Source organism: Sporosarcina sp. NCCP-2331 (genome assembly GCF_023707945.1).
GTDB lineage: Bacteria > Bacillota > Bacilli > Bacillales_A > Planococcaceae > Sporosarcina > Sporosarcina cascadiensis.
This window is the reverse complement of sequence record NZ_BRCD01000013.1, coordinates 1-57293: the sequence shown is the minus strand read 5'-3', so window position 1 is coordinate 57293 and position 57293 is coordinate 1. Positions and strand designations below refer to the sequence as shown.

The 57293-nt window shown below is 44.8% G+C and carries 63 protein-coding genes, 1 other RNA gene and 2 other annotated features (1 of these 66 running past the window's edge); of the genes, 9 read left to right on the top strand and 55 right to left on the bottom strand.

Going from position 1 to position 57293, the window contains the following annotated elements; genetic code table 11:
• A protein-coding gene (locus NCCP2331_RS09480) for a proline dehydrogenase family protein (RefSeq protein WP_251670231.1) crosses the window boundary here: on the bottom strand, positions 1-287 show its start. Its footprint begins 688 nt before the window's first position; the window shows 287 of its 975 coding nt (coding positions 1-287); the start codon lies at positions 285-287; its stop codon lies beyond the left edge, outside the window.
• 88 nt (positions 288-375) lie between these two features.
• A complete protein-coding gene (locus NCCP2331_RS09475; RefSeq protein WP_153721283.1) occupies positions 376-993 on the bottom strand; it encodes a DUF3298 and DUF4163 domain-containing protein in 618 nt (205 codons plus the stop codon).
• Between the two features lie 120 nt (positions 994-1113).
• Between NCCP2331_RS09475 and NCCP2331_RS09470 the strand changes: the two genes are divergently transcribed.
• Positions 1114-1491 carry a nucleotide excision repair endonuclease gene (locus NCCP2331_RS09470; RefSeq protein ID WP_251670229.1) on the top strand — a complete coding sequence of 126 codons (378 nt, stop codon included), beginning with the start codon at positions 1114-1116 and terminating at the stop codon, positions 1489-1491.
• A gap of 44 nt (positions 1492-1535) precedes the next feature.
• Here NCCP2331_RS09470 and NCCP2331_RS09465 read toward each other — a convergent pair whose 3' ends face one another.
• Both NCCP2331_RS09465 and NCCP2331_RS09460 read right to left on the bottom strand, forming a co-directional pair.
• The gene (locus NCCP2331_RS09465; RefSeq protein WP_194841069.1) at positions 1536-1886 is read right to left on the bottom strand and encodes a YolD-like family protein; all 351 of its coding nucleotides are present in this window, start codon (positions 1884-1886) and stop codon (positions 1536-1538) included.
• A 106-nt stretch (positions 1887-1992) separates the two neighbouring features.
• Positions 1993-3705, bottom strand: coding sequence for a methyl-accepting chemotaxis protein (locus tag NCCP2331_RS09460; protein ID WP_153721498.1), 1713 nt, complete (start codon positions 3703-3705; stop codon positions 1993-1995).
• 230 nt (positions 3706-3935) lie between these two features.
• On the opposite strand from NCCP2331_RS09460, the gene NCCP2331_RS09455 reads away from it, so the two are divergent.
• Entirely contained in the window at positions 3936-4361 is a 426-nt protein-coding gene (locus NCCP2331_RS09455) for a MarR family winged helix-turn-helix transcriptional regulator (protein ID WP_153721286.1), read from the top strand.
• A 78-nt stretch (positions 4362-4439) separates the two neighbouring features.
• Here the strand turns inward: NCCP2331_RS09455 and NCCP2331_RS09450 are convergent, their stop codons facing one another.
• Entirely contained in the window at positions 4440-5438 is a 999-nt protein-coding gene (locus tag NCCP2331_RS09450; RefSeq protein ID WP_251670221.1) for an EAL domain-containing protein, read from the bottom strand.
• Between the two features lie 315 nt (positions 5439-5753).
• Between NCCP2331_RS09450 and NCCP2331_RS09445 the strand changes: the two genes are divergently transcribed.
• Both NCCP2331_RS09445 and NCCP2331_RS09440 read left to right on the top strand, forming a co-directional pair.
• Complete coding sequence (locus NCCP2331_RS09445; RefSeq protein WP_228551028.1) at positions 5754-6167, top strand: DUF948 domain-containing protein; 414 nt, start codon at positions 5754-5756, stop codon at positions 6165-6167.
• A gap of 5 nt (positions 6168-6172) precedes the next feature.
• Positions 6173-6607, top strand: a complete 435-nt coding sequence (locus NCCP2331_RS09440; RefSeq protein WP_251670218.1) for a DUF948 domain-containing protein — start codon at positions 6173-6175, stop codon at positions 6605-6607.
• Between the two features lie 88 nt (positions 6608-6695).
• Here NCCP2331_RS09440 and NCCP2331_RS09435 read toward each other — a convergent pair whose 3' ends face one another.
• The 3 genes from NCCP2331_RS09435 to yhfH all read right to left on the bottom strand — a co-directional run bounded on the left by NCCP2331_RS09435 (position 6696) and on the right by yhfH (position 7872).
• The gene (locus NCCP2331_RS09435; protein ID WP_251670215.1) at positions 6696-7181 is read right to left on the bottom strand and encodes a DUF948 domain-containing protein; all 486 of its coding nucleotides are present in this window, start codon (positions 7179-7181) and stop codon (positions 6696-6698) included.
• A gap of 2 nt (positions 7182-7183) precedes the next feature.
• Positions 7184-7621: a DUF948 domain-containing protein gene (locus NCCP2331_RS09430; protein ID WP_251670213.1), complete on the bottom strand. Its 438-nt coding sequence runs from the start codon at positions 7619-7621 to the stop codon at positions 7184-7186.
• Between the two features lie 122 nt (positions 7622-7743).
• On the bottom strand, positions 7744-7872 hold the full coding sequence (gene yhfH, locus NCCP2331_RS09425) for a protein YhfH (protein ID WP_153721291.1): 129 nt from the start codon (positions 7870-7872) through the stop codon (positions 7744-7746).
• A gap of 1354 nt (positions 7873-9226) precedes the next feature.
• On the opposite strand from yhfH, the gene ilvA reads away from it, so the two are divergent.
• A complete protein-coding gene (gene ilvA / locus NCCP2331_RS09420) occupies positions 9227-10495 on the top strand; it encodes a threonine ammonia-lyase IlvA (RefSeq protein ID WP_153721292.1) in 1269 nt (422 codons plus the stop codon).
• Positions 10496-10691: 196 nt separating this feature from the next.
• Positions 10692-11234 carry a GDYXXLXY domain-containing protein gene (locus tag NCCP2331_RS09415; RefSeq protein WP_194841071.1) on the top strand — a complete coding sequence of 181 codons (543 nt, stop codon included), beginning with the start codon at positions 10692-10694 and terminating at the stop codon, positions 11232-11234.
• A 50-nt stretch (positions 11235-11284) separates the two neighbouring features.
• Here the strand turns inward: NCCP2331_RS09415 and NCCP2331_RS09410 are convergent, their stop codons facing one another.
• The 5 genes from NCCP2331_RS09410 to hisS all read right to left on the bottom strand — a co-directional run bounded on the left by NCCP2331_RS09410 (position 11285) and on the right by hisS (position 16948).
• Entirely contained in the window at positions 11285-12706 is a 1422-nt protein-coding gene (locus NCCP2331_RS09410) for an NAD-dependent succinate-semialdehyde dehydrogenase (RefSeq protein ID WP_251670211.1), read from the bottom strand.
• Between the two features lie 12 nt (positions 12707-12718).
• Positions 12719-13486, bottom strand: coding sequence for a tRNA threonylcarbamoyladenosine dehydratase (locus NCCP2331_RS09405; RefSeq protein WP_251670209.1), 768 nt, complete (start codon positions 13484-13486; stop codon positions 12719-12721).
• A gap of 136 nt (positions 13487-13622) precedes the next feature.
• Positions 13623-13803, bottom strand: a non-coding RNA gene (gene ssrS, locus NCCP2331_RS09400) — 6S RNA.
• A gap of 76 nt (positions 13804-13879) precedes the next feature.
• Complete coding sequence (aspS, locus tag NCCP2331_RS09395) at positions 13880-15649, bottom strand: aspartate--tRNA ligase (RefSeq protein ID WP_251670207.1); 1770 nt, start codon at positions 15647-15649, stop codon at positions 13880-13882.
• 36 nt (positions 15650-15685) lie between these two features.
• Positions 15686-16948: a histidine--tRNA ligase gene (gene hisS, locus NCCP2331_RS09390; RefSeq protein ID WP_251670205.1), complete on the bottom strand. Its 1263-nt coding sequence runs from the start codon at positions 16946-16948 to the stop codon at positions 15686-15688.
• A gap of 79 nt (positions 16949-17027) precedes the next feature.
• Positions 17028-17248: a binding site (T-box leader), on the bottom strand.
• A gap of 116 nt (positions 17249-17364) precedes the next feature.
• On the opposite strand from hisS, the gene NCCP2331_RS09385 reads away from it, so the two are divergent.
• Positions 17365-18900: an N-acetylmuramoyl-L-alanine amidase family protein gene (locus NCCP2331_RS09385; protein WP_153721298.1), complete on the top strand. Its 1536-nt coding sequence runs from the start codon at positions 17365-17367 to the stop codon at positions 18898-18900.
• An 86-nt stretch (positions 18901-18986) separates the two neighbouring features.
• Here the strand turns inward: NCCP2331_RS09385 and NCCP2331_RS09380 are convergent, their stop codons facing one another.
• The 9 genes from NCCP2331_RS09380 to NCCP2331_RS09340 form a co-directional block, all read right to left on the bottom strand.
• Entirely contained in the window at positions 18987-19595 is a 609-nt protein-coding gene (locus NCCP2331_RS09380; protein ID WP_153721299.1) for an AarF/UbiB family protein, read from the bottom strand.
• Positions 19596-19931: 336 nt separating this feature from the next.
• A complete protein-coding gene (locus NCCP2331_RS09375; protein ID WP_153721300.1) occupies positions 19932-20228 on the bottom strand; it encodes an antibiotic biosynthesis monooxygenase family protein in 297 nt (98 codons plus the stop codon).
• Between the two features lie 57 nt (positions 20229-20285).
• Positions 20286-20732: a D-aminoacyl-tRNA deacylase gene (dtd, locus tag NCCP2331_RS09370; protein ID WP_153721301.1), complete on the bottom strand. Its 447-nt coding sequence runs from the start codon at positions 20730-20732 to the stop codon at positions 20286-20288.
• 20 nt (positions 20733-20752) lie between these two features.
• Entirely contained in the window at positions 20753-22951 is a 2199-nt protein-coding gene (locus NCCP2331_RS09365) for a RelA/SpoT family protein (RefSeq protein ID WP_153721302.1), read from the bottom strand.
• Between the two features lie 139 nt (positions 22952-23090).
• Positions 23091-23603 (bottom strand): adenine phosphoribosyltransferase, encoded by a 513-nt coding sequence (locus NCCP2331_RS09360; RefSeq protein WP_153721303.1) that lies wholly within the window; start codon positions 23601-23603, stop codon positions 23091-23093.
• The gene (gene recJ / locus NCCP2331_RS09355) at positions 23594-25936 is read right to left on the bottom strand and encodes a single-stranded-DNA-specific exonuclease RecJ (protein ID WP_153721304.1); all 2343 of its coding nucleotides are present in this window, start codon (positions 25934-25936) and stop codon (positions 23594-23596) included. The genes NCCP2331_RS09360 and recJ overlap by 10 nt, the downstream gene beginning before the upstream one ends.
• Positions 25937-26265: 329 nt before the next feature.
• Positions 26266-26625, bottom strand: coding sequence for a LapA family protein (locus tag NCCP2331_RS09350; protein ID WP_153721305.1), 360 nt, complete (start codon positions 26623-26625; stop codon positions 26266-26268).
• Between the two features lie 72 nt (positions 26626-26697).
• Positions 26698-28962: a protein translocase subunit SecDF gene (secDF, locus tag NCCP2331_RS09345; protein WP_153721306.1), complete on the bottom strand. Its 2265-nt coding sequence runs from the start codon at positions 28960-28962 to the stop codon at positions 26698-26700.
• Positions 28963-29092: 130 nt separating this feature from the next.
• The gene (locus tag NCCP2331_RS09340) at positions 29093-29404 is read right to left on the bottom strand and encodes a post-transcriptional regulator (RefSeq protein WP_153721307.1); all 312 of its coding nucleotides are present in this window, start codon (positions 29402-29404) and stop codon (positions 29093-29095) included.
• 133 nt (positions 29405-29537) lie between these two features.
• Here NCCP2331_RS09340 and NCCP2331_RS09335 point away from each other — a divergent pair, with 133 nt between their 5' ends.
• Complete coding sequence (locus tag NCCP2331_RS09335) at positions 29538-31052, top strand: putative polysaccharide biosynthesis protein (RefSeq protein ID WP_251670203.1); 1515 nt, start codon at positions 29538-29540, stop codon at positions 31050-31052.
• Here the strand turns inward: NCCP2331_RS09335 and NCCP2331_RS09330 are convergent.
• From NCCP2331_RS09330 to NCCP2331_RS09300, 7 genes are all read right to left on the bottom strand, one after another.
• Positions 31046-31684, bottom strand: coding sequence for a DUF421 domain-containing protein (locus NCCP2331_RS09330; RefSeq protein ID WP_153721309.1), 639 nt, complete (start codon positions 31682-31684; stop codon positions 31046-31048). The genes NCCP2331_RS09335 and NCCP2331_RS09330 overlap by 7 nt on opposite strands.
• Before the next feature lie 109 nt (positions 31685-31793).
• Positions 31794-32054, bottom strand: coding sequence for a preprotein translocase subunit YajC (yajC, locus tag NCCP2331_RS09325; RefSeq protein ID WP_153721499.1), 261 nt, complete (start codon positions 32052-32054; stop codon positions 31794-31796).
• A gap of 50 nt (positions 32055-32104) precedes the next feature.
• Positions 32105-33244, bottom strand: coding sequence for a tRNA guanosine(34) transglycosylase Tgt (tgt, locus tag NCCP2331_RS09320; RefSeq protein WP_251670201.1), 1140 nt, complete (start codon positions 33242-33244; stop codon positions 32105-32107).
• A complete protein-coding gene (queA, locus tag NCCP2331_RS09315) occupies positions 33245-34297 on the bottom strand; it encodes a tRNA preQ1(34) S-adenosylmethionine ribosyltransferase-isomerase QueA (protein ID WP_251670199.1) in 1053 nt (350 codons plus the stop codon). It lies immediately after the preceding gene.
• A gap of 18 nt (positions 34298-34315) precedes the next feature.
• Positions 34316-35314: a Holliday junction branch migration DNA helicase RuvB gene (gene ruvB, locus NCCP2331_RS09310; protein WP_251670197.1), complete on the bottom strand. Its 999-nt coding sequence runs from the start codon at positions 35312-35314 to the stop codon at positions 34316-34318.
• 20 nt (positions 35315-35334) lie between these two features.
• The gene (gene ruvA, locus NCCP2331_RS09305; RefSeq protein WP_251670195.1) at positions 35335-35940 is read right to left on the bottom strand and encodes a Holliday junction branch migration protein RuvA; all 606 of its coding nucleotides are present in this window, start codon (positions 35938-35940) and stop codon (positions 35335-35337) included.
• Between the two features lie 132 nt (positions 35941-36072).
• Positions 36073-36639 carry an NADPH-dependent FMN reductase gene (locus NCCP2331_RS09300; protein ID WP_251670193.1) on the bottom strand — a complete coding sequence of 189 codons (567 nt, stop codon included), beginning with the start codon at positions 36637-36639 and terminating at the stop codon, positions 36073-36075.
• A 137-nt stretch (positions 36640-36776) separates the two neighbouring features.
• On the opposite strand from NCCP2331_RS09300, the gene NCCP2331_RS09295 reads away from it, so the two are divergent.
• Positions 36777-37400, top strand: coding sequence for a hypothetical protein (locus tag NCCP2331_RS09295; protein ID WP_251670191.1), 624 nt, complete (start codon positions 36777-36779; stop codon positions 37398-37400).
• A 46-nt stretch (positions 37401-37446) separates the two neighbouring features.
• Here NCCP2331_RS09295 and NCCP2331_RS09290 read toward each other — a convergent pair whose 3' ends face one another.
• The 26 genes from NCCP2331_RS09290 to NCCP2331_RS09165 form a co-directional block, all read right to left on the bottom strand.
• Complete coding sequence (locus NCCP2331_RS09290; RefSeq protein WP_153721316.1) at positions 37447-38169, bottom strand: YebC/PmpR family DNA-binding transcriptional regulator; 723 nt, start codon at positions 38167-38169, stop codon at positions 37447-37449.
• Between the two features lie 12 nt (positions 38170-38181).
• Positions 38182-39051, bottom strand: coding sequence for a phosphotransferase (locus NCCP2331_RS09285; protein WP_153721317.1), 870 nt, complete (start codon positions 39049-39051; stop codon positions 38182-38184).
• A 6-nt stretch (positions 39052-39057) separates the two neighbouring features.
• Positions 39058-40107: a LysM peptidoglycan-binding domain-containing protein gene (locus NCCP2331_RS09280; protein ID WP_251670189.1), complete on the bottom strand. Its 1050-nt coding sequence runs from the start codon at positions 40105-40107 to the stop codon at positions 39058-39060.
• Positions 40108-40241: 134 nt separating this feature from the next.
• Positions 40242-41126, bottom strand: coding sequence for a prephenate dehydratase (gene pheA, locus NCCP2331_RS09275; RefSeq protein WP_153721319.1), 885 nt, complete (start codon positions 41124-41126; stop codon positions 40242-40244).
• A 30-nt stretch (positions 41127-41156) separates the two neighbouring features.
• Positions 41157-41612 carry an ACT domain-containing protein gene (locus tag NCCP2331_RS09270; protein ID WP_153721320.1) on the bottom strand — a complete coding sequence of 152 codons (456 nt, stop codon included), beginning with the start codon at positions 41610-41612 and terminating at the stop codon, positions 41157-41159.
• 38 nt (positions 41613-41650) lie between these two features.
• Complete coding sequence (obgE, locus tag NCCP2331_RS09265; RefSeq protein ID WP_153721321.1) at positions 41651-42940, bottom strand: GTPase ObgE; 1290 nt, start codon at positions 42938-42940, stop codon at positions 41651-41653.
• Positions 42941-42943: 3 nt separating this feature from the next.
• Positions 42944-43477: a Spo0B domain-containing protein gene (locus tag NCCP2331_RS09260; protein WP_153721322.1), complete on the bottom strand. Its 534-nt coding sequence runs from the start codon at positions 43475-43477 to the stop codon at positions 42944-42946.
• 142 nt (positions 43478-43619) lie between these two features.
• Positions 43620-43910, bottom strand: coding sequence for a 50S ribosomal protein L27 (gene rpmA, locus NCCP2331_RS09255; protein ID WP_153721323.1), 291 nt, complete (start codon positions 43908-43910; stop codon positions 43620-43622).
• 12 nt (positions 43911-43922) lie between these two features.
• Positions 43923-44249 (bottom strand): ribosomal-processing cysteine protease Prp, encoded by a 327-nt coding sequence (locus NCCP2331_RS09250; RefSeq protein ID WP_153721324.1) that lies wholly within the window; start codon positions 44247-44249, stop codon positions 43923-43925.
• Positions 44250-44255: 6 nt separating this feature from the next.
• Positions 44256-44564, bottom strand: coding sequence for a 50S ribosomal protein L21 (gene rplU, locus NCCP2331_RS09245; RefSeq protein ID WP_153721325.1), 309 nt, complete (start codon positions 44562-44564; stop codon positions 44256-44258).
• A 13-nt stretch (positions 44565-44577) separates the two neighbouring features.
• Positions 44578-44652: a sequence feature (ribosomal protein L21 leader region), on the bottom strand.
• Positions 44653-45339: 687 nt separating this feature from the next.
• The gene (locus NCCP2331_RS09240; protein WP_251670187.1) at positions 45340-45960 is read right to left on the bottom strand and encodes a metalloprotease; all 621 of its coding nucleotides are present in this window, start codon (positions 45958-45960) and stop codon (positions 45340-45342) included.
• Positions 45957-46499 carry a peptidoglycan DD-metalloendopeptidase family protein gene (locus NCCP2331_RS09235; protein WP_251670185.1) on the bottom strand — a complete coding sequence of 181 codons (543 nt, stop codon included), beginning with the start codon at positions 46497-46499 and terminating at the stop codon, positions 45957-45959. Before NCCP2331_RS09235 ends, NCCP2331_RS09240 begins: the two co-directional genes overlap by 4 nt.
• A 157-nt stretch (positions 46500-46656) precedes the next feature.
• Positions 46657-47460: a septum site-determining protein MinD gene (gene minD, locus NCCP2331_RS09230; protein WP_153721328.1), complete on the bottom strand. Its 804-nt coding sequence runs from the start codon at positions 47458-47460 to the stop codon at positions 46657-46659.
• 1 nt (position 47461) lies between these two features.
• Positions 47462-48139, bottom strand: coding sequence for a septum site-determining protein MinC (gene minC, locus NCCP2331_RS09225; RefSeq protein WP_194841073.1), 678 nt, complete (start codon positions 48137-48139; stop codon positions 47462-47464).
• 13 nt (positions 48140-48152) lie between these two features.
• The gene (mreD, locus tag NCCP2331_RS09220; RefSeq protein WP_153721330.1) at positions 48153-48674 is read right to left on the bottom strand and encodes a rod shape-determining protein MreD; all 522 of its coding nucleotides are present in this window, start codon (positions 48672-48674) and stop codon (positions 48153-48155) included.
• Positions 48671-49564: a rod shape-determining protein MreC gene (gene mreC / locus NCCP2331_RS09215; protein WP_153721331.1), complete on the bottom strand. Its 894-nt coding sequence runs from the start codon at positions 49562-49564 to the stop codon at positions 48671-48673. The genes mreD and mreC overlap by 4 nt, the downstream gene beginning before the upstream one ends.
• Positions 49565-49582: 18 nt before the next feature.
• Positions 49583-50599: a rod shape-determining protein gene (locus NCCP2331_RS09210; protein WP_153721500.1), complete on the bottom strand. Its 1017-nt coding sequence runs from the start codon at positions 50597-50599 to the stop codon at positions 49583-49585.
• A 170-nt stretch (positions 50600-50769) separates the two neighbouring features.
• A complete protein-coding gene (gene radC / locus NCCP2331_RS09205; protein WP_153721332.1) occupies positions 50770-51468 on the bottom strand; it encodes a RadC family protein in 699 nt (232 codons plus the stop codon).
• On the bottom strand, positions 51458-52072 hold the full coding sequence (locus tag NCCP2331_RS09200; RefSeq protein ID WP_153721333.1) for a Maf family protein: 615 nt from the start codon (positions 52070-52072) through the stop codon (positions 51458-51460). The genes radC and NCCP2331_RS09200 overlap by 11 nt, the downstream gene beginning before the upstream one ends.
• A gap of 85 nt (positions 52073-52157) precedes the next feature.
• Positions 52158-52790: a hypothetical protein gene (locus NCCP2331_RS09195; RefSeq protein WP_251670183.1), complete on the bottom strand. Its 633-nt coding sequence runs from the start codon at positions 52788-52790 to the stop codon at positions 52158-52160.
• A 91-nt stretch (positions 52791-52881) separates the two neighbouring features.
• Complete coding sequence (locus NCCP2331_RS09190) at positions 52882-53637, bottom strand: prepilin peptidase (protein WP_251670182.1); 756 nt, start codon at positions 53635-53637, stop codon at positions 52882-52884.
• A gap of 10 nt (positions 53638-53647) precedes the next feature.
• Positions 53648-54334: a pilus assembly protein PilO gene (locus tag NCCP2331_RS09185; protein ID WP_251670180.1), complete on the bottom strand. Its 687-nt coding sequence runs from the start codon at positions 54332-54334 to the stop codon at positions 53648-53650.
• Positions 54327-55040 carry a PilN domain-containing protein gene (locus NCCP2331_RS09180; RefSeq protein ID WP_251670178.1) on the bottom strand — a complete coding sequence of 238 codons (714 nt, stop codon included), beginning with the start codon at positions 55038-55040 and terminating at the stop codon, positions 54327-54329. Before NCCP2331_RS09180 ends, NCCP2331_RS09185 begins: the two co-directional genes overlap by 8 nt.
• A 6-nt stretch (positions 55041-55046) precedes the next feature.
• Positions 55047-56030 (bottom strand): type IV pilus biogenesis protein PilM, encoded by a 984-nt coding sequence (gene pilM, locus NCCP2331_RS09175; RefSeq protein ID WP_251670176.1) that lies wholly within the window; start codon positions 56028-56030, stop codon positions 55047-55049.
• A 134-nt stretch (positions 56031-56164) separates the two neighbouring features.
• Positions 56165-56608, bottom strand: coding sequence for a prepilin-type N-terminal cleavage/methylation domain-containing protein (locus tag NCCP2331_RS09170; protein WP_251670174.1), 444 nt, complete (start codon positions 56606-56608; stop codon positions 56165-56167).
• 194 nt (positions 56609-56802) lie between these two features.
• Complete coding sequence (locus NCCP2331_RS09165) at positions 56803-57270, bottom strand: type II secretion system protein (RefSeq protein ID WP_251670172.1); 468 nt, start codon at positions 57268-57270, stop codon at positions 56803-56805.
• Between the last annotated feature and the right edge of the window lie 23 nt (positions 57271-57293).

Sequence of the window (57293 nt, the reverse complement as noted above, 5' to 3'; positions counted from 1 at the left end):
GGTTTTATGGAAAGGTGTGCATCCGCCTGTTGCTCACGGATGGCATCCACTACGGCCAAAATCTGTTCTTTCGCCGCAATGGCTTTGCCTTTGTCATAGACAAATTCACCTAAGTTATCAATCGTACAGGAGATACCGGCCTGATTCAGTTCTTTAACACTGTCCATCATTTCCGCAATATTGGTTCCTGCCACCACTTGCTGTGCACCGAGCTGTAAACCATAAGTTTGAGCGGCTCTGTTCAACAGCTGATTTTCCGATAACCCGATAAAGAAATTTCTCAGCATAAGTTCCACCTCTTTTGTATAATCTGTATATTCAAATTATAACATGAGCGATGCAACTATTCCTATAATTCATCTGCCGGATATTTTCTTATACCCCTATAAATGGCAGACTTCTGTCCGCAGGGCTGTTCGGTTTGATGATGTCCTGCAAGTCCAGCAGCGGAATCGGGAAATACGGGAAACCCTGTACATATGGGGAGATTTCATACAGCTGGAAATAGACGACGAGTGAAGTGTCGGCAATGTAGAAATCCTGGTCGGGACGAATTTTTGTGAATGGTTCGAGGACGGAAATTTCCCACTGCTGAATATGTCGCCGGATGTATTCTGAAATCCGCTGTACATAGGGGCTGCCCGGCTTGAACAGATCAGGCAGACTGTAACTTCTGCCTGTCTTTGTATCGAACGTCAAAGATTTGCAGTACGTCATGCCGTGTGCTCCCCCGGTAAATGAGTACACAATGAGATTGATACTGAGAAGCCCTCTCTGGTTATTCTTCAGTTCGTACGAAGCAAGCAGCTCTACCAGACTTGGTTCATAATAATTGCCTTCAACAAGCAGTTTATTCATCTCTTTAAATATCATTTGATTGAGCTGCTGCATCATTTTTGATTCTTCCAGCTGCGTAATGACCGGATAATAAATATCCACTTTCGGTTTCGTGTTCTTCACATGATAGGTTTGAATAACGGCAGGCGATTTCATGGATTCATCCTTCCCAAGACATTTGTCTACTATATGCAGGGAACGGACGGAAAGTTTCTCGCTTTTTCATCTGCCGTATGGTAGGATGGACCTTCAATCATATGAGGATGTGACGTAAAATTGATTACTATTAAATTGCCCGAACCAGCTGTGACAATCGTTCGCAGAAAACAGGAAATGACGTCTGAAGAGACACCGATCAAGCCGATTTATGGATTTATCGATTTCCATGAAATCCCGCGTGATAAAGGCGGACTTTTACTGTTCTTCAACCAAAGTGACGAGTTATTATTCGTAGGGAAAGCAAGAAAATTGCGCCCGCGTCTGAAAAAGCACTTTGAAGATACAGTCTCTCCATTGCGCAATCACCGAGAAGAAGTGGCGAAAATCTCTGCGATTCTTGTCGACGATCCAATGGAACGCGAAATCTACGAAACATATGTCATCAATACGGAGCGCGCGAAGTATAATATCGAAAAAGCGTTCTACAAAGACTGAAGCTGTCTGCACTTTTGCAGATAGCTTTTTTATTTCATGAAATCCTATATACCTTCCGCATCTTTCGCCAGCTGTACGTCGATAATAGCAGGGACAGCAAGTTTGTCTTTGCCGAACGGATCGCTCAGCAGAATAGTGGAAGCTGAGGGGTTCAGCGCTTCGATGATGCCTTGATAGAAGTGCACCTTGCCTTCATGCCAAGTTTTGATTGCTACCTCGCATTTCCTTCGCCAAGCAGTTTCCAGCGTCTGCTGCATCGACTGCAATTCAAAATCCGTCAGCTCGGGCCGTTCGGTATACTGATCTTCCTGCTGCCAGTCCCGAAGTCTCTCCAAATGTTCAGGAAGCATCAGTGAAGTCCACTTCATGTTTCCACGGTCACGATTTCGATCCATATGAATCCCTCCCTCCAAAAGAGTATGTATGTTCGTTAGTATACAGAACGTATATTCTTGTTGCAATGTAAAAAAAGACCATCGCGTCATAAGCGATGGCCTGTCATTACTTCGGCAAACGGAAAGAGCCTACAAAAACTTCCAGTTCATGTGCCATTTGATTGGTCTGATTGGAGCGGTCCGAAATTTCTTCGATGCTGGCCGTAGTTTCTTGAGCAGCTGCCGCTATATTATTTGTCATATCTTCAATATCGCGTACTGAATGTGTTAAGTTTTCTATTAGCTGTACCACTTCCGTCGATTTCTCAGCTTCCGATGTCATCAGCTTGGAGATGTTTTTAATTTCCTGTACCGTTTCTGCGACTGCAGAGGAAACATTGCTGAGTGATTGTGAAGTGAGCCGTACGGTTTCAGTACCTTTTGTAATATGCTTGGTGTTTTCCGAAGTAGAGGAAATTACCTGCTGAATGCGTTCGGAAATATCCTGCACCAGCTTCTCCACTTCAAGAACTTCCTGATTGGACTGTTCAGCCAGATTTCTGACTTCTTCCGCTACTACAGCGAAACCTTTTCCATGCTCTCCTGCACGTGCGGCTTCAATTGAAGCGTTAAGCGCAAGCAAATTCGTTTGTGCGGCAATGCCGGCAATTGAACCTGTAATATTTTGAATCTTCGTAGTGGATTCCACTAAGTTTTGTATCGTATCGCCGACTTCCTGAGAGCCTGTGCGAATTAACTCCATATCTCTGCTGATTTCATCCGCACGTTTTGCTCCTTCAAGCGCGATATTCATCGTTTCATTGGAATTGACCAGCATTGCGTCGGCATCTTCTTTTGTATTCCGAAGATCATTTGCTAAGCCGGACAAGATCGCTGTTGCATTCTCTGCATTCGTTGTACCGTCAGTTACTGCAGTTGCAACTTCTTCAATACTGTTTGCCACCATAGAAACCGCTTCGCGCATCTCGTGCAATGATCCGGACGTCTCGCCGGCATTTTCTGACAGCTTATGCGAAGTCGTATTCATTGTCGAAATCATTTCCTGCAGATTGACAGTCATACGGTTCAATGTGCGGGCCAAATCACCTACTTCATCATTCGAATGAACTTCTGTTGCAGCTACCGCTAAATCACCGTCCGCAATCTTTTTTGCCTGCTCAATTAAACTGGAAATCGGCTTCGTTTTGCGCCGGATCAGGAATCCTGTTCCTATTGATGCAAGCAGCATCGGGATAATACTGATCAGAATGCCGTCACGAACGACAGCCCATGTTCGATCTTTTACAATATTGGCATCGAAATCGATGACGCTTACTGCCACGACTTCTTTGCTGGTATCATGATCTTTATGAATCGGCGCATAGCCTGACAATCGTTTCATCCCGCCGAATTCATACGGCTGAGAATAGGTTGGATGATTATGCTCGAGCAGTTCGTCAACGGCTTTTTTATCCATTTGGAAAGCATCGCCCGGTTTGAATCCTTTAGCGCTTAAATTATCATCCAGCGCAATCAGGTTGCCGTCTAAATCAAGGATATATTGTGTTTCGAATATATTTTTATGATCAGTCGTCCAATTCAAAGTTTGGCCTATTTCCTTCTGTGTCTGCGCATCGCCCGCCAATGCTTTTTCCATATCATCGGGCCGGATTAAACCAGTGGTTATATTCGCACAGCCATACGCTTCAATCCCTGCTGCATCATATAATTTATCATAAGCAGTTTTATATGTAGCAAGAGAAGTGATCGCTAACATCACCACTAAGATACCAGCAATAATGGTACCGAGTTGAAATGTTAATGAATCCTTAAATTTCATCAAACCTTATGCCCACCTTTCACGTTCTTTTCATCTAGTTCATTTGTTGTCTCAATCATACGCTATCTATCTCGAATTAAAAAGCAGAAAATGAAAAACTCTATACTTTTGAATTGATATAATAAAAACTTTATAGATTTTTGTCATACAAATGTTGTAATTGTTGGAATTGCTGTATGATGAATAATATATAAGCATAAAGTTTTCCGAATGAAAGGCAGGAGTCCGATTTGAAAGATAAACAAACTATTTTTAATTTACTGCATGTGATGGATCAAGTAACGAACAAAATGCTGATTCGTTTTCAACAGGAATCCGAACTGGCGCTGGGCATTTCGCATATTCTCGTTTTGCTGGAATTGCATAACAGCGGAGAGCAGCGGCCGTCTGATCTGGCAGAAGTGCTTGGCTATACCCCAGCTTCACTGACGCATTTATCCACTAAACTGATTAACAACCATTATATTACGACACGAAATGACGAAGAAGACAAACGGACAAAGTATTGGGAAATAACTCCGTTGGGGATAGAAGTCTTAGATAAGGCAAAAAAACACGGCCAAGCAGTACGTACCGAATTCTTCAGCCATCTGTCAGAAGACGAACAAAAAAATCTGCTGCAGATTTACACGAAATTGAATGATACGTTTATTTGATTGATAAGTTTACATAGAAAAAAGGCTGCCTGCTTGGCGGCCTTTTTCAAACTAATTGAACTACAAGAACAGCAGCCGTCAAATGGAAATCTTCTTGAGGGGCACAGCGGACGGTTTCCCGAATAAATATCCCTGAAACAGCTGATAGCCTTTATTTTTAAGCCACTCAAAGTCAGCCGCTTCTTCAATGCCTTCTGCTAATGGCACAGAACCGATTGCCAGTGCTTTTTCAAGAAATTGTCCGGCAATCCGCTGCTTATCCAAATCTTCTGCGATACCCTGTACATATTTAATATCCAGCTTCATATAATGCGGATTCAAGTAAGAAAGCACTTCTGCCGTATTGTAGCCTTCCCCGACATCATCAAGGGCATATTTGAATCCTCTGGAATGATAATACTTCAAAATGGTCTTCAAATGATCCAAGTCTTCCACTTTTTCCGATTCTACGACTTCAAAAATGAGACGATATGGATCGATTTCCAGTTTGTTGGCTAATTCAATCGTAGAGCGCAGACAAAATTCCGGCGCATAGATGGAAGTCGGCACAAAATTGATGAATGCCTTCTGCGTAATATGTTTTGCGTATCTAACTGCAGTCAGCCGGCACACCCGGTCCAGCGCGTACAATCTGCCGCGTGTTTTGGCAGCGGAAAAAATTTCTTTAGGATAAATGACGGTACCGTCTTTATGATAAAATCGTGCCAATAATTCATAGGCGTAAATTTCCAAATCCGCTGTGACAATCGGCTGGTAATGGCTAGTCAGCTGCTCGTCTTTAATGACCTGGTCAATCCATTGCTCTTCAACGACCTGCATAACTTCAGAAAAAGGACGCCACTCCGTCTGGTCAACCCGGAAATGAATGGTATCCATTTGTGCTGCATGATCTGTACAAAAGTCGTATAATTCTTTTATCGCCTGCTCTTTCACGTAATAGATCGAATCGGTTTGACGCACCAGCATATTGGCTCGTTTCAAATGCTTCTCCACCGATTGAATCAGTGCCTGCTGCTGACAATTTTTAAATGAAACTTCATATTCTAGGTCTATGACTCGACAAGCATTACAAGGCATATCATTGCCCCCTTTTTCAATTTTAAGATGCAGTTGAATAACTGTTCTGCATAAAGACGGACTGGTTGCTTAGTCAGTGCTCAGTACTCTTACAATGTAAATTTTGAGTCCAACTTATATAAATGATAACATGATGTAAGTACTTTCCTCGCAGATTAACCTGAGTGCTTGATGATATTTAGCCGGCAGGTGTTTAGATTCCTTTCATTTGTGGAAAGACAAGGGTATAGAACGTCTATCGGCACTGGCAATTAGGCAGACGTTTTGTATAGTTAAGGTAAAGGTTTTTATTATGTGGAGGTGACGAGATTGAAGGTGCTCTTGTATATTAGTGCCATTGTTGCCGTAGCGGCTTTAGTAGTCATTGCAATTGCTATTATTAAAACGGCCAAAACGGTCAAAGAAGCGATGAAAGATGTAACAGACACCATGAAACGCGTAGAAGTGAAAGTGAGCGGCATCACGGACAAGACCGATCAGCTGATGAATCGGACGAATCAAATTACCGAGGATGCAAACGCTAAACTGCAGTCCGTAGATGGACTTGCCGCATCGGCTAAAGAACTGCGGGATTCAACAGAATACGTCCAGCACTCCTTGGCGAAGATGGCGGACCAGGTGGCTGCACCTCCTGGCAAGTATGCGAAATTGATGCAGCAGACAACCGTTTTATCTGAAGCGGCAGCGCGGATGTATTACAGCGCGAAGCAGCAGAAAGGAAAGAGGTGAACTGAATGGATTGGGTACTGGGCATTGGTGTCTTACTCATCGGTATTGCTCTTATTATAGTGGCAGTGGTGCTGATCAAGCCGCTCGGAAAATTAACCGAAGTGCTTGAAAGCGTAAAGAAAACTACTGACACCCTGCCATCAACGGTAGCGGACATTACCGGCCAGACACAGCAAATACTTCATACAAGCAATGAAACAATCAGTAATGTGAATAAACAGGTTTCTGAAGTCACACCTGTTTTCCAAATTGTCGGAGATGTCGGTGAAGCTTCACGTGAAGTCACAACAGCTGCACTTGACCGTTCTGTACGATTAAAGGAACGTGTAGGAAATGCAAGCGGGTTTGTTCAAGAAAAAGAATACAAAGGCCTCTATGGTATGGTCACATTAGTATTTTATCTGATGCAGCAAAAGAAAGAACTAAAGAAATTTAAGTAATCAAAAAACACTTTCCGCATAAACGGGAAGTGTTTTTTCTTGGGAGAATAGAAAACGCACCCTGTGTAAATTCACAGGGTGCGGGAAATTAATAAGCGTTTTCGTCAGGAGCAGGAAGTTTTCTGGCTGAAGGTTTATGTTCATACTGCGTATCCGCAGACTCTTTACGTTTCTTAAAGAAATAATAGCCGAGCATAGCTGAACCATAAATACTGCCGAGTTTTTTATTCTGTTCCGACGTTGCGGTATGATCTCCTTTTTGCTGAACCGATGAAGTGACATCGACCAACGAAGAAGTCAGCGCCTGAGTGGATTCACCCAAGTCACCCACCACTTGAAACAGCGGGGTTAAATTTTCAATTTTCGTATTCATATCTGCTAATGTATGATTACTGTTTTTAATTAAATTCCCCGTCTCATCTAAAATGCCGTTGAGCTGGCGGGGAAGTTCCCCTACTGTCTTGTCCACATCCTGTAAGATGTTTCCTACTTGTTGCAACACTTTAGAGAAATAAATCGCCAAAATGATAAAGGCGACACCGATTAAGATAACACCAATTCCTACGAGATCCATTTTCATACCTCATTTCCACCAGAATTTTCCGAACCTTCTTTTCCGCGTTTCCAAGAACGCAGCAGAGTCGAACCAAATTCCCCATATTGAATTGCCTGAATAAAAGGCCGGGTCCCGGGAAGTGATCCGTCTTTCTCAAACTGTCTTGTACGTTTTGATACTTCCTCACTCAAATATTGAGTTGACCGTCCGACATTTTCAATTGTTGCGAACATGGGAGCTGCCGCATCCAATTTTACTTGGACATCTGCCGCCAGTTGCTCTGTTTCATTGAGCAGTCCATTTACATATTCCATACTGTGATCCAAATTCTCCTCCACCCGTTTCGCTGTGTGCGAGACTGTCAGCAGCAAATGAGAAGACTTTGTCAGCAGCAATGAGAGGTAAATGGCGACTATCAGAAAAGCGACCGCGATTAATAATACACCTGCATATGCCATGCATCGTGCCTCCTTTCGTAAAAGTGAGTATACCTTACTATTCTATACCACCCAGCGTTATTCTAAAACATCAGAAAAAACCTGCTTCTTCAATTTACGGAAGAAGCAGATCATTTTTAAACTTATTCTTCATGGCGTCCAACACAGCGCTCACATTCGTAGATTACTGATTCATGCTTCTCAGTGAACTTATCTCCGCACTCCGGGCATACTTTCTCCACGTTGTTTCTCATCTCATTATTCATTTTCATAATAAATTCCTCCATTCATATTGTTTGATTCACTGTACTGATACAGCATCTGTTTTATTGATACTAATATATAACAGTGTATATGGTTTTGTCACTGCTTTTGGATAAAATCTATTATTTTGCGATAGAATCCAAAAGAGACGGATGAACGACGAAAATTTAGAATTAAACAAAAATTGAGAGCGCAATCAATCTGCACTCTCAAAGTTTAGTCCTTACATAAGTAAACCGTACACTATAACGGCTGCGATGATGACAAGAAAGACCACCAATACTGTCCATTGCGCATTATCCGGCTTTTCTGGTCTGCTGTCCCACTTCTGCATAGAGTAACGCTTCCTTTCTGGTTACAATACTTTGCTTCACTTTATAGTTTTCCCCTCGCTTTTCAAATTAAACCCAGGAATTGATGTGTTTTCGTTGAAAAGTTATTCAATCATTTTAGTTCTTCACCAAAACAGGGTGTTTGGGAGGTAAGTGGAGAGAGACCGTTTCCCTGCGTTCCAGGCGGACGCGTGTCTTGCGGGCCCGCGGTGAGCCGACTTGGTCGCAAGCTCCCGCAAGTCGTCTCACCTGTCGGGCTGATCCTCCCGGAGTGGTTTTGCCGCGGGCTCACACGAAGTGAGTCATGCAACCGTTGCCGCAGGACGCGGCGTACTTAGGTTGCCTTCCACTTCGGTACACTGGCTGGTGTTTTAATACTCTTTGTGTGAGTAGGTAGTATGAGCATATTATTTAAGAATATAATGATAGTTGAGGTACTTCATGCAGTACTTATTATTCTGCAAAGGCTAAGATTCTTGTGATCAATGCGTTTGCAAAGTCAAGAAACTGGAACCACACCAATTAAATCTACACTGTGCAAAAAATTACATGACATACATTCCCCACACCAGCGAAGGCGCAACTGCGGGGTCGGCCGTGGCAGTGAGACTGCTGGCATGCTCTACGCCAGTAGGCTCACTGCGTAAGGCAATCCCCCAGCGCCGAAGCGAATTTAAACTGCAAACTCACACTCGCTTCAATCTTCCTGCAAAGTCGTGCAACAAAAACCGCACATACCAAATCCACACACTGCCAAACTGCATGATTTTCGCCATACGCACGTGACAGGTTTTCAAGAAAAGATTATGGCGCAAACCTGCTATTTTTAATGAAAATAGTAAATTTCATTAAATGAAAGCATTGAAAAAGCAGGAATACACAAGTAACCGCTTACATATATTATTAAGTCAATATTTGCAAAAAAGTTAAAAAAATAAACGCGCAATTTAGAACTTTCTTATGTTCACAACGTTTTTTTCATGTTATTATGAGTAAACGTTAAATCGTTACGGAGGTTAGATGATTAATTATGAAGGTGAAAAGTATGGAATCCAAAAGTATTCAAGTAGAAGAAATTTTAATTGCTAACCAGCTGCTGAAAGATGTAGTAGCTCACACGCCGTTACAAAAGAATGAGCGTCTGTCGGAAAAGTATGATTGTCATGTGTATATTAAGCGTGAAGATCTGCAGCATGTTCGTTCTTTTAAATTGCGCGGCGCTTATTATAAGATGAAACGCATTGAAACAGAAGCACGCCAGGCAGGGATTGTATGTGCCAGTGCGGGAAATCATGCACAGGGCGTAGCATATGCATGTGCACATCTTGATATTGACGGCAAGATCTTCATGCCGCAGACAACTCCTAAACAAAAAGTGAATATGGTAAAAATGTTCGGCCGCGACCGAATTGAAATTATTTTGGTCGGCGACACGTTTGATGACTGCTTTGAAAAAGCCATCGAATTGACGGATAAAGAGAAACGGATCTTTATTCACCCTTTCAATGACCGAGATATTATTGCCGGTCAAGCCACAGTGGCAGTTGAAGTGATGAACGATATTGAAGAGCCGATTGATTACGTTTTTGCAAGCATCGGCGGCGGTGGTCTCATGTCGGGAATCAGTACGTACATCAAAAACTTATCACCGCATACCCGCATGATTGGGGCAGAACCTGCAGGCGCAGCCAGTATGAAAGCTTCCATTGAAGCACAAAAAGTAGTACCGCTGTCTGCGATTGATAAATTCGTGGACGGAGCAGCAGTGAAATGCGTAGGCGATTTGAACTTCGATATCTGCAATCAATATGTCGAAAACATTGTCAGCGTTCCGGAAGGCAAAGTGTGCACCGCTATTTTGGATCTGTACAATGAGCACGCAATCATTGCAGAACCTGCCGGCGCACTCCCTATTGCAGCACTTGATTTCTATAAAAATGAAATTAAAGGCAAATGTGTAGTCTGTGTAATCAGCGGCGGTAACAATGATATCGGCAGAATGCAGGAGATAAAGGAAAAATCTATGATCTATGAAGGCCTCCTGTATTATTTCCTTGTCGATTTCCCGCAGCGTGCAGGCGCCCTGCGGCAATTCCTTGATACTGTTCTGGGTCCTGACGATGATATTACGATGTTTGAGTATACGAAAAAGAACAATAAGGAAAGCGGCCCTGGCTTAGTCGGCATAGAAATCAAGCGTAAAGAAGACTATAACGGCCTCATTGAACGAATGGAGCAAAATGGTTTTCCTTATAAAGAAGTGAATAAAGACAGCTCCTTGTTTGGGCTGTTAATCTAAATAGTATTGTAGACAGGCGTCTGGTAGCATTGCATACCAGACGCTTTTTGTGTTCATTCATTTAGAGGATTTCGAGAGCATGTTTCCTGAATTATTTATTTGGGTAGTTAGATATTAAAACCTGTCCATTATGCACATGCTGTATTTACATAAGAAGCCTTCTTTTTATGAAATTTACAGAAAGGCGGTGACGCTGATGACTAATCGACATAAAAAGTTTAGTATAGCCGTACTCTTCATCATTCCCCTGCTGCTACTTGCAAGTATCGCGGTTCCTCACTTCACGACGCTTCAATCAGGAGCGGACGTCTATTTGCAGACTGAACCCATAACCAAAAAAGACGTGAATGAAAACTATATCTTCTTGCGCTATGAAGTGGAAAAAGTGCCCAAAGAGCGATTAACAGCCAATTTGGTGAATCAATTAAAGCAGCCAAAAGATTTAGGAATGACAAAGGTTTACGGTATATTGGAAAAACAGAATGGCGTGCATCAGCTCATTTCGTTAAGTGAAGAAGAACCGGCTGACGGTGTCTATCTATCAGGCTGGCTGCCCCAAACAACAGAGCGGGAATATCGGGAGATCGAACATTATGTAGTTAATTTTGGTCTTGATTACTTTTATGTACCGAAGAAAGGCCATCGAGTTGCAGCAGACAGCCAGACAACTGGCATCACAAAAGCACATTTTAAAGTACTTAACGGCAGCGGAGTCATGCGCGGTGTAGAAATAAATTAAAAAGAAACAGAAAGGATGAGTTCAAGTACTCTTCCCTTCTGCTTCTTTTTTTATAATCCCAATGAAATATATTTTACTTCCAGATACTCGTCCATCCCCTGGTGTCCGCCCTCGCGTCCCAGTCCACTTTGTTTAAATCCGCCGAACGGTGCCTGCGGTGCGGAAGGAAGACCGTCATTTAATCCAACGATTCCATACTCCAATGCTTCACAAATACGAATTCCTGCTGAAATATTCTCCGTGAATACGTATGCTGCGAGTCCATAAATCGAATCATTCGCACGCTGAATCACTTCTTCTTCCGTTTCAAATGTCGTAATCGGCAGTACCGGACCAAATGTTTCTTCTTTCATACAGAGCATATCATCGGTAACGTTCGCCAGGACAGTCGGCGGATAGAATAAACCATTCTTCCGTTCTCCTCCGATTGTTTCAACGTTTGCACCCTTGGATTTGGCATCTTTTACATGTTCCCGTACCTTTTCTACCGCTGATTCATCAATCAACGGGCCGATTTCCACATTCTCCTCCAAACCATTGCCGACTTTCAGTTCATTTGTTTTCTTTAAGATTCGTTTAGTAAATTCTTCTGCCACAGAGGAATGAACATAAATTCGGTTCGCACAGACGCATGTCTGTCCTGCATTACGGAATTTAGCTCCAATCACACCATTTACTGCTTTATCCAGATCACTGTCAGCCATTACAATTGCCGGTGCATGCCCGCCCAGTTCCAATGAAATTTTCTTCATTGTATCGGCTGCGCCTTTCATCAGAAGCTTCCCGACTTCCGTTGACCCTGTGAATGTAAGTTTCCTGACACGTTCATCCTGTTGCCAGGCTTCTGCAATTTCTCCTGCACTTCCTGTCACGACATTGATGACGCCGTCAGGTATGCCTGCCTGTTGCGCAAGTTCAGCTAAACGAATGGCAGTCAGCGGAGTCTGCGAGGCTGGTTTTAATACGACTGTACAGCCTGCGGCAAGAGCAGGACCTGCTTTCCGTGTAATCATTGCTGCCGGGAAATTCCATGGTGTAATAGCAGCTACGACACCGACCGGCTGTTTATGAACGAATAAACGTTTTGAAGCAATAGCAGAAGGAATCGTCTCACCATAAATACGCTTGCCTTCTTCTGCATACCAGGTGATAAAACCATTGGCATAGCGTATTTCACCAAGTGCTTCCGATAACGGTTTTCCCTGTTCCATTGTCATCGTCTTCGCCAGGCTGTCTTCCTGCTCTTCAATCAATGCCGACCACTTCATCAAATAAGCGCTGCGTTCGTAAGCGGATAATGCTGACCAGTCTTTCAGTGCATGATAAGCTGCATCAACAGCCTGTGTTGCTTCACTTGCACCGCCTTTCGGCACGGTTGCAATTTTTTCCCCTGTTGCCGGATTCACTACATCCATTATCGGCAGCTCCGACCCTGTACGTTTTCCGTTAATCAGTAATTCCATTGCATCCATCATATCTCTCCTCTATTTTGCATCATTGACTCGTTCCACTGGTATATCCGCCACTATATCATTTAATACCCAACTGGCAAGAATCAAACCGGCAACAGACGGACAAAATGCATTGGACGCCGGCGGCATTTGTGCTTTTCGAATGGCGGCCTCCGGATTCCCTACTGTTTCGACTACATCTTCTCGGATGACAATCGGGCTTTCATCGGAGAAAACGACGGGCACACCTTTTGTGATACCAAGCTTTTTTAAACGCAAGCGCATGACTTTCGCAAGAGGATCGGTATGTGTTTTAGAAATATCGGCAATTTGAAAACGAGTGGGATCTGTCTTATTTGCTGCACCCATGCAGGAAATCACTTTCACTCCGCGCTCTATACATTGCTGGATCAAATGGATTTTATAACTAATTGTGTCCGATGCATCGATGACGTAGTCCGGTTGATAAGAGAAAAACTCTTCTGCTGTCTCATCTGTATAGAACATATGCAGATCAATGACTTCACACTCTTTATTAATATCTGCGATTCTTTCCTTCATGACGCCTGACTTCGATTTGCCGACGGTCGACAGATAAGCGACTAATTGACGGTTGATATTGGTAATGTCGACAGTATCTTTGTCCACGAGGATGATGCGTCCGACGCCTGATCTTGCACAGGCTTCAGCTGCGAATGAACCGACTCCTCCTACACCGAGTATGGCTACTGTCTTGCCTTTCATTCTCTCAATTCCTTCTTTGCCGATGGCTAATTCATTCCTTGAAAATTGATGTAACATGGGGACCTCATCCTTTATGCTAGATTGTCTTTTCTCTATGGTAAATCACGACTGGCGATCAGTGCAACTAACTGCATTTATAGACGCAAAAAACCCTTCTGCACGAATGCAAAAGGGTATAAGTGTAAAGTAAAGAAAAAATCCCGACTGTGCCGTCTTTGGATATCGCTTTGAACCCGCTTATAGCAGGTGGGTGTCTTATCCGGCTCTTTTGACGTCCCGTTTAAAGGCATGCCATCCAAGTTGGAATTGCAGACTCCCGACGATTTGATGTTGGGTCAAAACTGATTGGCAAATGACGAACACTTCAGGATTTCTACTAACTTCATCCTATCACACGCTATTTCATAATTCAATCAATTTGATGGCGTTGTTTTAAAAATGGTAGATTCCTCACTTTTTTGCGGTTTCAACTGCCACTTTAATCCCGAGTTCTTTCAGCTGTGCTTCATCAACCGCGCTAGGTGCTTCTGTCAATAAATCGCTTGCACTCGCGGTTTTAGGGAATGCAATTGTATCGCGCAAGTTGGTAGATCCCGCAAGCAGCATGACAATTCGATCTAGGCCAAATGCAATACCGCCGTGTGGAGGTGTTCCGTATTCAAACGCATCCAGCAAGAATCCAAATTGCTCTCTTGCCTGCTCGTCCGTGAATCCGAGTGCTTTAAACATTGCCTCCTGGACCTCACGCTGATAAATCCGCAAAGATCCTCCGCCGAGCTCATAGCCGTTCAACACTAAATCATAGGCCTGCGCTTTAACCGAAGCTGGATCTGAAGTTAATTGCTCCACATCAGAAGGCATTGTGAAAGGATGGTGTGCTGCATAATAGCGGCCATCTTCTTCATCATATTCGAATAAAGGCCAGTCTGTAACCCACAGGAAGTTGTATGTGGACTGATCAATAAGCTCCAAGTCTTTTCCTAGTTTCAAACGCAACGCGCCCAAAGAATCTGCAACAACTGATTTCTTATCCGCACCGAACAGAAATAAGTCGCCTACTTCACCTTGCCCGGCAGCTTTAAGCGCTTCTCCGATTTCACCGTCAAAGAATTTTGCAATCGGGCCATTAAAGCCGTCTTCTGTTACTTTCAGCCAAGCCAATCCTTTTGCCCCGTATACTTTCGCATACTCGCCAAGCGCGTCGATATCTTTACGGGAATATTTCTCGGCCGCACCCTTCACATTAATCAGCTTTACCTGGCCGCCAGTTTCAACAGCTCCTGCAAACACTTTGAATGAAGAATCCTTGACGATATCGGATACATCCGTCAATTCCATGCCAAATCGGGTATCCGGCTTATCTGAACCGAAACGGCTCATTGCTTCGTCGTATGGAAGGCGTTTAAACGGTGAAGGGATCTCAACACCTTTTACGTCTTTCATAATCTTGGTAATTAAACGTTCATTCAGCTCCAAAATATCTTCAATGGACATGAAGCTCATTTCCATATCAATTTGCGTGAATTCAGGCTGACGGTCTGCACGCAGGTCTTCATCGCGGAAACAGCGGGCAATTTGATAGTAACGGTCAAAGCCCGATACCATCAACAGCTGTTTGAACAGCTGAGGAGACTGCGGCAATGCATAGAATTCTCCTTCATGAACACGGCTTGGCACTAAGTAGTCACGTGCGCCTTCAGGTGTGGATTTTGTTAAAATCGGTGTTTCCACTTCGAGGAAACCTTCGTCATCCAAGAAATTACGCACTGTTTTCGTTATATCTGACCGCATTTTAAAAACACGTGCCAGTTCTGGGCGGCGAAGATCTAAATAACGGTATTTCAAACGCGTTTCTTCCCCTACGTCTGTTTCATCTTCAATCGTAAATGGAGGATTTTTCGCTTCATTGATTACTTTGACTTCTGTAACCTGTACTTCTATGGCGCCAGTTTTCAGATTTTTATTCTTTGTTCTTTCTTCGCGCTCAATGACAAGGCCTTTAATTTCAATGACATATTCATTGCGTAATGTTTCTGCGATTTCCAATGCTTCTTTCGAGATATCCGGATTGAATACGGTCTGGACGATTCCTGCACGGTCACGGACATCAATGAAGATGAGTCCTCCTAGATCGCGGCGCTTTTGGACCCAGCCCTGTAACGTGACTTCCTGTCCGATTTGCTGTTCTGTTAAGTTTCCACAATAATGAGTGCGTTTCATGACGACTACACTACCTTTCCATTCTTTGTTGTTATATTATTTTTGAAGTTCTTCGAGCAATTGATCCAGAGCTACTTTCTTCTGCTGTCCGTCTGCCATATTTTTCAGCTGGACGACGTTTTCAGCCACTTCATCTTCGCCGATCACAATTACATAATCTGCATCCAGACGATCTGCAGACTTCATTTGCGCTTTCATTTTGCGGTCCATGTAATCCATTTCACTGCGCAGGCCGTTTTCTCTCAGTCTGCCGATCAGTTCAAAACCTGTTGTCCGCGCTTCTTCGCCTAATGTGACGATATAAACGTCGAGTGAAGGCTCATCTGTCCATCCTTTATCTTCTGCTTCGAGTGCAAGCAATAAACGCTCAAGACTCATAGCAAAGCCGATGCCCGGTGCCGCCGGTCCGCCGATTTCCTCAGCCAGTCCGTTATAGCGTCCGCCGCCGCATAATGTCGTAATGGCGCCGAATCCTTTTGATGTACTCATAATTTCAAAAGCGGTGTGATTATAATAATCCAGACCTCTTACAAGATTCGGATCATATTCATAAGCAATTCCTGCAATATCCAGATAACGTTTTACCTGTTCAAAATAAGCAGATGAGTCTTCATTTAGAAAATCAGCCAATGAAGGCGCCATTTTCATTAATGGGTGCTCCCGGTCTACTTTACAGTCTAAAATACGCAATGGATTTTTCTCCAGACGATTTTGGCAGTCGCCGCAGAATTCTTCAATATGCGGAGAGAAGTGTGCAATCAGCGCTTCACGGTGTGCGTTTCTCGATTCTTTATCACCCAGCGAATTCAGAACGAGCTTAAAATCACTTAATCCGGCTTTTTTGTACACGTTCATCGCCAACTCGATCACTTCTGCATCTATTGCCGGATCGTCACTGCCGATTGCTTCAATGCCGAATTGCACGAACTGACGATAGCGACCAGCTTGCTGACGTTCGTAGCGGAACATCGGCCCTGTATAGTATAACTTTACAGGCTGATCTGCATAACCGAACATCTTATTCTCGACAAACGAACGAACAACTGCTGCTGTACCTTCAGGACGTAATGTCATCGAGCGATTTCCTTTGTCAGTGAAAGTGTACATTTCCTTTTGAACGATGTCCGTCGTATCTCCAACAGTCCGCTGGAATAATTCCGTCTGTTCGAAAATCGGAGTACGAATCTCTTTGTAGTTATAAACATCACAGATTGAACGGATAATTTTTTCAACACGCTGCCATTTCCAAGAAACATCAGGCAAAATATCCTGTGTTCCGCGGGGAACTTTAAAATTCATTTTTCCTAACTCCTTTCGTTGATCAGCTGATAGCGGGTATGCCTTCGAAAGAACACAAAAAAGCTCCCATCCCAAATAAAACAGGGACGAGAGCTTGCAGCTTCCGCGGTTCCACCCAAATTGACACAAACTGTGCCCACTCGAATCCGGATAACGGCCGGTTCCGTCCACGCCTACTGAATTCAGCATGAATCCCTCCATGGTGTTGTTCGCTTTACTGTTCTGTCAGGAAATTTCAGCCAAGTTCCCTGCTCTCTGTCCAGCCGTTTGTAAAGGTATTTTCCATATCATCGGTAAGTAGTTCGATTCGATTATTCACTATGTTAATCATTTCAGCTCAAACTGTCAACTTTTTTAATAAATTGTAGCGTTTCGCTTACAATGTTCGGTACAATACGAAGTATGGAGGTGACAGGGTGAAGAATAAGCGCTTTTATTCAATTTTATTTCTGGCAATCATTTTATTTTTCAGTAGTCTTCCAAGCGGCTACGCGGAGAAGATTACAGTAGATTCTCCTACACTGAATGTTCGCAGCGGTCCCGGACTTACCTATCCTGTAGTAGGTCAATTGTCGGATAAAGAAAGCCTGCAGGTTCTCGAAACGGAAGGTGACTGGCTGAAGATTAGGTTCGAGCAGCAGGAAGGCTGGGTTGCCAAGTGGTTGACAAGTTCAACTGATGCTTCCGAACAGCCGAAGGAAATCGTGTCGCAAGTCGATTCGCTCAATATCCGCTCAAGTCCATCCGTGCAATCTGCTGTAATCGGAAAAATGCGGGCAGGTGCTGTGGCTACAGCGACCGGACAAGAAGGCGACTGGGTTTCCATCACCTATGACGGCCGCGACGGCTGGGTATTTGCGGAATATGTATCTGAGACAAAGAAGGATTCTTTCAAGCCGGCAAATTCAGAAGAAAAGGTGGAGCAGCCGACTGCAGCGAAGGAAGTAACTAATCCCGATGAATTTACAGTTGCAGTGGAAACCCTGAATGTTCGTAAAAAAGCGACACAGCAATCAAAAAAAGTAACGCAGATTGCGAAAGGTGAAACTTACCCCGTAATCGAAACGGATGGAAACTGGGTGCAAATTCAACTGGACAAGAAGAAAACTGGCTGGGTTTATTCGTTCCACGGTCATCTTTCTTCCAAACAGCCGCAATCAGTTGCTGAAGACCAGGGTATCGTAACAATTCTGACAGATGGTACGAACCTGCGTGAGGAGCCTTCTACTTCTTCTTCCGTTGTATTCCGTGTGAATGCAGGTGAAAACTACCCGATAGTTACTAAACAGGATGACTGGTATGAAATTTCATTGCCTAACGGAAAGCAGGCATTTGTTGCAGATTGGGTGGTCACGACTACTGATCTCACTTCTCCAGATGCCAATAAGAGTAAAGAAACAGCGCGTGTTGAAGGCACGTTGAAAGGACTGACGATTGTAGTGGATCCCGGTCACGGCGGCCATGATCGGGGGACAACGGGTGCACGCGGGTCAATTGAGAAAGAGCTGACACTCGTTACCGCTGAACTTTTGGCGACAAAGCTTCAAAATGCCGGTGCAGAAGTCATTTTGACGCGTAATTCCGATACATATGTTTTACTTGGCGCACGTGCTTCCATTGCACAGTACCATGATGCAGACGCATTTATTAGTATACATTATGACGCGCACGTCGATCCATCGATTGCAGGCTTCACGAGCTATTACACTCGTTCTGAACAGCAGCCGCTGGCAGAGGCCGTCAATAGAGGGCTGGCTTCTAATGTCTCCCTGCGTGATCGCGGTGCGCAATTTGGCGATTTCCATGTTCTTCGCGAAAACAATCGAATCGGTGTACTCGTAGAACTCGGCTATTTGTCGAATTACAATGAAGAACGTCAAATCACAACGGATCGATTCCGTGAACAGGCAACATACGGTATTTACCAGGGACTGCTGGATTATTTTAATTGAAATAAAAAAGAGGCTGCTAGTTCAAAATTGAACTAGCAGTCTTTTCGATATACAGTGCACGGGTTGTCAATCCCGTAAATTATATCTCATAATCGGTAATTTGGAATGAGACCCCTTTTATAAAGTGAGGCCAGGATATTCAAAAATGATGCAGGGACTTTCTTCAAAAAGAAACGTTTTCGATAAAATTGCCGATGTGCTTTTTTTAGATTACTCCATTGTCTGCATTTTTTCATTTGTCTGTATCGGGCAACGTCAATAAGCTTGATGTTTCCGTCGGATGTAATGAAAATATTACGCAAGTGAATATCAGAAGGATTTAACCCCGCAGCCGAGGCCAATGAAAGTGCATAGTCAATTTCTTTAATATGATCTGCTGTTATAACTACTCCATAGGTCATACATTCAAAAAGTGTATAACCCTCGATATAATCCATGATAATATAGTTCGATCCCGTTTCGTAAATAGAGGGAAAGTAATGAATGCCTTGAAGCGATTGATAAATTTCAGCTTCTTCTATAGAAATATATGCCAGATTGGGAAAGAACACTTTCATTGCCTTATTTGTTGATGTAACTTTGAAAACAAATGCACTCCTGCCTGTTCCGATAAGGCGCAAGGATTTATCGCAGCTGACGAGGCGGTTTTCCTTGTCGATGATGACTGAATTTGCAAGTTCCAAATAAGAATTCAAAAGATAACCTCCAGGTAATATTAAAATAAAAAAGACATTATAACCAATCTATGGTTATAACGTCTCAGAAAATATAAAAGAGACCTCACCAAATAATTGGTAAGGTCTCGCAAACAACAAAAGGTTGCCAGTAAGGCCGAGGATTTGCATCCTGTATTGACGACTTTTACTGTAACAGCTACTCCCCTTAGCGGAAGTTGAATATATCAATTTATAGGTTTACTATAAATTTAAACAGCGTGGATGTCAAATATAAAGGGTATAGAGTTCCATATCAGCGCAGAGAAAACTTCAACTGAATATCTCTCATCCTGCAATTGCGGAGATTCCTAATAATTACATCAGACTGACAGTTTGAAAATGTTCAACGACAGGAAAAGGATCATAAAAGTGATGCAAGAGACTTTTCCATTCTTTGTATTCTGCGGACTGACGGAATCCAATTGTGTGATCCTCAATACTTTCCCATCTCACTAAAAGTAAATACTTCCCCTCAGTTTCCATGCATCTTTGCAATTCATGAGATATGTACCCTATCCTCGAAGAAATAATAGTTGATGCCTCGCGAAAAGCCTCTTCAAATTCCTTCTCCATTCCTTCTTTCACCTGCAGCATTGCACCTTCAAGAATCATTGGAAAACCTCCTTCAGTATGAATGAAAATAAAAAGCACCGGGAATACCGGTGCTCGTTATGCTTGCGGCGATTCAATCATCAATGTAACAGGTCCGTCGTTCGTTAACTGGACGTCCATCATGGCACCGAACTCTCCTGTCTCCACTTGCAGTCCCTGCCCGCGAAGCTGCTCATTGAAGAACTTCCATAAAGGTTCGGCCTGATCGGGGCGTGCCGCCTGAATGAAGCTCGGACGTCTGCCTTTTTGGACGTTACCGTACAAGGTAAACTGGGAGACGGATAAAATACTGCCTTCCACTTCGGCAATTGAACGGTTCATTTTGCCGTCCTCATCTTCATAAATGCGCAGCCCTGCAATCTTCTTTGCGATATAGGCAGCGTCTTGTTCAGTATCTTCATGTGTAATTCCGACTAGCAATACATAGCCTTTGGCGATCGAGCCGATGATTTCTCCATCTACAACGACGGAGGCATCTTTTGCCCGCTGTAATAATACCCGCATAGCTCCGTCTCCTTTTCGTATTAATTCATTACTCGTTCTACGGAGTAAACGTCCTTAATCTGTTTGATTTTCTCAACGGTACGCTGCAGATGGGTAATATTTTTAATCTTAATAGACATATGAATATGCGCAATGTCATCTTTATCTGCTTTACCGCTGACTGCAATAATTGGTGTTGACATATCTGCCACTACCATCATTACTTCATTCAGCAGGCCTTGACGGTCGAACGCGGAAATTTCAATATCAACCTGGAACTCTTTACGGCTTGCTTCATCCGGCATCGCCCATTTCACGTCGATCAGCCGTTCGCTCTCTCCGCCTTCAGAAAGAATATTCGTACAGTCTGTCCGATGTACGGAAACACCCCGGCCTCTTGTAATGAAACCAACGATTTCATCGCCGGGTACAGGATTGCAGCATTTTGAAATACGAATCAGCATATTGTCGATATCTTTAACGATGACACCGGATTCCGTTTGTTTATCCGGCTGAGGAGTTTTCATATCAGAAACAATCTTATCAAGCGTTTCCTGCTTTTCACGCTCTCTGCGCAGACGTTCAGCCAGCCGGTTAACGACCTGCTGAGCAGTAATGCCGCCCGAACCTACAGCAGCATACATATCTTCCTCAGACGCAAAGCTGAACTTATCAATTGTACGCTGGATATTTGCTTGATTCAGCGCTTCCTTTGCATCATAATCCTGTGACTTCAGTTCTTTCTCGACCATTTCACTGCCTTTGATAATGTTTTCATCGCGCAGCTGTTTCTTGAAATACTGACGGATTTTATTTTTCGCCTGAGACGTATGGGCGATTTTCAGCCAGTCGCGGCTCGGACCGAATGACTGCTTGGACGTCAGAATTTCTACGATATCCCCTGTCTCTAGGGATGAATCCAACGGGACAATCTTGCCATTCACTTTGGCGCCCGTTGTTCGATTCCCCACTTCCGAGTGAACCCGATAAGCAAAGTCAATCGGCACAGATCCTGTTGGAAGTTCCACTACATCGCCGTTTGGCGTAAATACATAAACCATATCCGAAAATAAATCGAACTTCAGTGATTCCATGAATTCCTGTGCATTCGAGGACTCATTTTGAATTTCCAGAATCTCACGGAACCAGGTTAATTTTGAATCGATGTCATTCGAAGGATTAGCCATTTTCTTTCCTTCTTTATATGCCCAGTGTGCAGCAACCCCAAATTCGGAAATTCTGTGCATTTCTTCCGTACGAATCTGCACTTCTAACGGATCACCTGCAGGACCGACAACCGTCGTATGGATGGACTGATATAAATTCTGCTTTGGCATCGCGATATAATCTTTAAAACGCCCGGGCATCGGCTTCCACAGTGTGTGGATTATACCAAGCGCCGCATAGCAGTCTTTAATGCTTTTGACGACAATGCGTACAGCCAGTAAGTCATATATTTCAGTAAATTCTTTCTTTTGAATGACCATTTTCTGATAGATGGAATAGAGATGTTTTGGTCTGCCGTGCATTTCTGCTTCAATGCCCATTTTATCCAGTTCGACACGCATCTGCTCCATAACATCTTTCAGATACTGTTCACGTTCCGTCCGCTTTTGCTTCATCAGATTGACGATGCGGTAATATTGCTGGGGATTTGAGTAACGCAGCGCAATATCTTCAAGTTCCCATTTGATTGTGGAAATACCAAGACGATGTGCAAGCGGAGAGAAGATTTCCAACGTTTCTTCAGACACACGGCGCTGTTTTGCAGCCGGCACGTGCTTAAGCGTACGCATATTATGCAGACGGTCTGCAAGCTTAATTAAAATGACCCGGATATCCTGAGCCATCGCAATGAACATTTTTCTATGGTTTTCTGCCTGTTTTTCTTCATTAGACTTGAATTTCAGTTTATCCAGCTTAGTGACACCGTCTACGAGCATCGCCACTTCGTCCCCAAAGTCGCGGATGATGTCTTCCCGGCTTACTTCTGTATCTTCCACTACATCGTGCAGAAAGCCTGCAGCGACAGTTTCAGGATCCATTTGCAGTTCAGCCAGGATGCCAGCCACTTGAATCGGATGGTTGATGTATGGCTCACCTGAACTTCTAAACTGTCCTTCATGCGAAGTTTTCGCCACTTCAAATGCTTTCTTAATAAAGTCGACGTGTTCTTCGTTCATGTATTTGGCGACAAGCTCAAATATATCTTGCTCTGTCACGTCTTGATTCTTCGCCATTCTCTTACCCCTTTCAACCTGTTCCGAAGTTCTGATTATTTATTACTATACTATGTATTTTACCATTTACACATTAAGCGAATCAATCTCACGGCTTGTATATAGTAAGAATCCTCCGCAAAAGCGAAGGATTCTCTGTTCAGTACGTGATTAGCGCACGAATGTCATGATTATTCAATTTTTCACGGCCGTTCAAGTACGAAAGCTCAATTAAGAAAGCACAGCCTGCTACGACTCCGCCAAGTTTTTCCACCAATTCTATCGTCGCACCGACTGTACCGCCAGTTGCAAGAAGATCATCGACAATCAGCACCCGCTGACCCGGTTTAATTGCGTCATGGTGTATTGTCAGTTCATCTTTACCGTACTCCAGATCATAAAATACTGAAATCGTTTCGCGGGGCAGTTTGCCTGGTTTGCGCACGGGTGCAAAACCTACCTGCAAAGCATAAGCGACCGGACATCCAATGATGAATCCGCGTGCTTCCGGGCCCACAATGATATCTACGTCAAGATCTTTCGCATATTCTACGATTTGATCCGTGGCATATTTATACGCTTCTCCGTTATCCATAATCGTGGTAATGTCTTTAAAACTGACTCCCGGTTTCGGATAGTCATCTACGATTGTTACAAACTTTTTTAAATCCACAATTTTTCCTCCTCAACAGCTTCAACACGCAAGGTGTTAAATAGCATCTTCAAGTCCTGATAGGGCGCATAAAGAAGCAGCTCTTCTAATTTAATTTGCTGTTGGCGTTTTTGATAAGACGGAGCTTCTGCCAGATCACGTTTCCCTGCAGACTCCCTCATAGTGAGTTCACCATTCACTAGTGTAACAAATTCCAGCTCATAAAACACTTTTGACATGAATTTTATCATATCTTTTTTCCATCCTTTATGTTTGGAAAGCATGTCGATCTGATTTTCTAAATGAAATGATCCTCTCTTCTTCAAAAAGCTGTAATACCAGCCGAATTGTTCACGGTCGGGCATCTTTTCAAAGTACATGGGATCTTTCACATATAAATGTAAATAAACCCGGTTCGCCTGTGAAGCTGACATTGCCTGTTTCAACTGTTCCTCATTCTGCGGCATGTCCAATAAAACAATGGAATCAGCAGGCGTCACAGCATCCTTTCCTACTAACTGAATAGGTCTATTTGTTAAAAATGGAGTGAAATGTTGGATCGCCTGTTCAGAAAACGCCAGATAATTTGCCTTTTCAGGTACTAGCGGAAGCCATCTTGCAGGTTCTCTCACACCGCGGTAATCAAACAGCTGCCATTCATCACACTTCATATCCTCAACGAGTAACTGCGCTTTTTTACGCCCGTTCCATTCATTGATCTGTAAATCTCCTGTCAGGCTCAGCCTGCTGCTCGGTGCCATCTCGTCAGCAAGAGCGCCTGCGCCGAAATGAATCGCATCTATGCGCTCCGCACCGTCTCCCATTTCGAGTTTCAGATGATCTTTAGACGCGCCGATTTTCCGTGAAGAAACAGTCTCCAATTCTTCCAGCAGGAAAACAGGTTTCGGGAAGCCCATACCGAAAGGACGGATCAGCTCCAGGGCCTCGATTGATGCAATGTCGATTTCATTCAGCTTCAACGGGACATCGATTGACAATTTAGGCTGCAATAATTCCTCTGTCAGCACTTCCTTCGCCTGTTCATTCAGATGATTGCGAAGCTGCTCGACATCTTCTATTTTCAGCGACATGCCTGCGGCCATTTCGTGACCGCCGAAATGCGGAAGGATCGACGCGTTTTTCTTCAGTTCTTTATACAAATTAAATCCTGCAATACTGCGGGCGGACCCCTTCGCTGTGCCAGTCTCCGGATCAATCGACAGCACAATGGCCGGGCGGTAAAATTTCTCCGTCAGTCTGGAAGCGACAATTCCCACGACTCCTGGATTCCAGTCTTCCCCTTCAATGACCAATACATACGGAATACGATCTCCATATCGGACCAGTATCTGCTCTTCTGCTTCTTTGGCAATTTCTTTCACCAGCTGCTGACGCTCTTTATTGAGTTCATTCAGTTCTTCCGCAATCCCGAGTGCCTGAATTTCATCTTCTGATTTCAGCAAATAAACTGCCGGATCTGCATCGCCCAGACGGCCGGGTGCGTTCAGTCTGGGACCGATCGTGAAGCCGATTGTTTCTTCGGAGAGGGCAGCCTGCTCATGTCCGCTCACTTGCATAAGCGCTTTAATGGCCGGGCGCTTCGAACGCCGCAGTCTGCGGATTCCCTCTTTGACCATATAACGATTTTCATCCTGCAGGGGAACCAAGTCCGCCACGGTGCCAATCGCCACAAATTCCAATAAATCAAGAGGCGGCTCTCCGAGTAAAGCGGAAGCAAGCTTAAAAGCCACCCCTACTCCTGCAAGCTCGCCAAACGGATAGCTGCCTTCAGGGTGCCGCGGGTGAATGACAGCATCTGCTGCGGGAAGTTCATCTCCTATTTCGTGGTGGTCCGTGACGATAACTGTCATTCCGAGTGATTTGGCAAACGCGATTTCCTCGATGCCCGAAATCCCGTTATCCACCGTGATCAATAATTCTGTACCTTCAGTATGTAGTTGTTCAAAATAGTCTTTATTCGGTCCGTAGCCGTGTTCAAAACGGTTCGGTATAGCAAAGTTCACTTTCGCGCCGAGAAGCTCAAGGGCAGTCGTCAGTACCGTGACACTTGTTACGCCGTCCCCATCATAGTCACCGTATACCGTGATCTGCTGCTGCTGATCTATTGCTGACTTTATTAATTCCACAGTCTTCTCCATATCATGCAATAAAAACGGATCATGCAGACTGGATTCATCCATATGCAAATAACCGGCAGCCTGCTCACTGTCCGTCACATTTCGGGCAACTAGAATCTTTGCAAGCATCGCAGACACATTCAAATCGCCAGCGAGTTTTGCCACAAGCTGCTCATCAGGACGGTCGATCTGCCACCTTTTTTTCGATTGTATCATTACTCTCACATCCTCTCCTCGTATTATATCGAATCACGCAGTAGACGGAAAGGAAAGCACATGAAAAACACAGCTTGAGTAACAAAAGGGGTTTTAAAGGTATATGAATAGTAATGGTTCAGTCAGAATACCATTTCGCGCATTCAATGCGCGGTTTGGAGCGAAAACGAGGAATAAACGTTCGAAAACGGCTGTTTTTGGTTCGCTATTGGAGCATATTGGTGCGGAGCCGGGACGTTTTGGCGCACTGCTTCGGTTATCAGACCAGTCTCCATCAAAAAAAGCTGCCCCAAAAGTAATTCAACTTTTAAGACAGCTTTGTTCCTTATTTAAAAACCTTCAGGCGGAAGTATTTCTGCTTCAACGGCGGGAATCCTGTTCCGAAGCTCATTGATTTGTACGTCCTTCTCCTGCAGCAGACGTTTCTGCATCGTCAGCTCTTCCTCTTTAGTCTGCAGCTGTTTCTCCAGCTCCTTCAACCGGCGGCTGTTTCTGTATGATTTGAAAATCGCAAAAAACCCGCTGATTAACGCACCAAGCAGTGCTGAGCCCAGAATAATCAGTACAAGCGGAATCATTTCCGTCCCGAATAAATAGTTGACAGGCACTGAATCCACATTAAATACTGCGAACACCGCAATGATAATAGCAAATAATAAACTGAGCAAAATAGTCCACTGGAATTTCATTGGTTTTATTCCTCCTATCAAAAAAACAGAGTATACCGAAGTATACCCTGTTTTCCATATAGCCCAAACGTCTTAAACTACTGGTTCGTCGGAGCCCCATTGTTTTTTCTCTTTTTCCACTTTCAAGCCGCCGCTTTTCTTCATTTGTTTCTTTTTCAAATCAAACCAAAGCTGTGCGGAGATGAAGATGGAAGAATACGTACCTGCCAGCAAACCGATCAATAATGCAATCGAGAATGGACGGATCGATTCAGCACCGAGAGCCATCAAAGCAACTACGACAAATATGACAGTCAAGACCGTGTTAACCGAACGTCCAAGCGTCTGACGCAATGATTTATTGACGATACTCGCCAACTCTTCTTCACTGTCAATATGTTTTGAACGATGCAGATTTTCACGGATCCGGTCAAATGTAACGATGGTATCGTTGATGGAATAACCGATAATCGTCAGCACCGCAGCGATAAACGTAATATCGACTTCAAGCCGCAGAATACTGAAGATCGCAATCATGAAGAATGCATCATGCAGCAGGCCAACAATCGCAGACAGACCCATACGCCACTCGAAACGCAGTGCGACGTAAATAATAATTCCGAGTGCTGCGACAGCCAGAGCTTTAATCGCATTCATCACAAGTTCTTTTCCAACAGTATCCGATACAGTGGAAACGTTCGGTTCAGCGCCATAGACCGAGTTTAATTCTTTTTTAATTTTATTGACCTCTTCTTGTGAGAAGTCTTCTTTATAACGGGCAACCGCGATATTTTTCTCATCACCTGAAATAACGACATCTGTTGTCGGATGTCCGATATCTTCTAATTGCTTCGTTACTTCCGATTCGTCAAGCTGCTGTTCTGCCAGCACTTCTACACGTGTTCCGCCTGAAAAATCAATTCCTAGATTTAATTTGAAGACACCGAGCATGATGGCGCCGACAATTAAAAGCAAGATTGATATCGTATAGAAACGTTTTCTTGTATGAACGAAATCAAAACGATCAAATTTCGTAGTTAAATCGAGTGTTTCGAGATTTTCATCTGCAGAATGAACTTGTTTTTTCGACAGACCAAACCAGCCGACTTTATTATCCAGACTACCGCTGTGTACAAGCAATCCTAATAATAGACGGGATCCCCAGACTGCCGTGATGAAACTGACCAGAATACTGATGATGAGCATAGTGGCAAACCCTTTTACAGTGCTTGTCCCGAATATGAACAATACAACTGCCGCTAAAAGAGTAGTCACGTTGGCATCCAGAATGGCGGCGAATGAAGATTTGGCTCCAGCCGTAAAGGACGATTTGACGGATTTACCGACACGCAGTTCTTCTTTAATCCGCTCGTACGTAATGATATTGGCATCGACGGCCATACCGACCCCGAGCATTAATGCCGCGATTCCCGGAAGTGTCAATACCCCGTTGATCAGTGTAAATACCAATAAGATCAAATAGATATAAACAGAAAGTGTAATAACTGCAACAACACCAGGCAAACGATAATAGAGTGCCATAAAGATAAAGATTAAGCTGATACCGACGATGCCTGCGAATACTGTCTTATCAAGTGCCTGTTCCCCAAATTGTGCACCGACAGATGTTGAATAAATTTCCTCAAGGTTGACTGGAAGCGCACCGGCGTTCAAGATACCGGCAAGATTCTTCGTTTCTTCTACCGTGAAGTTTCCGGAGATTTCAACATTGGAAGAGTTGATTGTCTTAGAAACACGCGGATCGGAAATGAAACCAGGTTTCGGTTTATTCACTTCTTCCTTGTAAGAATCAACGCCTTCTTCAAAGTCCAGCCAGATGACCAGAACGTTCGGGCTTTTCTGAACAATCTCTGAAGTAACATCGCCGAATTTATTCGGATCTTTCATTTCTAACGTAACAACTGGATTGTTGTTTTCATCAAAGTTGGCTTTTGCTTTGCCTTCTTTCAAATCATTCCCGTCCAGCATCAAATTGTCGTCCGCATCGCGGAATGACAGATTGGCTTGAGTGGACAGCAATTCACGGGCAGATTCCTGATCTTCCACACCGGCGAGCTGTACACGAATCCGATTGTTCGATTCGATTTGGATGCTTGGTTCACTAACACCCAGAACATCGACACGGTTCGTCAATGCGCGCGCGGTATCCGCCACCGTTGACTCCGAGATTTTCTGTCCATCTTTCAGCGGTTTTACCTGGTACAGAACTTCGAAACCGCCTTGCAGGTCAAGACCGAGCTTGACATCTTTTAAAATCGGATTAGTCGTTGAAAAGACCGTTGATGCCAGTATTACAACGAGCAGCAAAAACGCGACTATCCTGCCTCTGTTTTTCATATTTCCTTTTCCCCCTCATATACTAGAGCGGCACAGCACCTGTTATGTACTTCGTTCTCTCATTGTACAACATACCAATTATGAAACAGACGGAAGTCTGTGTCAAATACTTCACAATAACATTTTACAATCAATCGGCTTTCCTCGGTGAAAATAGGATGGCCCGTTCTTCTTCACTCAACTCCGGAAAGGCGCTGCTGTTGCGCTGAGCCTCTGTCTGTGTGTACGTCATGAATTGGGCAGGAGATAATTTGAATAAATCTTGAACAATTTCATGCGGACGCATGGCAGCGATATTTTTCCTTTTCCACTTCTTTTCAACGAGATAATCCCAGAGCCCTTTCTCTGTTACAACAGAGTAGCCGTAAAAATGAAATTCATTCTTCTTACTTTCCAGCGCTGGAAGCATATGTCTATACAAGTCCTCAATTTGTTGATCCATTGCCACTTCACCCCTCGTCCTTTTGATGCGGAATAATCCTGATTATAGCACATACACTTAACTATATTTGGGATTCCCAACCCTTATCCATAGTGTATCCGAAAAGGTGGGAGTTGAGAAGGAGTTGTTTTCAGTGTCGTCATTTATACGCGGGACAATCTTTTTAATGGCTGCTGTTTTTCTATCGAAACTGCTCGGTTTTGTCTACCGAATTCAATTCATGCGTGTGGCAGGAGAAGAAACCGTCGGGATCTATATGACCGCTTATCCTGCTTTCGTGTTTTTCCTTTCACTCGTTCAGCTCGGCGTTCCGATTGCCATGGCGAAAGTGATTGCTGAACTCAAAGCGCAGGGCAGCCTGCAAATGCGTCAAGTGATGAAAACTTCCTCATTCATTACCATAATCGCCGGAGCAGTTTTCATTCCGTTATGTATTTTATTCGTACCATTTTTATCAGGAAACTTGTTAGGCAATGTAGCGACTTCTTCAACCTTGTATGTGGCGATCGCAATCGTTCCCGTTGCGGCAATTGGCGGATTAATAAGAGGTTATTTCCAGGGGATATCGCGGATTGAAGAAACGGCATGGGCACAAGTCATTGAACAAATCTTCCGAATCCTATTAATTACCTGGATGCTGCCGTACATATTAGCGCCGAACGACCCGATGATCAACGCAGCCTATGCAATGGGTGTGACATTTTTAGCGGAAGTGGTTTCTGTATTGTATTTGCTGTATAAATACAAACAGTATCAGCGCACACAGCCAAAATTACGCGAAAAACAGCCCCGCTATCCAATGAAGCCAATTTTAGGCGTCGCACTTCCATCTTCCGGCAGCCGTTTATTCGGCACATTCACTTGGTTTTTGGAACCGATTATTTTTCTGCGCGCACTCAGTATGGCAGGTGTCGGCACAGTAGCTGCCACTTCACTTTATGGCGTGATTTCCGGTGTGCTCATTCCACTATTGTTGTTTCCAGCGTTTATCCCGTATGCGCTGTCCGTAGTGCTCGTTCCGGCAGTAAGCGGAGCAGCTGCTTCGAGCAATGTCAAAAAATTGCAGGAGCGCATCCATCTGGCACTGCGTTTATCTGCTTTGACAGGTGCGTTTGCCGCTACGGTATTTTATATTCATGGGGAAGATTTGGCTGTGAAGTTATTTCATGTCTCTGCGGGAGCCGGCTATATGACGCTCTTGGCACCTGTTTTCTTCTTTTACTATATTCAGAGCCCGCTGTATTCCATTTTACAGGCAACCGGGGATGCCAAGGCCGGTATGATGAACTCGGTTTATGGGGGCATCGCAAAGCTCGCGGTCATGTTTATTCTCGCTTCACAGCCCGGACTGCAGGAAACCGGTGCGGTGCTTGCCATTGGTTTCGGCGTACTGGTCACATCATTCCTTCATATAGCGACCATCAGGCAAAACAAAGCAACAGCCACGGGTTTCTCTATGTTCGCGATGACATACGCAGCATTTTTAATGACTGCGATCATGCGGCCGATTTTCATTCCAGTGGGATCGTATCATCTGTTTATGGAATGCGTCATCACTTCCGCCGTATTATTCGCACTGTTATTACTGACCGGGCAAATCAAAAAACGGGACTGGATCATGCTGCGTAATTTAGTGAAACGTTATTGACTATCTTTCATCTGCACTTTCACTTGTCCCTGTTCAAAGGAGCAATAGAAAATTTCGCTGATGTCTGTAATTTTTTTATCTTTCAGTTTATTCATCAGCCATTCTTCTGTCTTATTGATCAGACGCAGATGTTCAGACTGAATTTCACCGTCCAGAATTAAACCGACGATCGGCAAATCACCGTCTTTTGTAAAGACGGACAAATTTCCGGAAGGTTCTAAGTAAGCAAACGTTACATTGTGGATGGAACCCACTTGATTCTCTCGCAGCTGCTGAAACAGATCGTCCAGATTATAACGCTGTTTTCGCATTTCATCCTGCTGTATCTGACCGTCTTTAATGATCAACGTAGGATTGCCGTCCACAATATCCCGGAATTTTTTATTTTTCAATGAAATCAATGAAGAAATGTATTGGATCACGAGCAGCAATAAAATCGGCAGAACGCCCTCAATAATCGGTTTTTCCGGCGACTCGACGATCATGGCTGCCACTTCCGCCATAATGATAAAAACGACAATATCGATGACACCCATCTCGCCGACTTCTCGCTTGCCCATGAGCCTGAGCGTGATCAATAAAAAGATATACAGAAAAATTGTACGGAAACCGATAATCCATAATTCATGCATTGCGTACCTGCCTCCTGACATTCCTAGTGTTCCAAGTGTCAGCTGTTCTATACGCAGGCAAACAAAAAAGCGGCAATCTATGGACATCCCACTAGATAACCGCTTTTTATCAGTTTGTAATAACTCTTCCTACTGCCTGCTTGTCAAAACGCAAGACTGTAGTGTCTGCTACACGTAAGAAAATAGAAGTTTCATCCACTGCGTCTACTGTTCCGTGCAGACCGCCGATTGTTACCACTTCATCTCCGCGCTTTAAGCTGGTTTGCATCTCTTTCGCTGCTTTCTGTCTCTTCTGAGCAGGACGAATGAGTAAAAACCACATAATCGCTACCATGATAACTAACGTGAAAATACCGCCGTATTGTTCCATCATTTTATATCTTCCCCCTTCCTCATTCATCAAGATTCATTATACAAGATTCAGAAGTTTTTTGCATTCGGTTTGTTGAAACCATATTGCTCAAAAAACTCTACGCGGAAATCACCGAGACGGTCTTCGCGAATCGCCTGTCGTACCTGCTCCATCAAATTCAGCAAGAAGTGCAGATTATGATAAGACGTTAAACGAATACCAAATGTTTCCCCTGCGCGAATTAAATGACGGATATAAGCGCGGCTATAGTTTTTGCACGCATAACAATCACATTTCGGATCAAGCGGACCGAAATCGCGTTCATATTTCGCATTTTTTACAACTAAACGGCCTTCGCTCGTCATCAATGTGCCGTTCCGCGCAATACGCGTAGGAAGTACACAGTCGAACATATCGATGCCCCGAATTGCTCCGTCGATCAAGGAATCCGGTGAACCGACGCCCATCAAATAGCGCGGTTTGTTTTCCGGCAATAAAGGTGTCGTAAATTCAAGTGCGCGGTTCATAACGTCTTTCGGTTCTCCGACAGACAAACCGCCGATCGCGTAACCCGGGAAATCCAATGAAACCAAGTCTCTCGCACTCTGCTTGCGAAGATCTTCATACTCGCCGCCCTGGACAATTCCAAATAAGCCCTGCTCTTCAGGACGCGCGTGAGCCTCGAGACAGCGCTCTGCCCATCTGGACGTCCGCTCGACACTCGCTTTCATATATTCATGTGTTGCCGGGAAAGGCGGACACTCATCAAATGCCATCATAATATCAGGTCCCAGTGCATTTTGAATCTCCATTGCTTTTTCAGGACTCAAAAACAATTTATCGCCGTTAATATGATTGCGGAAATGTACACCTTCTTCTTTTATTTCACGGAATTTGCTCAATGAAAATACTTGGAAGCCGCCGGAATCCGTTAAAATCGGGCGATCCCAGTTCATGAACTTATGCAGTCCGCCCGCTTCTCGGATGATCTCATGGCCGGGACGCAGCCACAAGTGATACGTATTGCTCAAGATAATGCCTGCTCCCATCGCCTTCAGTTCTTCAGGTGACATCGTCTTAACAGAGGCTTGCGTTCCGACGGGCATGAATGCAGGCGTTTCAAACGAACCGTGCGGCGTATGGACAATCCCGAGACGCGCTCCTGTTTGTTTACAAGTTTTAATATGTTCGTACGTAATAGCTGCCAATTAATCTCGTTCCTTTCTTTTAGCGGGGCGAATGAACATCGCGTCCCCAAAACTGAAAAAGCGATATTGCTCTCTCACTGCTTCTTCATATGCTGCGAGCACCGAATCCCGTCCTGCAAAAGCAGACAACAGCATCAGCAATGTCGATTTAGGCAAATGGAAATTCGTCACCAAGCCGTCAATTGCTTTATACTCATATCCCGGGAAAATGAAAATAGATGTCCAGCCACTAGCTGCCACAACTGTTCCGTCATTTTCAGAAGCAATCGTTTCAAGTGTGCGGGTAGATGTGGTGCCAACTGCAATTACGCGGCCACCATTCGATTTTGTTTCTCTTACTAAAGCAGCTGTTTCCTCACTCATCACATAATATTCCGCATGCATCGTATGATCTTCAATCGAATCCACACTCACCGGGCGGAAAGTTCCAAGCCCAACATGCAGCGTAATGAATGCAATATTTACGCCTTTATTCCGTAATTCATCCAGAATTTCATCGGTGAAATGCAAACCGGCAGTCGGTGCTGCCGCAGAACCTCTTTCTTTAGCAAACACTGTCTGATAGCGCGACTGATCTTCCAAGGACTCCGTAATATACGGAGGCAGAGGCATCGTGCCCAGCTGATCGAGCAGCTCATAGAATATCCCGTCATACATAAACGTGAATTCCCGTCCGCCTTGCTCTCCGACTGCCGTACACTTCGCTTGAAGACGTCCGTCTCCAAACGTCACGACCGTTCCAACTTTTATGCGTTTCGCTGGTTTCACCAATGTCTCCCAGCAGTCTTCGCCGGTTTCCTTCAGCAATAACACTTCAATTGCGGCACCAGTATCTTCTTTTGTGCCGATCAAACGGGCGGGTAGAACTTTTGTGTCATTCAGCACAAGTAAGTCGCCTGCTTCAAGCTCATCTGTTAAATCACGGAAATGCCGGTGCTCAACATCCCCGCTTTCCCGATCCATAACAAGCAGCCGGCTCGCAGTGCGGTCAAGCAAAGGTGTTTGCGCGATCAAATGGTCGGGTAGATTAAAATCAAAGTCCTGTACATCCATCTTCGTAACTCCTATCTGTCACTGCGGAAGCGGATAGCCGAAATGTGCATATGCTTTTTCTGTCGCCATACGTCCTCTGGCAGTGCGTTGAATAAATCCAATCTGCAGTAAATACGGTTCATAAACATCTTCAATTGTCACGGATTCTTCGCCAATACTGGCAGCAAGTGTATCTATACCAACCGGGCCGCCGCGAAAACGCTCGATCATACTGTGCAGCAGCTGGTGGTCGATCTGATCCAGGCCATGTCCGTCAACCCGAAGCATATCAAGCGCTTCCTGTGCGATTGCCAGAGTAATCGTTCCATTGCCGCGTACCTGCGCATAATCGCGGACCCTCCGCAGCAAACGGTTGGCAATACGCGGAGTGCCTCTAGAACGTTTTGCCAGCTCAACGGCGGCTTGCGAATCTATTTGAACGTCAAACAGCCCTGCACTGCGCACGACGATTTCCGTTAAAGCTTCTTCATCATAATATTCGAGCCGTAAAGGCACACCGAAACGGTCGCGCAGCGGAGCGGACAGCGCGCCAGCTCTTGTTGTTGCTCCAATCAGTGTAAACGGAGGCAGATCTAACCGGACGGAACGAGCGGTCGGCCCTTTACCTACCATAATATCCAGACAAAAGTCTTCCATTGCAGGATATAGCACTTCTTCAATCGAACGATTCAAGCGGTGAATCTCATCGATAAACAGGACGTCACCTGGTTCTAATGAAGAAACCACGGCAGCCAGGTCGCCAGGTCGCTCTATAGCGGGACCGCTTGTCATGCGCACATTCACGCCCATTTCATTGCCGATCACTGTCGCAAGCGTCGTCTTGCCGAGCCCGGGCGGACCATATAACAACACATGATCCAAACTTTCTTCCCGCCCCTTTGCAGCTTCGATAAATATAGACAGATTATCTTTTGCCTGCTGCTGACCGATGTACTGCTTCAGCATTTGCGGACGCAGCGTTTGCTCAAAGCTGTCGTCAAAATGAGTCGCTTCATTCGTCAATATGCGTTCTTCCAATTAAAACCACCTCCGTCGTATTAGCCTTGTTTCAAGAGCAGCTGCAAAGCGAGACGCATATAGCCTTCTGTATCGAGTTCTTCCTTTTCCAGGTGCGGTCTGACCTTTTTGAGTTCCCGTTCCGAGTAGCCAAGCGCGGTTAATGCAAGCATCGCTTCATCCAATGCATCACTCTCAGCCAATGTCAGCAAGGTATCTTCGGAATCAGGCAAATCAATTTCCGTAAAGAGATCATGCAGTTTTCCTTTCAGATCCAAGATCATCTGTCTGGCAGTCTTTTTGCCGACACCTGGAAACTGTACCAGAAACCCTTCGTCTTCACGCTCAATTGCACTGATGACCTGGGAAGGCAAACCATTCGCCAAGATCGCCAGTGCTCCTTTTGGACCTATGCCGGACACAGTAATAAGTTTCCGGAATAATTCACGCTGTTCAAGTGTCTTGAATCCGATCAACAGCTGAGTATCTTCGCGTACATGCAAATACGTAAAGACCTGCTGTATTTCATCTGTAGCATGGAAAGCGAATGGATTCGGCGTCATGATCTGCCAGCCGATCCCCTGCTGCTCCAGCACAATGTATTCCGGTGTTACTCTTGTCACGAAGCCTTTTATGTAATCGTACAATCCATTCTCCCCCTATAGTATACCTGCTATTATAGCATACGAACGAGTTTTCTACTTGTCAGACCTCTAGATTTTTTCGTAAAAAAATGGACACACTGTGATGTGTCCATCTGCTTGAATTGCTACACTTGCTTAAGCTTCTGCAACTGCTTGTTGTCTGTGGTAAAACGTAACGAAATTTTCTACGACTGTGTCAAGGAATGTGAGGGTTGCTTCGTCAATAATATCGCCGGATTCATTCATTTTATTGTGAACGGCGCCTACGTACACTTCATTTCCGGGCAATAAAATAGGTGCCAATGCCGGATTCGATAAAATTTCGCGCAAGTGCATCTGTGCCCGGATGGAACCGAACACGCCCATAGAAGCACCGACGATGAATCCTGGCTTGCCGTGTAATGTGAAATCTCCTCCGCGTGACAACCAGTCCAACGCATTTTTCATGGCACCTGGTATAGAGAAATTATATTCAGGAGTTGCAAACAGCACAGCGTCAGAATCTTTGACATCGTCTTTAAACACACGGACAGCAGCAGGCGGTTCGCTTTCATTGTCGATTGAAAACATATCCAAGTCATTAATCAGGACCGGAATGATAGTCAGTTGATCTTCATAACGCTTGGCCATGAAGTTAACCAATTTTAAATTGTAAGATGTAGAACTAGTACTTCCAATGATTGCTTTTACTTTAATTGTCATGATGAATAGCTCCTTTTTTATAAGTTTCAGCACTTAATATGATAGTCCTGTTAAGATTAAATCACCAATCATTTGCTCGAGATCATACCATTCCCAAGGTGTTACATTCGGATGAGTACTATAAAGGAGATGTTAGTATGCGTAAGGAGGTATTTACAGTCATAGCCGCTTCGCTGTTGCTGGTGGGATGTATGTCAAATACTACAGAAGAACAACCGGAAAATTCCGCAAAGGAACCTGTTGAAACTTCTGAGATGCAGCCGAAACCTTCTGCTGAGATTGACCGTGAACCATCGAAAGAATTTGTCCAATCAGTTGAAGGCCAAGATGAAGTCATTCAGATGAACTTGGTCAAAGGACAAGATTCTCTTTATTCGATGTATGTGGATCAAGAGAGATACCAGTTTGGTGAAGCCGGTGAGAAAGACGTGCTGACTCCAACCGTTCCAGTGCCTACAGGTTATCCTGAGGTTAAAATGGAGATTCTATACATTGAGGACCGAAATCCAGACGGAGTGAAACAGGACTTTGAAAAGGAATATGCTTTCCCGCTTGAAGAACAGGCTGTCACTTCCCCAGTCGATGCTCTTTCTTTTCATGGCACATCCGGAACCGAGCCGGACAGTGAAGTCGTGACTATCTATTTACTGAATGCATTTGGGGGTACATTGCTTATTGAAGATAGATATTTTTTAGAAGCGCAGGAAGGTCACGGAGCTCGTTTTGAACAGATGCTAGAAACATTAGAGTTAAACAAATAAAATCAAAAATCACCCGGCACAGGTTGGATTCCTGCCGGGTGATTTTTTAATTGTCTACATTCGTATAGACGTTCTGCACATCGTCATCATCTTCAAGCGCCTCTAGCATTAATTCGAATTGCTCTTCCTGCTCATTAGATAACTCTGCATAAACAGACGGAACCATATCCACTTCTGCAGAAAGAAATTTGAAATCTTCTGCTTCAAGCGAATCTTTAACGGACAAAAAATCCGCCGCTTCTGTCAGAATTTCAAATCCTTCCTCTGATGACAGGATATCTTCCGCTCCTGCTTCCAGAGCAGCGAGCATGACAGAGTCTTCATCTGTTTCTTCCGTTCGCTCGATAAATAAACGTCCTTTACGTTCGAACAAGTAATTGACAGATCCTGTTTCTCCCAGACTTCCGCCATTTTTATTGAATGCTGTACGAATATTCGGTCCGGTGCGGTTGCGATTTTCCGTCAGACAATAAACGAGTACCGCCGTTCCCCCCGGTCCATAGCCTTCATAAATGACTTCCTCATAGTTTTCATCTGCCCCTGTACCTGTTGCTTTGTCGATTGCCCGCTGGATGACATCATTCGGGACGTTCTCGCTCTTTGATTTATCGATGGCCAGACGCAATGCCGGATTGGTATCTGGATCGTTTCCGCCAGACTTTGCAGCTACATAGATTTCACGTGACATCTTCTGAAAGATCTTTCCGCGTTTTGCGTCTTGTGCACCTTTTCTGTTTTGGATATTCTTCCATTTGGAATGGCCTGCCATGACAAAAACCTCCTACTTCATCATTCGCTCTACATCATACCATAATCCAGGCCAGTGCGAGAGTGCGGTTTCTGTAAAGAGGAGGAGCTTGCTGACCATTCGCTGCTGCTGCGCTGCCGGCAGGGACAGCAGATGAAGCCACTCGCGAAGCACTTCATTGGGATAAAGCAGTTTTGCGAGCGCTTGATTAGACAGTTTTTGCAAAGCGGGATGCTCTCCCATTAAAAATGAAGGATTATAGGAGATCTGAGGAAGGACCCGGTGCATCCATAAGACCAATTCATCTTCCTCAGAGCCAAGGCACGCCAAATCAAAATCGATAAATCGGATCCGCCCGCTTGCGTCCCTCAAAATGTTATGATGCACGACATCGCCATGCAGTAATGTCAACTTAGCCGCAGATGCCGGCTGTTTTTTAATCATATCCAATGCATTCCGTCCAAATAAGACCAATTCCTCAATAACGGATGAAGGTAAAAATTGTTCGCAAATCTCCCGAAGTTCTATAAAACGGGCAAGGCGGACTTCCCACTTTTCAATCATATGATAAGAAGGAAGACAAGAAAGAGATTCCCAATTAACAGAGATGCGTGTTTCATGCAGTGCCTGCAGTGCCTGAAAAGAATCGATCCGATCAATCCGTCTTTTGAAATTGACGGCTTTCGCACCCTCAAGCCAGGGCTGCATGATCAGCAGCGGATCCTTTTCTTCAAAAATAGGAACGAAATGTGGAAAGTTTTGTCCGCTAAGTAATTGATGTATTTGCCGAACCTTTACGACTTGTGCAAATGATGCATACTTCTTTACTGAATAGACCGCTCCGCCGGATTCCATTTTCCAGACATTCTTTTTTATTTTCGTATAACGCTGTTCACCTGTCATATCCCATTACGTATTTCTGTACCAATCTTCCTGGATCGGCACCGGATAATTTGGCGGCATCTGCTGTCCCGGCTGCTGCTGCGGAAATGGCATAGGAAGCGGCATCATCGGGCCAGTCGGATAGCATGGATACCATTGAACCGGCTGCATGAATTCCGGCTGCATCGGCATATGCTGCATATGCTGCATATGTTGATGCTGTGGCCATCCTGGTGAACAAACATCCTGATTTGATGGGCACCAATTTGCAGGCATACAGGCTTTTGGCGGGATTGAAGGTTGTTGCGGCATTGGCATCGGCTGCGGCATTGGTTGTGGCATCGGCTGTGGCATTGGTTGTGGCATTGGCTGCGGCTCGGGTTTAGGCTGTTCAGGCGTCGGCTTCATGACGGGCGGCATCGGTGCCGGCGGTTTCGGAGCCGGCTTACTTGGCGGATGAAACGTACTGGATTCAATTAACTGCCAACCGTCCGGCATGGGTGCCGGCTTATGATGATGAGGTGATTCATCAGGCCATTTTGTCGGCTCTTTAGGCGGCATCGGCTTGATTGGCGCTTGTACTGGCGGCTGTATCGGCTGCTGCGGCAAATGCGGGTGACAGTCTGCATCGAAAATCGGCATCCATCCACATACAGGAAATACTGCCTGCCACATCGGCACATTCGGCTGCATCGGCATTTGAGGTGCCGGATGCGAAGGCATTGACGGCTGCTGAGGCGCGGGCATTGGCGGCGCTTGCGGCAGCGACGGCACTTGCTGAACAGGCGGCTGCGGTTTAGGCTGTGGTTGCGGTTTTGGAGCCGGTTTAGATGGCGGCTTCATTTCGGGCTGCTGAGGTTTCACCGGTTTCTGCGGTGTTTTATCCTGCGGTTTAGACGGTTCCCCTTTATGCTGAGGCTTTTTCTTATCCATCGGCAAAAAAATCTTCATTCCGGGAACGATGTAATCCGGATTTGCCAGATGCGCATTCACCCTTTTTAATTCTTCAAATGGAATACCGTACTGCCTTGCGATCTTCCATAATGTATCACCCTTGACGACAATATGAACTTCCACTAAAAATTCCCCCTTCCATCAATCCATCGTATGAACGGATGCCTAATTTGGTGATTACTATTTAGGCTTCCTCTCTTGTCATATATATTCATTGGGGAAAATTTTAGTACAATGAAAAAATCCATCCTGTCAGCTCAGCTGATGGATGGATCTGTCTCGTACACATAATAAGAACCGAACGAACGGGCTGTGCAGCCAAGTGCCGCGAGTTCTTCCATAGCACCTTTCATCATCGGGTGATTTTCTGATTCATTCACATCGATAATAAAGAAATAATGTCCAAGTCCTGTCTTCAGCGGCCGGGACTCAATTTTACTTAAATTCAGCCGGCGCCAGGAAAATACCGATAAAATTTGATGCAGCATACCGGCTTTATCGTCTTCCGGCAGCTTGACCATTAAAGTAGTCTTTTGTGAAGCAGAATGTTTTTTATGATCCAGGATTTCTTTTCGCAGCGACAGCACGACGAATCGCGTGTGGTTGAAATGATAGTCATGAATATTTTCTTCTGCTATATGTAAGCCATACGTTTCTGCCGCAAGGCGATTGCCGATTGCCGCAACCCGCAACTCTGGGTTCTCGGAAATATATTTTGCCGCTGCTGCTGTCGAAGTCGTCTGAATCAAAGGCACCCGGCGGTAACGGTACTGTAAAAACTTATGGCACTGAGCGAGTGCGTGCGGATGAGACTGAATCGAGTCCAGTTGGTCCATAGATTCCGTTTGTGCCTGATTAACCATTAAATGCTGCTCAATCGGAGTAGAAATTTCTGCGGTAATAAATAATTCACCGCCATGAAATAAATAATCGATCGTCAGCGGAACTGAACCTTCGAGTGCGTTTTCCAATGGAACGACTGCATACGCTACATGCCCTGCGGTGACAGCCTCAATACAATCTGGAATTGTCGGACGAGGTGTCAGGCCTTCATAGCCGAATAAATCCGCAGCTGCAATATGGGTAAATGAAGCTTCTGGCCCCAAATACGCAACAGACGGTGCATATTTTTTCTCTGTCATGAAACTTTCCTCCCTAACAAGTTCAAGTATTCAAAAGACGCCCGAACTGATTAAATCTACAGAATCAATAAATCTAGGAGCTTTCAAACGCTGCAGAAAAGCTTCCACCTTGATTTCCATCTCTGTTACATCAAGTGACAACGTAATATTGGCACGTCCTTGAACCGGAATTGTCTGATGAATCGTCAAGACATTGCATTTCGCCTTCGAAATGATTTCCAGCAATACCGCCAATGAACCTTTCAAATCTTCCAGCTGAATAAAAATTGTCAGAATGCGATCCCGAGCAATCGACTCGAACGGGAACACGGCATCGCGATACTTATAAAAGGCGCTGCGTGACAGACCGACCCGTTTTGTCGCTTCCTGGATCGTCGTCACTTCGCCTCTTGCCAGCATTCTTTTTGCCTCCAGCATTTTCTGCATGGATTCTGTCAACACATCTTCCCGGACCAGATAGAACTGGCCTTCCCCGATTTGCTCCATTTTGCTCCCCCCAGAATGAGCATTTGTCTTTTTCAAACTTACTCTAAGAACTCAAATTCATAATCCAAGATCCGAACGATGTCGCCGTCTTCTGCACCGCGTTCACGCAATGCGTCGTCAATACCCATTCCCCGCATCTGACGTGCGAATTTACGGACTGACTGGTCGAAGTTGAAATCTGTCATCTTAAACAGGCGCTCAAGTGTATAGCCTGATAATACATAGGCACCGTCATCGTCACGGGAAATAACAAAATCCGGGCCGGTCGATTCATGCTTGTACAATACAGAGTTCGCTTCTTCCTCTACTTCTTCGAGCATAGGGAATTCCGGCGTCGTTTCAAGCAGGTCCAGAATCGCATAAAGCAATGGATCCAGTCCTGTTCTCGTCAATGCCGAGATAGGGAATACCTGAATCTCCTCATCGCCAAGCGCTTCTTTAAATGCAGCCAAGTTCTCTTCAGCATCCGGCATGTCCATTTTATTTGCAACGATAATCTGCGGACGTTCTGTCAAGCGCATATTATATTGCTCAAGTTCCGCATTGATCGTCTGATAATCATCAAACGGTTCGCGTCCTTCCAAGCCCGACATATCGATGACATGGACAATAACACGTGTACGCTCGATATGGCGTAAAAATTGATGGCCGAGGCCGATTCCTTCATGTGCCCCTTCAATCAAACCAGGCAGATCCGCCATAACAAAAGTACGGTGATCATCCGTTTCAACCATTCCAAGATTCGGAACAAGCGTAGTAAAATGATAATCCGCAATTTTTGGTTTCGCGGCGGAAACTACTGACAGCAATGTAGATTTTCCGACACTCGGGAATCCTACCAATCCAACGTCTGCAAGTACTTTTAATTCGAGAACAATATCCAAACTAACGCCCGGCTCTCCTTTTTCAGAAAGCTCAGGTGCCGTATTCTGCGGTGTAGCAAAGCGGCTGTTACCGCGCCCTCCGCGCCCTCCGCGGGCGATGACGGCCTGCTGCCCGTCTTCTACCAGGTCAGCGATGACGATGTCTGTCTCCGCGTTCTTAACGACTGTACCGGGTGGAACCTTTATAACCATATTCGTACCGCCGCGTCCGTGCATGTTTTTACTTCCTCCATGCTCTCCACGAGGTGCTTTGAAATGACGTTGGTAGCGGAAATCCATGAGCGTGCGCAAACCTTCATCCACAACAAAAATCACGTCAGCACCTTTACCGCCGTCACCGCCTGACGGACCTCCATAAGCAATATACTTCTCCCGACGAAATGCGACCATACCATCGCCGCCGTCGCCGCCTTTAACAAATACTTTTACGTGATCCACAAACATTATTTATAATCCTCCTAATTTTCCGCTCAAGATAACCGTACATTGTTCTGATTCATTCAAGATTTCAATCGTCAGCAGATCAGAATCCTCTGCAGCGTGAAATGAAACACCTTGTATATCTGAAAATGATAATTGAATACTCCATGTGAGCGCTGTAATCACGACATTAATCATGACCGTACATTCAGCATATTGATCGATACTCGACATAACTGTTTTCACAAGGCTTTCTAAGTACCCGACCAACATGGCATCAATTCTAGGTAAAGTAACTTCAGATGCAATGTCGCAACACAGCCGGCTGTTAAAAACAGGATATTTCCAGTCCAGCATCATCAGCCATTCTTCCGTTTTAGGCAGTCCTAATCGTTGAAGCATGGCAAACTGCTGCATCTCTGAAGTCTTTTCCAGTATGCATTCTTTTGCTTCCTGATATTTTCCCATATCTAAATACATGAGTAATAATTGCATGTCATTCATATGATCATGCCGACTGAATTTCATAATTTCTGATATTTTCAGTTCATTCTTCCCCATTATTTTCACCGCCAGCTGAATTCATACTTCTTAGTATAGCATTTTCATTCGAAAATCACTAAACTAATCGTCAGTTCGTTTCGAATGAATACAAAAAGGACTGCAACGAGTGCAGTCCCTTCTTGTTTGTCATGCTATCCGATTAAGCTTCTTGAACTTCCGGGTAGACACTGACTTTCTTTTTGTCGCGGCCAAGGCGTTCGAAACGAACGACACCGTCAACTTTTGCGAATAGAGTATCATCTCCACCGCGTCCCACGTTTTCACCCGGGTGAATTTTTGTTCCGCGCTGGCGATAAAGGATTGAACCGCCGGAAACGAATTGTCCGTCTGCACGCTTAGCGCCAAGACGTTTTGAATGGGAGTCACGACCGTTCTTTGTAGAACCTACTCCTTTTTTCGATGCGAAAAACTGAAGATCCAAACGTAACATAGCTGCCACCTCCTACTTTGTAAAGGATAATTGTATATATTCTGCATAGTCCACTTCAATCGTCTGTAAAGAAACAATCATGGCTTTTACGATCAGCTGAACTTCAGCATCACGATCCGTCACCGGAAACGCCACGCGTAAGTATCCGCCATCCGCTCCCTGCTCGATTTCAGGTACTGTTTCAGTAAGTTCGGCGATTGCATTGACCGCTCCAAAGGATACGGCTGAAGCGCCTGCACATACTAAGTCTTTCCCGTGTTCTGCAAAGTCTGCATGACCGTCCATCTCAAAAGATGAGATGCGCCCGGAAGGCTCTTTCGCAATTCGGATATGAATCATATCGAATTACAGATTGATTCCGTCAATAACAATTTTCGTGTATGGCTGACGGTGACCCTGTTTTTTGTGGTAGTTCTTTTTCGGCTTGTATTTGAAAACGGTAATTTTCTTTCCACGGCCTTGTTTGACAACTTTACCTGTTACAGTAGCGCCTTCTACGAATGGAGCACCGACTTTAACGTCATCTCCACCTACTAAAAGAACTTTGTCAAATGTAACAACCTCATCAGCTTCTCCAGCAACTTTCTCAATGAAAATCTCCTGGCCAGCTTCAACTTTGATTTGTTTTCCACCTGTTTCAATAATTGCGTACATACTTGCACCTCCTCTATTTACTCAGACTCGCCTTCACAGGTGATTCACTAGGAATTCTTGTACCTGATCAGTGCGGTTGTAGCACGGGTGCTACAAACAATAACAGTAAAATATTATCACATAGAAAACTATAGGTCAAGCGTTTTGTTTTTTGATTGGTAGATAGGCTGAATTAAATTAAAATCGAGTAAGTGGAGAGAGACCGTTTCCCTGCGTTTCAGACGGACGCTTTCCGGAGGGCCCTCGGTGAGCCAAGCGAACAGCGAAGGGTTCGCTTTGCCGTATTTCTGCGCTCTTTGCGGAAATTAAGGCAATACAGAGTTTCTTCTGCACGCTAATTTCGCTTCGCTCCCTTTAATTGTCTCATCCTATCGGGCTGATCCTCCCGGAGTCGCCGTCTTCCACTCCGGTACACTGGCTAGTGTTTTAATACATTTTACGTGATGTGTAGTATAAGCATATTATTTGAGACTATTATAGTATGTATGGTGTTCATTCTATAAGAGCTAAGATTCTTGTGATCAATGCGTTTGCAAGGTCGATAAACTAAAACATACCAGCTCAACTCGTACTTTGTTAAAAAGCAGCATGAAATATTTTCTCCACACTAGCGTAGGCGCAACTGCGGAGTTAGCCGTTGCTATGAGACAACTGGCGTGCTCTTTGCCAGCAGGCTCATCGCATAAGGCAATCCCCCAGCGCCGAAGCGGGTTCAAACTGCAAAAACAAATTTTGTTCAAACCACTGAAAATGTCGAGCGACGGAACTAAAATCTTCATTCCATAGAAAAAGATCTGGATGCGGATAGCTTTTCAAATGCCTGCTCATATTTTCGGAAACGGTATGAAATGATATTTTGGATTGCGAGAAAGACAGAGATCATTACATAGGGAAGGCTGTCAGGCAGGTATGTACTCAGAAATAAGCTGATTGAGATCGATGCGAAGATCGAATACAGCAGGAAAACGGAGCGGGAGGCATATTTATTGTGTTTGTTCTCAAGCAGGACAGAAACCGCTTGTCCGCCATCTAATGGCAGGACCGGCAATAGATTGACAGCTAGCAGAAGGAATTGAATGTGAGTGAACTGTGCGCTGCCTGGAAATGTTGAAAGCAGACCGATCAGCAACAGAATCGCTGTGGCAAACGGTCCTCCCAGCGCAATGAGCAGCCGCTGCCGTTTCGTTGCCAGCTGCCGATTGACGATCTGCAATTCCCCTCCGTACGGCAGGATCGTACAGCTGCGAATTTTCATTCCTGACTGTTTAGCCGCCAAAACATGCCCTAACTCATGAAACACTAAAGAAAATAAAATCATGGCATACAGCGAGACGCCGCCCACAATCATAAAAAACAGAAAAATAGGTAATAAAATGGGATGAATGCGAAATTTCATTCGAGGCCGCCTGTCATGTACGTTGCAAGTACGGTCGGTTCAAGCGGTATGCCGTTGCGTTTCACCCGGACATATACTGCATCTTCATCCATCACCGCGATTTCATCTCCCCGCCTGACTGTTGTGTAAGGCAATGTGGAAAACGAACCGACAAAGCCATAGGTCACTTCATCACCATTATCGTATTGAACGGTCACAGTTTTGCCTGACTGCCGTGTATAGCCCGTGAACACAACAAGCCCGCTACCTTGAGAAGTGATGGGCATCGGCTGCGAATAGGAAATGATTGCACCGTCTTGATAGGGCTGAAACGAGTCATACGAAGCAAACGGATCAAATTCTGTGCCGGAAGATACGGTAATCGATTCCTCCTCTCCAATTAACGAAGACACCCACTTTTTCATCACGACAAAATCTTTTCCTGTCGTAACATACTGTGTAACCGGAATATTTATAAGCTGGCGTTCTTCAAGTTTTGCCACAGCGACCACGGACACACTCAATATACAAGCGAGAATCCATTTCGTTTTCCATTTCATCACTTCCCCTCCCTTACCTGCAGTGTATGAAAGTAGTGAAGGGTACATGCGGGGAATTTTACGGGTATGTCATCCAGTTCCAGCGGGCAGCTGGACGCCAGCTTCCACTTAAAAAGAAAAAACTCAGCACCGTAAAGGCACTGAGCATAACCAGCTATTAGGATTTACTGAATAATGTTTTCAACTTGCCAAAGAATCCCGGCTTTCCTGTGTCCATAGACATTAACGGCACAGATTCCCCTAAAATACGGCGCGCAATATTGCGATAGCCAACCGCGGCGGGATTAGAAGGGTCCATCACGACGGGCTCCCCTTTATTGGAGGAAGAGATCACGTTCTCATCATCCAGGACGATCCCCAGCAAATCAATTGATAGATGCGTGGTAATTTCATTGACATCAAGCGCGTCTCCGCTTTCCATCAGACGTTTTTTAATCCGGTTGATGATCAGCTTCGGCGGTTCTACACCTTCTTCTGATTCGAGCAGTCCGATAATCCGGTCCGCATCGCGCACGGCAGAAATTTCCGGCGTCGTAACCACAATCGCACGGTCTGCACCCGCAATAGCATTTTTATAACCCTGCTCGATTCCTGCAGGGCAGTCAATCAGAATGTAATCATAATCCATTTTCAATTCGCCGATCAGTTTTTTCATCTGCTCCGGATTGACGGCATTTTTGTCTGTAGTCTGCGCAGCTGGAAGCAAAAACAGCCGGTCATCAAAACGCTTGTCCTTGACCAGAGCCTGTTGAATTTTACAGCGTCCTTCCACGACATCAACCAGATCGTAAATAATCCGGTTCTCGAGACCTAAAATGACGTCTAAGTTCCGCAAACCAATGTCTGTATCGATCAAGCAAACTTTTTTCCCTTGCAGTGCCAAGGCAGTTCCAAGATTGGCTGACGTCGTGGTTTTGCCGACGCCGCCCTTACCAGAAGTAATAACAATTGCTTCTCCCAAATTATATACCTCCTTTAAATGTTGCAAGGCCCGGACGTAAATGTCGCAGTTCCTGGAGGCGATCTATCGCAATCTGTCCGTTGTCATGGATATACGCGCATTCCATTTCCGGCTGTTCCGATAGAATCGTTAACTCATCAGTCATTGTTTCAATTTTATCCGCGATCTTTAAATGTGTCGCTTCCAGCCAGGATGCCGCGATGACAGCATCAAAATTACCTTCTGCTCCTGCATGCGCTATACCTTTCAGCCTACCTAGAATATAGATGCTTCCGCCTGCAATTACCTGGGCATTCGGATTTACATCTCCGATAATGACTAAATCGCCGGCTGCTTTTACGATTTGTCCGGAACGTACGATACCGATATACGTTTCCGATTGTTTTTCAACCAGCCTTTGCTGACACTCTTCTAACGATATGACATCACTCTGAACCTTTGAAACCCGTAAATGAGGAGAATGATGAATGACCGAGAGAATGCTTTTCATATCTTGTTCATCACAATAGCGATGGCCGGTATGCAGCTGTACTTCTGCAACGCCTTCAAGTCCGCTCCCCTGCACCTTTTCCTCAAGCTCTTCTAATAAATCGGAAAAAGCACAGTGGTCGTCCAATCGAAGCACCAGGCCATCTTTCGTTCCTTTGATCGTTACTACTTGTGATTTCGTCACCCACATCACCTCACAATGCTTAAAAACCCGCTTGTTTTTGATTAAATCGTTTTAAAGTAATTTGTTTAAACGTCCAGCCGAACATGATGATGAACAACGAATTCGCGATGACTGTCGGCAGCAGCCGGCTTGCCAGGAATTCATTGAAATCAATAGATGTTAGCGCGATAATACTGGCGAATAGATAAGAAAGCATTTCGAGTAATACAATCATCACCAATGATAATACCATGACCGTAAATGTATGCCGCTGAATCTGCCGGATGACCAAAGTAGATACATAGCAAATAAGCGGGTACATAAATGTGTATAGTCCAATAATATCAATGTGATACATATCATACAAGAGGCCAAGGATGAAAGCGTATAAAATTGCGCGCTGACGGCTGTAATAGGCCGCAATAAAAATTAAGTACACAATCAAAAATCTTGGAACGAAAACAAACAGCTCACCATTTCGCTCAATCGGTGAAAACAGGCTGAAAATCGGCTCCAAGAAAAACAATATAACTGCAATGAGAGGGATGATGAACCGATTCATGATTCATCCTCCCCCTCTGTATCTACAGAGTTTCCTCCGTCTGTACCGTCCACGACCGTCGATGAGCGTTTCGCGATCATGACGTGATCGAGCATCGAGAAGTTTGCTGCAGGACGAATATAAGCGAGTTTAGTCAGCCCATAATCATCCGTTGAAACTTCGGTAATTTCCCCTATCAAAATACCTTTCGGGAAAATTCCTCCGAGCCCCGAAGAAGTTACCTTCATTCCTTTTTTGACATCAAAACTGGAATCGATGCGTTTCATAATTAATTGACGTGTCTGCCGGTCAAATCCTTCGATCAGGCCGAAAACCTCTTCCTCGCCAGCAATCATCGCCGCTACACGGAAGTTAATATTCTCGGTGGATAGTAATTCCACTGTGGAAGTAAACGATGTAGACATAACGACTTTTCCGATCAGGCCTTGAGCCGTAATGACAGCCATATTGACTTCCACACCGTCAGTCGTTCCTTTATCCACAATCAGCTTATCTTCCCATTGATCCGGATTTCGTGATATGACAGTGGACTGAATCGGTTCATAGGAACGCAGATCATCCAGTTTCTTTACAATATCACGCAATTTCACATTATCCGCTTTCACGTCGACCAGTTCGGCTTGGGTAGCCGCATACGCATCCAGTCGCTCTTTTAATCGTTTGTTTTCTTCGTATGTATTAAGCATCGTATCAATATTCTCAATGATCCCCGTAACAAAATGAGCCGGTTTCGTGAACATCGACTGTCCGAAACCGACAACATCCTTCACTACTTGTTCCGGAAAATTGGAATGGTTCCGGTCACGAAGTGAGAATGCAATTAATGCCACAAGGACGATTACTCCTACTAATAAAATGATTAATCGTTTATTGGAAAAAAAACGTGGCATTGCCTACATCTCCTCCAATTATTTTACTTGCATTTTTTTGATAATTTCTAAGTTATCTAATGCTTTTCCGGTACCCAAAGCAACACAGTCTAATGGCTCTTCTGCAATAAACACAGGCATATTCGTCTCATCGGAAATGACCTTGTCCAAATTACGAAGCATCGCGCCGCCGCCAGTCAAGACAATTCCGCGCTCCATTACGTCAGAAGAAAGTTCGGGCGGTGTTGTTTCAAGCGTTTTCTTAACTCCTTCAACAATCTGCAAAATAGATTCACGAAGTGCTTCCACAATTTCTTCTGAAGAAATTTCAAGCGTTTTCGGAAGTCCGGTCAACAGATCACGTCCGCGAATATCCATCTTTTCTGCTTTCACAGCATCTTTGGCAGAACCAATTTCAATTTTGATTGCTTCCGCTGTACGCTCACCGATTGTCAGGTTATAAGTTTTACGGATATAGCTGATGATCGCCAAATCCATCGTGTCCCCACCGACACGAATTGATTCACTTGTCACAATACCGCCGAGAGAAATAACTGCGACTTCAGTTGTACCGCCACCTATATCGACGACCATACTTCCCGTTGGTTCCCAAACCGGCAAATTTGCTCCGATTGCCGCCGCGAAAGGCTCCTCAATCGTAAACGCATCTTTCGCTCCGGCCTGGCGAGCCGCATCGATAACTGCACGCTGCTCAACAGAAGTAATTCCGTAAGGCACACAAATCATGACATTCGGCTTCTTCCATGAACCGCCTGCCGCTTTTGTTGCTTCTTTCATATAATGCTCGATCATTGCAGTCGTTGTTTCAAAGTCTGCAATCACTCCGTCTTTCATCGGGCGGGTTGCCACGATGGATCCCGGAGTACGTCCAATCATATTTTTAGCAGCGCTTCCGACTGCTACGATTTCATTTGTCACAGTATTTTTTGCTACAACGGAAGGTTCCCGAAGCACAATACCTTTACCTTTGATAAATACTAGTGTATTGGCTGTTCCCAGGTCGATTCCTACGTCTTTCGTTCCAATTCCAAACAAATTATTTCTTCCTTTCTGCATAACCGTCAACGGCCTTCTTAAAAGCATACACCACATTATAACGGAAAGGTAACTAAATTTACAGCAGAGCCTCGCGAGAATCTCAAAAACACGAAAAAAGAGACCGATTTCCCAGTCTCTCAGATGCATCTTACAGTCTAACGACACGTTCAAATATAGCCCTTATCCTTCAAACTGATGAATTTCTGATCGCCGATAATTATATGATCCAGCACGTCGATCCCCATAATCGAACCGGCTTCCATCAAACGCTTCGTTACTTCAATATCCTCTCTAGATGGCGTAGTATCACCACTTGGATGATTATGGGAAATTATCATCGAAGCAGCAGAACGTTTGAACGCTTCACGAAACACTTCCCTCGGATGAACGATACTGGAATTCAGACTACCGATGAAAATGGTCTGTTTATGAAGCACTTCGTTTTTTACATTGAGGAATAAAACGACGAAATGTTCCTGGTTCAGCGAAGACATATCGGTCATTAAGTAGTTTGCTGCATCTTCAGGCGAGCGGATCTTATAACGATCCTGCGGCGACGTCCGGTACAGCCGCTTGCCGAGCTCTGCTGCAGCCAAAATATGTACGGCTTTCGCTTCGCCTATTCCTTTAATTTCCGTCATTTCTCCCACCGTCATTCCGATTAAATCCTGCAGACGGTCAACTGTCGATAATACCCGGTTAGCGAGCACAAGTACGGACTCGGAACGCGTCCCTGTCCTCAGTAAAATGGCCAGCAGCTCTTGATTCGAGAGACTCCCGGCCCCCTCCCGAATCAATCTTTCCCTTGGCCTGTCCGCCAAATGAACATCGCGGATCATCATTTGCGGCGCTAAATCAAGTGGCATGCTTTGCGGCACCTGCTTCCAGCACGACTAACTCTTCCTGACGCAGACGTTCAATTAATTGAGCGATCGGCAGCCCGACTATATTCTGATATTCTCCTACGATTGATTCGACAAACAGCATACCCTCCGTCTGGATACCGTATGCTCCGGCTTTATCAGCCGCATCACCGGACCGGACATACTCTTCAACAAGTTCGAGATCAAGTGTCCGAAACTTCACTTGTGACAAGCTGGAAAGCTGAATCTTTTTACCTTTTGTTAACACAGTCACGCCTGTAATCACTTCATGGATCTGTCCTGACAGCTCCATAAGAAATTCAACTGCCTGCGCATCGTTTACAGGCTTCGGATACAAACTGCCGTTTCTCACTACGATAGTGTCTGCTGCAATGACGATAGAGCCCGGCGCATCTGCAAACACTGCATCTGCCTTCTTTTCGGATAAACGCACCGCGTAGAGATGAGGCTCTTTCGGCGTATAGGGCAGATCCTCATCTGCGTAACTGGGTTTCACTGTAAAATCTAAGCCTGCGAGTTTCAGCAGTTCTTTGCGTCTCGGTGATGAAGATGCGAGAACGATTGGTTTGGTACTGATGAATTTCATTGGGAAAACCTCCTTTTTTACCAGTGTACGCGATTGGAGGCGTTTTGAAAAAGAATGAAAAATGAATTTTCCTTACAAAATCGAATCAAAATTGAATTTTGAAGCATGGATCCTGACTTGTATAATGTGCCAGCAAATGGAGTCTGGCTATGGATGAGTCCTTGGTAAATGCGGAGATTGCAGTAATTTTCTTTTGTAAGTCCGATTCTTTTTTCTCTTTCTGATCTTTCGATAAATCAATTTTCGACAGATCGTCAGCGAAAAGAGCTTTTTCTACTTGTTTACTGTCTGCAGTCTTACAAGTACCCGGTGCCAGCTGAATTTTCTTCTTAAATGCATCCTCCCCTTCTTTTAACACGACTTGACTCTCTTCCAGCCAGACAGCCCCCCATATATAGAACTGATCGCTCACCTGCACGATAGACGTGTTGGCCAGCGAAGGATTTTCCGCTGCAAAATCCGCTGCAGACTCTTTGCTTGAAAAAACGCCATGCTGTTTGACGAACATCGTAATCGCCTCACCGTCAGCCGCCTTTTCATCTTCACCGTTTTCTGTGCCCGGTCCGGAAGTTGTGACCGTTTTATCAGGTGCTGCCCCTTTTCCTCCTGTACTGAAAATCGTCAGCCCGATGACGAGTATAGCGGCAAGTCCTATGCCCACTCCTTGAATCATTGCTCGTATCACTGTGAATTTTGAATAAGACCTGCGAAAATTCATTTGCGTTCACTCCACTTTTTTCTCCACTTTACCAAAGCGAACATGAAAAAGGACAAGACTCTTGTCGTCTTGTCCTAGAATATTTTCTGTTTTAATTCAACAAATCAGTATACCATCCGACAAGCTGCGCTCCATAAAAATACGCGATGAGGGCAGCGACTGCGATTGACGGACCGAATGGGACTGGTGTTTTACGGCCTTGCTTCGTTCGTTTCAGGAAGATTATGCCCACTATCGCGCCTATTAATGAAGCTAAAAATAGAGTGAACAATGTTTGTATGGTGCCAAGCACTAAACCTATGACAAGGAACAGCTTAATATCCCCGCCGCCCATGCCGCCGTTCGACACGATTGCGATGAGCAGCAGGACGCCGAAGCCGACTGCAGCACCGAGCAGACTGTCCCACCAGGGCGTCAGCGGGCTGAATACTCGTAATATAAAAATCGCGAGACCAAACGGCAGCAGGATTTTATTCGGAATCAGCATGTATTTCAAGTCTGATACTGTCAAAATGACGAGCATGGAAATGAAAAGTAAGGCGACTGCGAGTTCGAGCTGGAAACCAAAGTGTAAATACGCAGCAACGAACAGTACGCCTGTAATCAGTTCTATCAGCGGATAGATTGCGCTGATCTTCTCCCCGCAGCCCCGGCACTTGCCTTTCAGGAAGACGAAGGAGAATACGGGCACCAGATCCACAAGCGTCAGCCGGCGGTCGCACGTTGTACAGTGTGAAGGCGGCGAGACAATGGATTCTTTTACTGGTATACGTAAGCCGACCACGTTGAAAAACGAGCCAAACGTGATGCCGTAGAGGAAGAAAAAACTGCCGATCACCCATTCCATAGACTGCCTCCTACTCCGTCTTCTCGTCGCCGGTCATTTTGTTGATTGTTGTCGGGTCTTCTTTTGAGGCTGCCGGCGGTGCGTCCAATTTCGGCGCTTCATTTTGCAGGTTTTCAAGATCTGGCCGGAAATAGGCATTGAACGAGATCACCAGCTCCATCGGACCCACTTCTGAATCCTCTTCTGTTTTTTCGGCGGTCGCTTTAAACTGGATGGTTTCGACATTTAGAATGCGGCGTGTCTCTTCCAATTCATAAATGAATGTCTCGACTTCTTCATAGGTATTTGCAAGCAGCTCGACCTCCATAAGAACAGTTTCCAGATTCTGTACCTCTTCCGGCATCGTTTCAATCGCCGGCAGCTCTTTGGTGAACGACACATTCGTCACTTGGCTGCCCGACTTCACTTCTGCTTTCTCTATCTGCAGAAGCAGTCCGTCTTCGAGTGGAATGACCGGGACTTTCTGCTGCAACGGCTGGGAAGTGAATGTTTCTTCTGCATCCTTATTCGCTAGCTGCTTCTGCAGCGCAAACAGTGCATCCCGTTCCGTCGACAGCTGCAAAGCCGCCTGATCCTTCTGTTCCTTAGAAGGCAGATACAGCGTATAAACTGAATAAAAGATAAGTGAAATCAGAAAAATAGAAGCCAGGACAACGAGTCCGATTTCCATTTGGCGTTTAGTAAAATACTTACTCATTTGAAACGCCTCCTTCTGTTTCGTTCTCAACAGGCAGCTGTTCGTCCGGCGCCGGCTCTTCATCTGCAGACTGATCTTCTTCAACCGGTGTTTCTTCTGCGGGCTCGTCAATGGCGTCCGGATCAACGACCGCATCAGTCTCTGCCAGATTCCGCTCATCGAGGAACTGGACAAAGTAGCGGGCCGTATATCTCGGCAGCACATTCGAATCCAAGTCTTCCTCTTCCAGTTCTTCTGTTTCCACTTGTTCAAACGTCGCAGCTGTAACCAGGGAAGAAGCCTTCATCCGCGTTAAATAATGGGCCGCTTCTGCCATATCGTCGAACTGCACATCAAATGTTGCTTCATTGGGCGCGGTGAATGTGAATTCTAAAAAAAATCCGCGATCCGGCAAAGCTTGTACAAGTTCCTGGATGAGCGGCACAGTCTTATACTGATAGCCCTCCAGCCATTCGACTGTATTCGCCAAATCTGCTTTATCCTGTCCGAACTCAGACGGTCGCAACTGCGACGTGATGGCTTCCTCTTGTTTCTGAATCTCAAAAGTCTGCGCTTGCAGCGATTGGGCTTCTTCGTCATTTTTTGCAGCAAGCCAAAACAGAACGGCCCAGCTGACGAGCGCGAGCACCAAAATGCCCACCGCAATCCACAGCCACGTGGTCCGTTCCTTGATTTTCTCAGGAAGGAGGTTAATATCGACCAGCATATGTACTTACACCTCTTCCTTCAGCGCCAGGCCAACCGCCCGGTGATACTCCGCGGAAATAAACGAGCCATCCGCGCACCGAATCGGTTCCTTAACGAGCGGAAAAGCTTCAATCGCCAGACGTTCTTTGACCAGCTGCAAGAGCTCGTCCTGCTGGCCGTATGTACCATTCCATACTAAATGCGTAATGGTTGCTTCATTCTCCGCCAAATTAAATCGATAGAAATTCGCCAATTTCTCTAGCTCCATAACGATGGTGGTCGGTTCGACTTGATGTTCATTGATCTCTTCACCTGTCGTCAGACTGAGCGGGATTTCAAGCTCCATCGAACGGATGAACAGCGGAAAGTGACTGTAGAAAATCGACACCGTCAGACTGCGACCCCGTAAATCAGCGAGGAGTATGTGCTCTTCCCCGGTGAATTGATATTCTTTAAACGCCAGCCGATAAAGAGACAGCGGCGCAATGTCCGCCACGACTGGGACCATTTTCGCTGATTCCAGCGCGTCTTCATACGCCTGCATGACACTTTCTTTTGATGCAATCAGAATTGCTTCATGCTGTGCGGCATTCGCTGTGTACGGTACGACATCGAACACCGGATCGTCGAATGGAAGATAGATGGTGGAGCCGATTTCAATGAAAAAATGGCCTTTCAGCTCTTCGTCTTCTACGGTGTCCGGGTAGGCGACACGGCGGATGATGACATAGGCGTCAGGCGCTAGGAATGCTACATCTCGCTTCGCCAGTCCCCATTCAGCCGCAGCCTCAGTCAGAACCTGTTTAAGAGCCGCCTCGTCGGTAATCCGTCCTTCTTCCAGGACATTCGCCGGAATTGCGATTTCCTGAGCCGTATCAAGCACCAGCGGGTCATGCGTTTTGATACGCACATAGCGCACCGCGTCGTCTTCGATAGTCAAAGAATGCGTGCGCTTTCTTCGTCCCATGAACGGCGATATGGTATCTGAAAGCTTCGATAGAATGGACATACGGCGATTCCCTCCGGACAGCAGGCTGAAAGTGAATCAGGCGGCTGATTAGTTATTTTAAGTATAGCAAACAGAGATGTATAAGGAAAGATTCATAGGGTAAATTGCTTATTTTCATCGTAATTTATAAAATATTATTCGGCTCCTTCCATTTGACCACAAGGGACTGTTCCTACAACCAATTCTTTGTCACTGTCCTCGATCATTTTTCGAGTCGCTTTCTTGAATAAAATTTTATTCTTGCCTGCATCAGCGTTCCCGCAGATCCAAGTGGGGTTTGCATCCGCCACATAGAGTGAGTTGTTTCCGAGTCCTTCACCTTCTAGAAAACCTTCTTCGATAAGTGTTGGCACACCGACTGACTTTATATAACCTTTCGGGTCTTCGTAATCAACAAAATACAATTCAGCAGCTTCTATAATACTTACAGCATTTGATTTTTCCGCTTTAATCTTTGAATTCTCAATGATGTTTGCTATCGCAGGAATGGCTATAGCACCGATAATTCCCAGAATGACAATAACAGCAAGAAGTTCGATAAGTGTTAGGCCATCAAAATCTTTTAGTCTTTTTTTCATACTATCTCTCCTCGTATGATTGAATGTCGATGATACTAGTTACTTATCTGTTCCTTGATTGCTGTTTTATCAAACATTGGCTAATAAGATTCAAAAAGGCTCTGAAGATATAATTCACTTCAGAGCCAAGTTATTGCTTACTATCATTTTGTTTGAATTGTGTTCAAATTGTTTGGGGACCTGGTACCTCAAGTTCAATTAGTTGTTTCACCAGTAGCACCGCTTCTATTAACTTTAACACCATCACCGCCATCTTTAACCTTCGCATTATCTATCATTTTATTAGTTGCTTCAGTAAATTCAACACTAACCCCTTTTTTAACAGCTGTCCCGCTAATAGTATTACCTGTAGCAACTTTTTTTACAGTTACATTTTCAGCATTTTCTGGGAAACCACCAGCATCAGTGATGAACTCTGCAGTGGTTAATTCCTTTAATGTTACTTGGCTAGCATCACTATTTTCAGTAAAATATAAATTTCCTGCTGACAAAACATTCTGCCCATCAGCCTTTAAAGCATTAACCTTCGAATTCGTAATAATATTCCCAATAGCCGGCACCGCAATCGCCGCGATAATCCCCAAAATAACAATTACCGCCAGTAACTCAACCAACGTCAAACCTTTTTCATTTTTTAATTTATTCTGCAGAAACTTTTTCATATAGTTTCCTCCTCTATGTTTTT

Coding starts and splice junctions, on each gene's coding strand:
- NCCP2331_RS09410 (WP_251670211.1), bottom strand. CDS start 12,706: ATGGATGCAATGGAATTACTGATTAACGGAAAACGTACAGGGTCGGAG.
- dtd (WP_153721301.1), bottom strand. CDS start 20,732: ATGCGGGTATTATTACAGCGGGCAAAAGATGCCTCCGTCGTTGTAGAT.
- NCCP2331_RS09440 (WP_251670218.1), top strand. CDS start 6,173: ATGGATTGGGTACTGGGCATTGGTGTCTTACTCATCGGTATTGCTCTT.
- NCCP2331_RS09290 (WP_153721316.1), bottom strand. CDS start 38,169: ATGGCAGGCCATTCCAAATGGAAGAATATCCAAAACAGAAAAGGTGCA.
- NCCP2331_RS09350 (WP_153721305.1), bottom strand. CDS start 26,625: ATGAAATTCCAGTGGACTATTTTGCTCAGTTTATTATTTGCTATTATC.
- yajC (WP_153721499.1), bottom strand. CDS start 32,054: ATGGAACAATACGGCGGTATTTTCACGTTAGTTATCATGGTAGCGATT.
- NCCP2331_RS09170 (WP_251670174.1), bottom strand. CDS start 56,608: ATGAAAAAAAGACTAAAAGATTTTGATGGCCTAACACTTATCGAACTT.
- NCCP2331_RS09405 (WP_251670209.1), bottom strand. CDS start 13,486: ATGTTACATCAATTTTCAAGGAATGAATTAGCCATCGGCAAAGAAGGA.
- pheA (WP_153721319.1), bottom strand. CDS start 41,126: ATGACAGAGAAAAAATATGCACCGTCTGTTGCGTATTTGGGGCCAGAA.
- NCCP2331_RS09295 (WP_251670191.1), top strand. CDS start 36,777: ATGCGTAAGGAGGTATTTACAGTCATAGCCGCTTCGCTGTTGCTGGTG.
- NCCP2331_RS09270 (WP_153721320.1), bottom strand. CDS start 41,612: ATGGAGCAAATCGGGGAAGGCCAGTTCTATCTGGTCCGGGAAGATGTG.
- aspS (WP_251670207.1), bottom strand. CDS start 15,649: ATGAAACGCACTCATTATTGTGGAAACTTAACAGAACAGCAAATCGGA.
- pilM (WP_251670176.1), bottom strand. CDS start 56,030: ATGTCCATTCTATCGAAGCTTTCAGATACCATATCGCCGTTCATGGGA.
- radC (WP_153721332.1), bottom strand. CDS start 51,468: ATGCCACTTGATTTAGCGCCGCAAATGATGATCCGCGATGTTCATTTG.
- NCCP2331_RS09185 (WP_251670180.1), bottom strand. CDS start 54,334: ATGAGTAAGTATTTTACTAAACGCCAAATGGAAATCGGACTCGTTGTC.
- NCCP2331_RS09200 (WP_153721333.1), bottom strand. CDS start 52,072: ATGAAATTCATCAGTACCAAACCAATCGTTCTCGCATCTTCATCACCG.
- NCCP2331_RS09165 (WP_251670172.1), bottom strand. CDS start 57,270: ATGAAAAAGTTTCTGCAGAATAAATTAAAAAATGAAAAAGGTTTGACG.
- rplU (WP_153721325.1), bottom strand. CDS start 44,564: ATGTACGCAATTATTGAAACAGGTGGAAAACAAATCAAAGTTGAAGCT.
- NCCP2331_RS09330 (WP_153721309.1), bottom strand. CDS start 31,684: ATGCATGAATTATGGATTATCGGTTTCCGTACAATTTTTCTGTATATC.
- secDF (WP_153721306.1), bottom strand. CDS start 28,962: ATGAAAAACAGAGGCAGGATAGTCGCGTTTTTGCTGCTCGTTGTAATA.
- queA (WP_251670199.1), bottom strand. CDS start 34,297: ATGGATGTACAGGACTTTGATTTTAATCTACCCGACCATTTGATCGCG.
- rpmA (WP_153721323.1), bottom strand. CDS start 43,910: ATGTTACGTTTGGATCTTCAGTTTTTCGCATCGAAAAAAGGAGTAGGT.
- NCCP2331_RS09430 (WP_251670213.1), bottom strand. CDS start 7,621: ATGGCATATGCAGGTGTATTATTAATCGCGGTCGCTTTTCTGATAGTC.
- NCCP2331_RS09190 (WP_251670182.1), bottom strand. CDS start 53,637: ATGGAATGGGTGATCGGCAGTTTTTTCTTCCTCTACGGCATCACGTTT.
- NCCP2331_RS09250 (WP_153721324.1), bottom strand. CDS start 44,249: ATGATTCATATCCGAATTGCGAAAGAGCCTTCCGGGCGCATCTCATCT.
- NCCP2331_RS09240 (WP_251670187.1), bottom strand. CDS start 45,960: ATGAAATTTCGCATTCATCCCATTTTATTACCTATTTTTCTGTTTTTT.
- NCCP2331_RS09195 (WP_251670183.1), bottom strand. CDS start 52,790: ATGAATTTTCGCAGGTCTTATTCAAAATTCACAGTGATACGAGCAATG.
- recJ (WP_153721304.1), bottom strand. CDS start 25,936: ATGATACAATCGAAAAAAAGGTGGCAGATCGACCGTCCTGATGAGCAG.
- obgE (WP_153721321.1), bottom strand. CDS start 42,940: ATGTTTGTGGATCACGTAAAAGTATTTGTTAAAGGCGGCGACGGCGGC.
- hisS (WP_251670205.1), bottom strand. CDS start 16,948: ATGAATTTTAAAGTTCCCCGCGGAACACAGGATATTTTGCCTGATGTT.
- ilvA (WP_153721292.1), top strand. CDS start 9,227: ATGAAGGTGAAAAGTATGGAATCCAAAAGTATTCAAGTAGAAGAAATT.
- mreD (WP_153721330.1), bottom strand. CDS start 48,674: ATGAATCGGTTCATCATCCCTCTCATTGCAGTTATATTGTTTTTCTTG.
- NCCP2331_RS09180 (WP_251670178.1), bottom strand. CDS start 55,040: ATGCTGGTCGATATTAACCTCCTTCCTGAGAAAATCAAGGAACGGACC.
- yhfH (WP_153721291.1), bottom strand. CDS start 7,872: ATGAAAATGAATAATGAGATGAGAAACAACGTGGAGAAAGTATGCCCG.
- minC (WP_194841073.1), bottom strand. CDS start 48,139: ATGTGGGTGACGAAATCACAAGTAGTAACGATCAAAGGAACGAAAGAT.
- NCCP2331_RS09415 (WP_194841071.1), top strand. CDS start 10,692: ATGACTAATCGACATAAAAAGTTTAGTATAGCCGTACTCTTCATCATT.
- NCCP2331_RS09475 (WP_153721283.1), bottom strand. CDS start 993: ATGAAATCGCCTGCCGTTATTCAAACCTATCATGTGAAGAACACGAAA.
- NCCP2331_RS09300 (WP_251670193.1), bottom strand. CDS start 36,639: ATGACAATTAAAGTAAAAGCAATCATTGGAAGTACTAGTTCTACATCT.
- NCCP2331_RS09285 (WP_153721317.1), bottom strand. CDS start 39,051: ATGACAGGTGAACAGCGTTATACGAAAATAAAAAAGAATGTCTGGAAA.
- NCCP2331_RS09450 (WP_251670221.1), bottom strand. CDS start 5,438: ATGCCTTGTAATGCTTGTCGAGTCATAGACCTAGAATATGAAGTTTCA.
- NCCP2331_RS09435 (WP_251670215.1), bottom strand. CDS start 7,181: ATGGATCTCGTAGGAATTGGTGTTATCTTAATCGGTGTCGCCTTTATC.
- NCCP2331_RS09340 (WP_153721307.1), bottom strand. CDS start 29,404: ATGGATCAACAAATTGAGGACTTGTATAGACATATGCTTCCAGCGCTG.
- NCCP2331_RS09375 (WP_153721300.1), bottom strand. CDS start 20,228: ATGATTCTTGAAGGTGCAATGCTGCAGGTGAAAGAAGGAATGGAGAAG.
- NCCP2331_RS09235 (WP_251670185.1), bottom strand. CDS start 46,499: ATGAAATGGAAAACGAAATGGATTCTCGCTTGTATATTGAGTGTGTCC.
- NCCP2331_RS09460 (WP_153721498.1), bottom strand. CDS start 3,705: ATGAAATTTAAGGATTCATTAACATTTCAACTCGGTACCATTATTGCT.
- NCCP2331_RS09260 (WP_153721322.1), bottom strand. CDS start 43,477: ATGGGGAAGAATGAACTGAAAATATCAGAAATTATGAAATTCAGTCGG.
- NCCP2331_RS09365 (WP_153721302.1), bottom strand. CDS start 22,951: ATGGCGAAGAATCAAGACGTGACAGAGCAAGATATATTTGAGCTTGTC.
- NCCP2331_RS09465 (WP_194841069.1), bottom strand. CDS start 1,886: ATGGATCGAAATCGTGACCGTGGAAACATGAAGTGGACTTCACTGATG.
- mreC (WP_153721331.1), bottom strand. CDS start 49,564: ATGCCACGTTTTTTTTCCAATAAACGATTAATCATTTTATTAGTAGGA.